The sequence below is a fragment of the Spongiibacter taiwanensis genome (assembly GCF_023702635.1).
GTDB lineage: Bacteria > Pseudomonadota > Gammaproteobacteria > Pseudomonadales > Spongiibacteraceae > Spongiibacter > Spongiibacter taiwanensis.
Genome location: NZ_CP098455.1, coordinates 2641273 through 2698555, shown reverse-complemented (window position 1 = coordinate 2698555; position 57283 = coordinate 2641273). Strand labels below are relative to the sequence as shown.

Here is a 57283-nt window from a genome sequence, read left to right as displayed (position 1 = left end):
CTGTTAAGCGCCAGCCAACGCAGTGCAAACCGCTTTCAGCGCGGTGAAATCTCCCATATGAATACCATGGAGTGCTACCAGGACAGCATGACAGCGACCATGCTCAAGGCGGATTTTGATGCACCCAGCCCGGCCCTGGGCAACCCCATCTTCTCCGGCGACGGCCGCCTGGTTGCGTTAGAGACGGGCTACCTGGCCCCCGAGACAAGCGAGACAGACCCGAGCAGTCAGGCACCCGGACACTACGTTTTACCGGCATTTCTGGCCTTTAATATTTACCACGCCGTCAAATTCAAGAAGAGTTTCAAATCACCGTGGACGGGTTTCTCGGTTAGCGCCCTGAATTCCTTTCAGCAAAAGCAGCTGCCCGTAGAACGCTATTTAACCGGCGTGGCCATTGATCGCGTGTGGGCAAACAGCCCCGCCTCGGCGCTGGGAATTCAACCCGGCGATCTTCTGCTGCGCTTTCACCACTACCCGATTGCGACGGTGGCCGACTTCCAGAAGTGGCTGTATCAATACGGCGTGGGAGCCGAGGTCAAACTGCATTTGCTGCGCGACCGGCAGCTGATCATTCTGCCTTACAAGATTGAAGAGCGACCCACCTGGGCAATCCCCAAATAAAGCGCCAAACCCCTCAATCGCCGGCCACCAGCATGCGATCTATCTGGCTGCGCAAATTACGCATGGCAGGGCTCTGCCGACGGGACGATGGCAACGCCTGCCACGCCGAAAGGCTCTCCGCCGCGAACACCCGGGCCTGCTGACCCTTGCCCTGGGCGGCGCTCAGATTCGCTCTGCGCAGCAACCATTTTGGCTGTTGTCTGGCGGTGTCGGGAATTTGCTGCCAGTAATCCTCTGCCCGTTCCCACAAGCCCTCACGCTGGGCCAGGCTGAGCGCCCGATCGATCACCGCAATATTGCCGGGAAAGCGCACCAGGGCATGATCATAACCAGCGAGGATGCGTTTGGCGCTGACACCGGCGCGGGCTTGCAGATAGGCGCGGTTGAGAAAGGTCTGGGGCGGTACCAACTCATCCAGCCGAATGGCCTTGTCGAGGACGGCAACCCCGGCGGCATAGTCTTCCCGTAAGCGACAGGTTTCAGCCAGCAGTCGCCAGCCTTTCGATGAACCGGGAACCTGCTCGAGATAGGCCTCGACATAGTGCCGCGCCTGACCGGGATCATTCAGCCCCAGCATCGCGTCAGCCTGCCAGAACAAGGCCTCAGCCAGAAGCGGGTCCAGTGCCAGGGCCTGGCGATACTGCGCCAAAGCCTGCTGCCACTGCGCCGAATCGCGCAGAATACGGCCCCGCCGCAAATACAGGCGGGCATCCCTGGGTGATTCCTCGATCCGGTGATCGATATCGTGCAGGCGCGATTCCTGATCACCGTGGGCCAGCAGCGGCCCACTGGCTACCAATGTCATTGCAACAACAAGCGCAAAGCTAACGCCGGGTTTCAATAGACAGGTCGTCATGTGGCAACCTCCTCGCTTGGTTGACAGGGAAGCCCGCGAGGCGCTGGGCTTCCCTCAGGACGGGCCGAAACCCGCAGGGAAAGTTACTGATAGGAAATCGTCAGCGTCGGCCGCTGATTCTGGGTGCCATACTCGCTTGAACGCATGTCGATACCGTTATTGGTACCGCCGGACTGGATCAACACGCCGTCGTTGACACCGCTGTCGATCCAGCGGTGTACCAGGGCAACCCCATCGGCATTGAGGTTGATGGTGTAACCGCCCTGGGAGGTGGGGCTGAAACTGCCAACCTGGTCGCCCCGGTTGGACAGGGGTTGGGCGTTATTCCAGGTTACGCCGGCTTCGTTCCACGCTCCCTGCATCTCCCAAAAACCATAGACGCTGTTAGTCTGGTTGTAAACCCGGACCGTAATACTGGCTGCGGTCACGGCTACTCCAGCAGGAACCGACGACACGTCCCGTTTGAACAAAGCACCTGCCACATAACAATGCAGCCAATTGCAGCCTGTTAGTACTTTCCCACGTGTTGGCAATTGGTGTTTAGGGTGTGCAAACGCCAGCCTTAAACGACCAAGCATTGTCATCGAAAGCGTCACAACAACTGGGTATACTTTGCGCCGCCATAATCCATCCCACCCTAACGCGCGCTATTGGAGACCCCTCGTGGAACGCTTTGTAGAAAATTTGATGTACGGTACCCGCTGGATTCTCGCACCGATTTATATCGGTCTGAGTCTGGCCCTGCTGATGCTGGGTTTGAAGTTCTTCCAGGAAGTGTTTCATTACCTGCCCATGATCTTCTCCATGAAGGAGGCAGACCTGGTGCTACTGGTCTTGTCGCTAATCGACCTGGCGCTGGTGGGCGGCCTGTTGGTGATGGTGATGTTCAGTGGCTATGAAAATTTTGTTTCTCAGCTGGATATCGACGACGGCAAAGAGAAACTGAGCTGGCTGGGCAAGGTTGACTCCGGCACCTTGAAAAACAAAGTCGCCGCATCCATCGTCGCGATTTCCTCTATCCATCTGCTTAAGGTTTTTGTGAACGCAGAGAATGTCTCGCCGACCCACCTGAAGTGGTATGTGATTATCCACCTGACCTTCGTTCTGTCCGCCTTTGCGATGGGCTATCTGGACAAAATCACCCGGCATAATCATTAAGTTCGACTATCCAGCACACCGCGCTCATCAATTAGTGTCCCCCCGGCCCTCATATCAGTGAGGGCCAATCCCTTTCTCCCGGTTACCCCTCCCAAGCAGGCGCTCACCGCAAGGCCCGGATAGGCCGGTAGTGATGCTGCCTCTACAATAGGTGTGATCGCAGCAAAACACTAACTGCACCCACAAAAAAAGGCCCGACTGCATTCGCAGCCGGGCCTTATGACAATCTTTTAAAAACAGCCTGACGGCGACAGCCCCACCTTGGCGGTGGGGCCTTGCAACCCGTTACAGATCCAGGCTCAGGCGATCGCCTTTGGCGCGGGACACACACAGGCACATTTGATCGTTCGCCGCTTTCTCTGTCTCGGACAGGAAGGCGTCACGGTGATCCACTTCGCCGTCGACAACACCGGTGATACAAGTACCACAAGTCCCTTGCATACAAGCGTAAGAGGGCTCCACACCGGAGTGCTGCAGTGCGTCGATGATGGACTGATTCGCCTTCACCTCTACCTCTTTGTTGGACTTGGCCAGGTGAACGGTAAAGGGGTGGCTCGCCACATCCTCAGCCATCGGCGCCGCGAAGGACTCGATGCGGATATTTTCGGGGTGCCAGCCCAAGCCCACTGCCGACTCGCGCAGCCAGTTCATAAAGCCACCGGGGCCACAGATGTAAATCTGGGTATCGTGGCTCGGATTGGCCAGCACCGTTTCAGGCGCGAGGGCGCTGCGACCATTGTCCTGGTCCAGGTGAATGTGCACATGCTTGGCCAAACGGCTGACACTCAGCTCCTTCTTGAAGGGCACCGCCTCTTCGTTACGGGCGCAAACGTGCAGTTCAAAATCCTTACCAAGACGAATCAGGCGGTGCGCCATGGCCAGCATTGGGGTAATACCAATACCACCGGAAATCAGCACAAAGCGCTTGGCGTTTTCATACAGCATGAAGTTGTTTTTCGGGCGACCGATCTTGATCACCTGACCCACTTCAAGCTGGTGCATTGCCTTGGAGCCGCCGCGACCGTTCTCTTCACACTTCACTGCAATGCGGTAGCGGTTGCGAACGTCATCGTGCTCTACCAGAGAGTACTGACGGATCAGGCCTTCTTTAATGAAGACGTTCACGTGGGCACCCGCTGCACCTTCTGGCAACAGTACATCGCTGTCGGTCGGCTCGAAGACGAAGGAGCGGATTCCCTCACCGACTTCCTCAATGCTGTATACCTTCACTTCAATCGGCGCATTCACCTCTTCACCGGGCACCCAGATCGGTTCGGCAGAGGGCTTCAGCCAGCCGCGCTCAGGAATCGGCTGCTTCTCGAGAATACCGTTGGCCAGATCCCACACTTTGCGGTAGCGGTACCAAGGCAGGTGAGGCAACAGGTGGTGAATGTGGTGGTTTTCCTGACCAAACATCAGGCCGCGCAGCGGCGAGCTTTCATCAATATGCACGGTTGATTGAAAGGGCTCGTTCTCCCAGGTCATGCCGTGGGGATGCTGAATGTGGGCAAAGGTATACGCCACCAGACCCAGACCCAGACGCTGGGGCACCACGTACAGCAGCAGGAACTCCGCCCAGTACGGCGACAGCAAGAACACCGCGTGCAGCCCGATCACCGTCGCCATCATCACATAGACGTACATCTTGATGCGGGGGGACCAATTCTCACGGCCGTTCTTGAAGAACCAGGCCAGCCAGTGAATGTCGGTAAACATCAGGTAAGACAGGCCCGCCCACTTGGGCACATTCACCAGCCCACAATCGGGATCGCGACCTTCCTGGCCAACATACCGGTGATGGTCCATGTGAATCGCGCGGAAAGCGGGCATGTTCATGCCCGGCAGCAGAATTTGCCCAGCCGCGGTACCCAGCAGGTCATTGACGAAATTGTCCGACGACACGGCCCGGTGGGACGCATCGTGCATCGGCGTGAACGCCAGATACACCGCCACAATGTTAAAGGCGATCGCCAGCCACCAAGGTATCATGTCGCTCAGATACCAGTAGCAGGACAGAATAAAGGTCGCCAGCGACGCGATGGTCAGCAGCGTCTGCGGAATGTCGTACTTCTCCATCTTCATGACGTCTTTGTAGCGAGGGTCATGAGTGATCTGGTTCAGCACTTCACGTACGGTTTGATTAGTGGTTACGGTCATAGTCGTTGACTCTACTTTTATTCGGAATTAAAAAATCCATACTGCCACCTGACTTCATATCGAAGGCTGCTTACACTACGGCGCGGCGTTTGCGTTTTATCAAGAACATCCAACGGTACTGACTGGATGTTCAATTTAAACGCTGCCAGCCCCCTCCTTCGAAAAAGCCGAGGAAAAAGCGATCAGCCCTGCTTTTTCCTGAATACAGTACGCAAGATAACGACCTATTGAGCAGAATTAAAGCAATTCAGGGTGTCATTTCTTGCCAACTTTTCGCGCTCAAGCACACCTCCCTCCGATCAAATTTTTGCCTTCTACATCGAGCTGAGCTTCAAAACTCGTCAGACGATGACAACACATTGGCTATCCACAGGTCTTGTGTTTGGAAAAACCACTTGACTTGCAAAACAAACGTGCTAATTTTTTAGCATGTGCTACATTTTTAGCAGGTTGGGAAATGGCCGAGCAACTTAGCCGACGAGAACGCCAAATCATGGACGCCCTTTACCAGCAGGGACGGATCAGCGCCCGCGAGGTGCAAGAGGCCATTCCAGATGCGCCAAGCTACTCCGCAGTGAGAGCCTTGCTCGCGAGGTTAATCGAAAAGGGTGAGATCAGCGCCTCAAATGAAGGTCAGCGACTTCTCTACGAGCCAGCACGTTCAATACAACATGCTCAAGGGTCTGCCATAAAGAGACTAGTAAGCACTTTCTTTGGCGGCTCGGGGTTTCGGGCTGCCACAGCCCTGCTGGAGCAAGAGGCACTGAAGCCCGACGAGATCGAAAAATTACAACGTCTTATCGATCAAGCCCGCAACGGAAAGTAGAGGTGATGCTATGATGGCCCAAGCCCTGTTTTCGACTCTATTCGAGGTGTTGCTATTACTGCTGGCCGGCAGCGCAATTCTGGACTACCTCCACCACCGATCTCCTCAGTTCTTACAACGCGGCACGCTATGTCTGCTGACTTCCGCTCTAATTGGTCTGATTGCGGGCCCGTGGTTAAACCACACCTACATTCCGCTGCTTCCGGTCACTGTCATTCTCGATCCTATAACGCTGATCCCTAAAGATACCGCGGCCAGCTCCGCATTGGTGCTAGCCTGGCAGATATATATCGCTGGTGTGATTGCTTTGACAGCCGGCTGGTTGGCCGCCTTAATCAAAATTTTGCTAATTCACCTTCGAGCACGCCAAGTGACCCATCGTGGTTGGCATTTGACTCTTTCAAGGCTCACTCATCGCCGAGTCCGTTTACTTGCATCATCGCAGATTCAGAGCCCGATGACGTGGGGCACTTTCTGGCCTGTGATTTTGATTCCCGAGAGAGCGCTACGATGGCAGCAAAACCACATCGAATGGACCCTGCGCCATGAAATGAGCCATATCAATAATGCCGATTGGCTAAGCCAACAAATCAGCCGGCTGAGCTGCATCATATTCTGGCCAATACCCTGCGCCTGGCATCTGCTGCATACCCAGTGTCAGGAAGCGGAGGTAGCCGCTGACAATTGCGTCCTTGCGAGTGGGGTCGATGCACCAGACTATGCCGCGTGGTTACTGCAGCAGGCGGCCGGTATGCGATATCGCTGTAGCGTCGCCTTAGCACCAGCCGGTCGTTTAGAAAACCGCTTTGCTAACTTACTACATCCCCGCGATGAGCAGCAAAAAGCCACGCCTAACATTGTCTGGGCATCGGCGGTAGCAGTTGGCGCAACGATGATTGCGACACTGGAAGTAGGCACACTTGCGAGCCCGGTTGTACCTCAGTTTGGCATACCGATAGCCCGGATAGCCGCTCCGAAGCCACTGCCCGCACCAGGCACAGCCCTAATTCAGCGATTGTCACACCCTCTGCAAGGACAAGTCATCCCGCGGCCACCTGCACCGCCACCCGTTGCCCGAGCGCCCGCACCATTAAACTCCGCCCCACCATAAACTTCGCGGGCAGGAAACCACCCAACCTAACCAATTAGACCAAATCGCACTCGCAGCCGTCACAAGCTAAGAGCCAACTCGTCCAGAAAAAAGTAATCAGGAGTACTTGTTATGACTGCAAATATGCTGAACACCTCACCAATTCAACTGACCTCTATATTTAAATACCCGATGATTCTTTTTACGGCGATACTGATAACACTGCTAACGTTTACTTTAATGGAAAAGCTAGTTCATAGTGACCCGGAATTTCCAGAAGAGATGGTCAATCATCGAGTAGCAACTGTAGTAATGGATCCACCGGAACCGATAGAGATACAGCCACCGATCCCTTCACCACCAGACGTGCCGTTACCACCGCCGATGCCGCCCGCTATCGCACAAAACTTCAGCCAGGCGCTGACGTTCGATGTGCCACTTCCGCCTCCGCCACCAACCACTCAGATCAAGCACGAGAATTCTGGCTCTGCGGACTCTGGCGCGATCCCGATTGTTCGCATTGCACCAGAATATCCGCAACGCCAAGCGCAGAGAGGAGTAGAGGGTTATGTTGATTTAGCTTTCGATATTTCGATCACCGGGCAGCCGATAAATATTCGGATCTTGGAATCACAGCCCCAGGGCGTTTTTGACCGAGCCGCTTCTCGCGCTTTAGCTCGCTGGAAGTACCGCCCTAAGGTCGTCGACGGCGCCCCAACGGTTCAATATGGACAGAGCACTCGAATTCGTTTCGACCTACAAAAAGGCTAGTTAGCATCGGTTCCCGGGAACCGCTATCGCCAGTGAGATATATGATACCGAGCTTCCTCACCGCACACTCACACCTTGGCCTTCTGTCGCCACTGCCGTGGCGACATCCCCGTCCAGGATTTGAAGCTGCGGCTGAATACCGCAATATCGGCAAAGCCGAGATTGAGCGCCAGATCGGTGATCGGCACATCGCTGCGCATCAGGCTCTCTTCGGCGATGGCCTGCCGGGTTTCCTTCAGCAGCATCTGGTAATGGGTGCCCTCGGCTTTAAGCTTGAGTTGCAGCATCCGCGGATGCAGATCGAGATTCGCGGCAATCGCTTCTACGCTGCACTCTCCCGACGACAGCAATTGGGCAATAATGGCGCGCACCTGGCTGGGCAGGCTGTTGGGGTGCTGGGCCTGAAGGTCGCGCAGGCGTTCATGGAGATGGTGCTGAATACTCGCCTGGTCCAACAGCGGTCTCTTTTTCAGCCAGGCGGGGTCGACCAGCACGCCATCAAAGTCGCTGTTAAACACGCAGCAGCGATAAAACCGGCAGCCCGCGGCGTCTGGGTGCGACGGTGGCGGCTGACGCAGCTGCAGATTAAGAGAAAAGCGGTCCGCCCCCGCCAGCCCGGCGACAATGTTTGCCAAATGGCCCACCGAGAGCTGCAGCAATTGATTGACCCCTTTCGGGCTACCGACATCAAAGCGCATCTGAATGCGGACAAGATTGCCCTGTGGGGATTGGGTCAGGTGCACGCCACGGGCAACCAGGTAAATATGCCGGCTCAATTCCGCCAGTGCCAGATCCACCGATGGCTCGCTGGACACGGTTGCAGGCAAATCGCCCAACACACCGGGACGGTTTTGCCCGGCTAGAATCAGACCCAACAGCGGTTGGTCACAGGCAATTGCCGCGTTCTCTAGCAGCAAGGCCATCTTGCTGTAAGAGATATACGTGTCGGGATTGCGAAACTGGACCTCAGACAGGCCCGAGGCCCGGATTAGCTGGATGGGGTTGGCGCCAAAGCCAGCAACCAGGGCCTGAAAGCCAGTAAGCGCACCACTTCTAACAAGGTTCACGAATCACCGTCGCCCAGCGAATTTCGCGTAATATCAAATTTATTTCGCAAAAAATCAAGTTTGCATTTTGTCAGCCCTTTACCATTCTTAGCTCAACGCAATCAAACAACGCCCTAACAATAACGAGGTTCACACTGTGTTTGACGATATCAAACTGAGCAGACCCGACCTGGCCATCGACCCGGTACACGATGACCGCCATATCCTTCCGGAAAACCCCTTCGGCCGTGAATCGATCCCCTACACCATCGTGCTGCCAGAGGAAGGCATTGCCGCCTTCACCTACACCTGGGTGAACAAAGCGGGAGAAGCCGGCGCCGCCATGGCTATTTTTGGACCCGGTATAGACAAGCCAATCCAACAGCGCCTGGCCGACCGCCCGGTGGATAAGGATATGAATTTTGGCAATTGGCAGATTGAAAACTTTCAGATGCGCCAGGACCTGAAATTTAAAAATGCCTCGGTGCGCTGGGAGACTGAAGACGCCGTTATCGACTTCACCTTTGAAGCCCTTCACCCCCCCTATGCTTACGGCTCCCACAAAGACGGCTGCCCGGGCTACACCGCGGTGAATCGCATCGAACAGTCTGGCCGCACCAAAGGCTATATCAAGCTGGCCGACCGCGAGATCACATTCGACACCTTCGCCCATCGCGATCACAGCTGGGGCACCCGGGTGTGGGAGGCATTCCAGACCTACAACTGGTATGAAGGCCAGTCTGCAGACGGCAACACCATTGTCCATTACTGGCGCTACTTCGCCATGGGCCAGGAAAACCTGCGCGGGTACGTGGTCAAAGATGGTGTGATGGCGGAACTGACCGACATCCAGACCAAGGTCGAGTTTGATGACGGACTCTGGCACAAGCGCGTTACCACCCTGCTCACCGATGAACTGGGTCGCCAAACCCGAGTAGAAGCCGAGTTTTATGCCCACTACGCACTGCCACCCTCAGAGCATTGTGTGCTCCGGGAGGGCGCGGCCAAGGCCACCTACGACGGCCAGGAAGGTCCAGGCTGGATGGAAGTGTACTGGCAGAACTCTTACCTCGAGTTCTACAATAAAAACGGCTTTCCAAAATAAAAATCATTAAAAGCAGGTAAAACGCGATGCAAACAGATCAAGCTGCTGCCGATATTCGGCAGTACCCCACAGAGGCTTTTATTGAAGCCCTGCGCCAGCGCTTCGCCACCGATCACGAAGTGGATGTGGTGCTGACCCGCAAAATGCAGAACCGCGCCAAGCGCCAAGAGGGTTACACTCCAGTGACCCTCGACCAGTTGGTTGACGGGGTGTCCAAATTGATCGCCAGCAAAGTGCAGGGCGAATTCAGCATCGACAAACCCCGCTGGTTGTCTGGCGGCGCCTCCATGCTGCAAATGGCCTTTCAGCTCAACTGGCAGGGCGAAAGCGGCACCGAGGATCGCCACACCACCCCCATGGTACTGCGCATGAGCCCCATGGAGCCGGTGGTAGAAACCAGCTTTTTGCGCGAGGCGGAGATCGTCAAGTTTGTGGCCGACAACGACATCATGCCCGTTGCCAAGAGCTACTGGATCGACGAGGACGGCAGTCACCTGCCCTTCCCCGCCATCGTTTACGGCTTTGTTACCGGGGTGGCCAAACCCAGCAAAATCCCCTCCACCCAGGTTACCGGTGTGGGGCTCAATTTCGGCCCCGAACTGCGTACCAAACTCGCGCCTCAGGTTATCGAGCAAATCGCCAAGCTCCATGCCTTTGATGCCAGCGCTATTAACTTGCCCGGATTCGATCCGGTAACCGTTGGCAGCAATGACAGCGTGGTCCGCGAGATCAATTGGTGGCACCGGGTATGGGAAGAAGACCGGGGCGAAGACGAACCGCTGATTCAGATTGCCGCCAACTGGTTGCGCCGCAATGCGCCGCCGCTGGACCACGCCTCCATCGTTCACAACGATATGCGCAGCGGTAACTTTCTGTTTGATGAAGACAAGGCCGAGATTACCGCCTGGCTGGACTGGGAATTGGTCAGCATTGGTGATCGTCACCAAGACCTCGGCTGGCTCACCGGCCCCCAATTTGGTCACTTTGCTGAAGACGGCAAAACCTTCCTGGCAAGCGGTTTGATGCCCACCGACGAGCTGCTGGCAGCGTATGAAAAGGCCACCGGCCTGCCCGTCGACCCAGTGCGGATGCGGTACTACGACGTGATGAATGCCTGGAAGGCCGCCATCATCGTGATGGGAACCGGTTACCGGGTTGCCAACGGCAGCAAGAGCCACCAGGACGTGGTGGTCGCCTGGCTGTCGGCCATTGGTTACCTGCTACTGGGTAGCCTCAAACAAAAACTGACGGAGGCCATGGCATGATTCCCGATATTCAACTGCAACTGAAATCCGTCATTAAGTCGCTGAAAGACAACGTGCTGCCGGCGGTTGATGCCAACAATGAACTGGCTCAACAACAAATTCAGCTGTCCATGGCCACCCTGGATATGGCGCTGAACAATCTCTCAGTGATCCACGGTGTGCTCCGCAAAGACATGCAGCACCATCTGGCGATGGCCCAGGATCTGCAGGCTGCGATTTCCGACCCGACGATTCAGGGCCAGCTGAGCCAGCTGATTGGCGACACCGAAGCTGCACTGCAGGACCCCAGTCGCGGATTTACTGACCTGCAAACCGCCGCCCGGGCGCTGAGAGACGGTATTGGCACGGCCATCGCTGGCAGTGAAAGCGATGCCGCCAAGGTTGAGAAAGTGGTCCTTGCTCACTCCGACGCCAGCCTCAACCTGGGTCGCGCATTGAACAAGCCCACCGGGTTTGAGCCCGCCCCCGAGCTCATCCCCAGCGTCGAATCCCTTCTTACCACCTGAAGGTCTTTTTGGGGGTGTTACGCGCCCCCGTTTTTCCTTACCTCACCTCACCTCACCTCACACTACGTCACACCCCGCCCCACAGCTGGGCAAGTACACTGCATCTCTAAGCCTCAAAACTGTGCACTAACAGCCGCGAACATCGTGGAAATACCCTACAAAAAATAACCACCCCATAGATTTACATCAATTCCTTGTTAATTGAGGGGCTTCTCTATTGTTAAGAAATTCACAAATCGATAAAGTGAGGACAACTTATTCTTGACGTTAGCCCTGCTGCCGCCCTTGGATAACCGAAACGCCCGGAAACGACCCCTGGAACGATTCGCTGTGCGCAAACCCAAAGACCAGCTTGCACAATTGACCGAGCATTTTCGGGATCTCCACCGCCTCATGCTGGCCGATCACGCCAGCCCAGAGGCCCTATTCAGCGACTATCTGGCTACCGGGCTGCGCGCCTTTTCCATGTCGACCGGGCTACTGGTCTGCCTCGAAGACGACACCGCCACCATTATCGATTGCCTGCCCGCCAACACCCAGCTACAACCCAACGACCAGATATTGATTGCCGACACACCGCTGGAGCCGCTGGTCAGCGCCCAGGCCACCATGGCGGTGCCAGATGCCGGCCGCAACGCCTTGCGCTTCACATTAAGTTCGCCAGAGGCCAAAGCGCTGTTGGTTGCGCCAATTTGGACTGAGGGCCGTCTGTACGGCGCCATCTGCTTCACCGACACCCAGCCCAGAGACACGCCTTTTCCCGAGGGCGATACCGAGCTGATCGAGCTGATGGCCAAAGCCCTGGGGAGGAACATCGAGCGCAATCACCTCGAGGAACGACGCCGGCAGGCAATGCAGATGGTGCGGGAGAACATGGAGTTGTTTGAATCGGCCTTTCAGCATGCCGCCATCGGCATGGCCCTGGTATCGCCAACTGGGCGCTGGCTGCGAGTAAATCAATCCCTCTGCGATATCGTGGGTTACAGCACCGCCGAACTGCTCGAAACCGACTTCCAGACCATTACCTACCCGGATGACTTGCAGAAAGACCTGGATTTACTGACCGAAGCACTTGATGGCAAGCGAGACACCTATCGGATTGAAAAGCGCTATATCCGAAAGGACGAGAGCCTGGTCTGGGTCCAGCTCAACGTTTCGGTGGTTCGCGACCGCAGCGGCAGCCCCCGCTACTTGCTGTCACAGATCCAGGACATTACCACCCAGAAAGAGGCGATCAACGCCCTCAACCAACGCGGAAACGAGCTGGAGGCGGCCAACCGCCACCTTCAAGATATTGCCATGACCGACCCCTTAACTCTGGTGCGAAATCGGCGGGCCTTTGATGTCGAGCTGGAGCGCCTGGTAGCCGAGGCCACCGCGTCAAACGGCCACCTGTCCTTGCTGCTGGTCGACGTGGATCACTTCAAAGCCTATAACGACGCCCTGGGTCACCCCGCAGGTGACGCAGCCCTCAAGGCGGTGTCCAATGCCCTGCTTGGCGGTGCCAGAGCCAAGGATGTGGTCGCCCGCTACGGGGGTGAGGAGTTCGCCATCATTTTGCCCCATACCGATGCCGAGGCCTGCCGCCACGTGGCGGAGCGCTTGCGGCGCAACATTGAAAACATTAGCGCGCTACCCAGCGCGATCACCGCCAGCATCGGCTCTGCCACCCAAAACCCGCACCGCCACGGCGATGAGCTTCCCCCGCGCAACCTGCTAAAGCGTGCCGATCTTGCGCTGTATGCCGCCAAGGAAGCCGGGCGAAATTTATCCCTTCACTTTGATGACCTCGACACCGAGAGCAGCCAGACCACCCACCGCCAGCAACAGGCGACCTGACCCAGGCAGCCTCAAGGCAGCGGAATAAACTCCTCCTCGTCACCCACTACCTTGGCAAACCGACCCGCCTGCCAATCCGCTTTTGCCTGATCGATCCGCCCCTGCTCAGTGGAAACGAAATTCCACTCCATCACGCGCTTGCCCAGTGGTTCTCCCCCTATGACAGCCAATCGACTATCCGAGGTCGCGGTAACCACCACACCCTGGCCGCCCGACAGGACCCCCATACTGAAGGTCGGCAATTCACGCTCACCGATCTGCAGCGCGCCGGCAGCAACATACACCCCCATCTCGGCCACATCCGGCAACACCAGTTGCTGACCAGCGCGCAAATCCGCCTCCATGTACAAGGTGTCTGAAAACGTCTTCACCGGAGAGCGTTTACCGTAAGCACCCCCCATCATCACCCGCACCGGCACGCCGTCGACATCGACCGCAGGGATTTCCGCCGAGGGATAATGATGAAACGCCGGGGCGACCTCCTGCTGGTCCTCCGGCAGCGCCAGCCACAATTGCAAACCGTGCAAGCGATGGGCGGTGGCGGTGATTTCCGGCCGCTCCCGTTCGGAGTGGACAATGCCGCTCCCCGCCACCATCAGGTTAATATCCCCCGGCCGAATCGCCTGATAGCTGCCCAAGGAATCCCGGTGCAAAATTTCCCCCTCGAACAGGTAGGTCACCGTGGCAATACCGATGTGGGGGTGGGGCCGCACACTAATACCTTCACCGGGGCTAAACTCAGCAGGCCCCATGTGATCAAAAAACACCCACGGCCCGATCATCCGGGTGCCCACGGTGGGCAGCGAGCGACGCACACTGAAACCGCCCAAGTCTTTACTCTTGGGCAACAGCACTCGCAATAGCGCGTCGCAACCGGGGTGGCTGTCACAGCCTTGTTCCGTGAGATCTGCCAAATTGCTCATCGGTCTCTCTCCATCATTATTTATCGAGCGCGCCTCGCACTTCACTGCGCCAGATTATGGCTTCATAGCGCCGCACTGCGGCGCTAATCAGCGCCTCTGGGGATAGTATCGCGGGCGGAGGTCAGCGCAAACTCCACCCCGCGGCGCTCTGCCCCATCACCGAGTAGATACGTGCCGATATGGCCGAGCAGGTGGACGGTATAGGTCTCAACCGGTACCCCTTTCGCCACCAGGGCCTGGCGCATAAATTCCATCTGTTCGGGCTGAACCAGGGCGTCCCACTGGCCGTGGTAAAGCAATACCGGAGGCGAATCTTCCTCAACATGGTTCACCGGCGAGGCTTCCTGCCAGGTCGCCTCCGCCTCAGCCATCGGCTTGCCGATGAGCTCGATCACCAGTGGTGATTTGGGCCAGGCCGTCAGTTTGGCCGGCGTGCCTCCAGCCACAATGCTGCTGAGAAAAGGAGGTTGCTGCCGCGCCAAGCCCGCCAGCAAAATCAGATGAGCACCGGCCGAGTATCCCCAACCGCCAATCTGGTCTGGATCAATGCGATAGCGCTCAGCATTGGCATAGATCCACTCCAGCGCCGCATTAACATCATCCAAGGGAGCCGGGTAGCGGTGCGCGGGTGCCAGTCGGTAGGTGACGTTAAACACCACAAATCCCGCATTCACCAGACGCCGGCAAATTGCCGTCATATCGCCGCTGCGGTTAGTCCAACCACCCCCGTGAACCACCACCATGGCCGGGCGCAGTCCCGGGCTGTCGGGCAAGTACAGATCGCCAGTCAGGGATTGATCTCCTCGCGTGACAAAAGCCTGATCGCGCAGCACCTGAAGGGGCTTTCCCGAGGCAACCACCGCACACCCGACTGCGGCGCCAACTAGCAGCAAAACCAAAAATACCTTCATCAATGCCCTCCCAGCGCCCACATTAACTGCCTCATTAACAACCCCACTGGTACGGCCAGGTTCAGCTGCCGGATGCCAGGCCAGCGCGCAGGCAAGTATACTTTTTATCAATATTGTGTCGTAGCAAAAAGCCAACTACAGGAAGCGCTGCTTGCAGAGTCAAAAAATCAGGGATTTAGATAGAATTTGTTCAAAAACAGTAGCACTTATTTCGCCTTACCATTGGACATGCCTGTGAAATATTGATAAAAAGAATACCTCCATACAGGTTGTAAATAGTCCACCACAATCTGTTGGAGCGCGATGCTCCTGCGGGGCGCATCTTCAATCACCCAACCTCAACCTTACCGCTGGCATTCCAGCGGTTTTTTTTGCTTCTCATCTAGCCTGAGCGCGCCCACTAAAAATCATCGGCACCGTGGCGCTCAACTACCCGCGTGGCTTCATCGCCCCACAAGCGGTTGACCCTGGCCCCTCGCTGCACCGCCGGTCGCCCGCCAAGCTCCTTCGCCCAACGCAGCACATGGGTATAGTCGGCGACACTTAAGAATTCACCGGCGCTGTACAAGTTTCCCAGCACCAATTCGCCGTACCAGGGATAGGTCGCCATATCGGCGATGGTATAACTCTCGCCGCACAAGAAGCGGTTGTCCGCCAAATGCCGGTCAAGCACATCCAGCTGGCGCTTCACCTCCATGGTATAGCGATCAATGGGGTACTGGAGCTTCTCTGGCGCATAGGCATAGAAGTGGCCAAAGCCGCCTCCAAGAAATGGCGCACTGCCCATTTGCCACATCAGCCAGGAAAAACACGCCGCTCGCTCAGGCTGGCTCGTCGGCAGAAATGCGCCGAACTTTTCTGCCAGGTACAGCAGGATCGCGCCTGACTCAAACACTCTTAGCGGCGGCGATTCACCGCAGTCCAGTAGCGCGGGGATTTTCGAGTTGGGGTTGATGGCAACAAAATCGCTGCCAAACTGCTGCCCCTCACTAATATCAATGGGGTAGGCATCGTACTCCGCCTCGATTACCCCGGACTCCAGCAGCTCCTCGAGCATGATCGTTACTTTGACCCCATTCGGGGTGGCCAGTGAATAAAGCTGTAAGTCGTGCTTGCCCTTGGGCAAAGACTGATCAAAGGTCGCCCCCGCCACCGGTCGGTTGATATTGCTGAATTTACCGCCACTGGCCTGTTGCCATTGCCAAACCCGGGGAGGCTCATATCCTGCCCCACCTTGCTGCTCATCAGACATACTCTTCTCCTTCAGCCGAGCACGAGCGCCCGTTAACCGTTAAGGGCCTTATAGTGCGCAGAGGGGCGCCGGCAGTGCAACTTGCACCCATATCCTGTTACTTCACAATAGGGTTTCGGGAATTGAGGGAGATAAGGATGAAAACCGTGCGCCTGCTGATTAGCGGCACCGTTCAGGGAGTCTGGTATCGAGGCTGGACGCGCCGCGAGGCCATCCAACGAGGCTTGCACGGCTGGGTAAGGAACCGGTCTGATGGCCGCGTTGAAGCCTTACTGAGCGGCCCGAACGAGCAGGTGGACGACCTGGTTAAGGCCTGCCAAATCGGGCCGCCGGCTGCCTCAGTGTCGGGTATTGAGGTCAGCTCCGAGCAAACCCCGCCACCGGCCGGGTTCACGCAGCAGCCGGACTACACCGTCGACTGAGCAGCCACACGCTCGCCACCCGTCAGTCGACCCGGCGCACCTGAGGTAACCCCAGCTTATCGCGCAAATTGGTCTGCGCATCCCACTCGGCATGACCAAACAAGGGGTCGCTGACCCGGCTGATTCCCAGCAGAATTTTCCGCCAGCCTGCATCATCAATATGGTTTTCAAACAGTGGAAACAGAGCCGCCTCCTCCCGCGCCATGTGCTTTGACTGCAAGTCGAGATAGCGCTGCAGGCATTCTTTAATGCGCTCCATCGGCACCACGTGGTCGCTGTAAACCAGCTGGAACAACCAGCTCAGGCGCAAAGTTTCACGCTCGAGCTGGGTGTGTTGACGACGAATGCGCTCCAACTCCTCCCACACCCCCACTTCCCGCGCCTGAAGATAGTCGATGGCTGCGTCCTCAAGGGGGTGGTGGAACAGCTGGGGATAACCGCGGATATAGTCGATGGATTGCATGATCAGATCGATGTCGCTATCACGCAGTGATTGGCCATAACCGCCTACCTCGCGTTGCAGCATATCGAGGACGCGGGAGAAGTTGGCGTGATCCTGGCGCAATTGTTGAACCGGCATGATTGCGAAAAATCCTGAAAGCGATTGGCGATCTCGCCAATGTCATCTCTCGGGCGGTTTGCGACAAGTGCTAACAGGCAAAGGCTTGATCTAGATCAGCCCTTTGCCACATAAAAAGCCGGAAATGCGTCACAGCGCTCAGCTTCGCGAAGAAAATCCTCATCGCCGAGCACAAAAAAGGGCGCCATTGGCGCCCCTTATGACCTACATCCTGTTTTCTCAGGACTGCTGTTCCACCCTGGCCTCAGGGGCAGCACCTTCCTTTTCACTGCCGCCGTCGACTGCCCGCAGCGAGGTCGGCTTCGGCTCATGTTTCTTCACCTGACTGGCGCCCACAAACTGGCCACCCGACTCAATCACAAACTCCCGCACCCGGATTTCTCCCGAGACCTGGCCGGTGGCAACAATTTCCAGCCGATCGGCGTCAATTTTGCCATCCATCACGCCACTGATCAGCACTCGCTTGGCGGAGATCTCACCCTTAAAGCTGCCAGACCGACCGATTGTGACATCAGCCGATGAGGTCAACTGCCCCTGAAGCTTTCCGTCGAGATGAAAGTTGTCCTTCAGCTCGAGGTCACCGACGACGCTTGTGCCAGCTGCGATAGTTGTCGTTCTGGGCGCAGAGGCACCGTCGTCTTTCTTAACGTTTTTGCCAGGGAATCCCATTTGATTTTTTCCTCTCGAGTGAATAGCACATCGTAATTTTCCCAGGACCACTCCATAAATGCCCGGGGCGCCAGGCGCCGATGCAGGTGTCGAACCTCATAGTGAAGATGGGGCGCACTGGACAACCCGGTATTACCGGAATAGCCAAGTAGATCGCCCTGACGAACATAATCACCCACCGCAACTATTGGCTTGCTGAGGTGGCCATAGAGGGTGGCAAAGCCGAAGTTGTGACTCAGCTTTACCAACTTACCGAAGCCACTGTTGTGATTGCCGGACCACTCGACCACACCGTCGGCCGTGGCGTAAACCGGCGTGCCCTCAGAGGCCCGCAAATCCACCCCGCCGTGGAGCTTCATCGTGCCGAGCACGGGGTGCTTACGCATACCGTAATAGCTACTGACACTGGGGTCTTGCAGAGGGTAGCCACTGGGAATCGCGGTAAGCATATAGCGCTTTTCCTGGGCTGTTTGGCTGGCCGTATCCAGACGCTCATAGAGCGCCTCTTCCGGTTCCGGGCTGATTCCCATCATGCTCTCGATATTACCCAGCTCGTCACTCATCATCGACAGTGCTGCGGCCTTCTCTTCAACCGTGGCCTGCAACTGACGCTGCTCTTTTAGCAACGCCTCGTTTTCGAGCTTGATCTTGGCCTGGTAATTCTGCAAATCCCGAAGGTCGCCGCCGAGGGCCTCAACCCTGCCAGACAGAAAGTAAATGATCAGAAAACCGCCGAGGAAGGTTGTTGCCAGGAAGATACCGATACCCGCCATGAACCGCCGCATAAGCTGAGTAATAGTGTAATGCCGGGCGCCTTCAAAACTTGTTATTGTGACCCTGTAGTGCTCGCGCATCATTTTTCTCGTTATCGAGGCTATAAACGCGCTCTGACTATCGTCTGACGGGTGTCCATTGTCCCGCGAGCTGGTTTATTGCAAGCCTCAGTCCCCTCAAACCGCTGCGCATTTTTTTATCCCCTTACGCAACGCAAGGCCCGATTATGGTGTTAGTTGGCAAATGATGCAAATTTGTATGTCTCACAAACAAATAGACGAGAATTAGCGCGAAGTGTAAATGTCGCCAATCCAGCGCTCGCCGCCAAGGTGCTGTTGCTGGCGCAGGTTCCAGGCGGCCCGCTCTTGCAAATAGGCCGACGGCGCCCCGGGGTGATAAATCAGCGGGCCCGGCAAAGCAGAGGCTAACAGCGCCGATTGCTGGCGGGATAGCTGTCTGGCATCTACCCCAAAATGCGCCTCACTCGCTGCGGCAATACCAAACACCCCGGGCCCCCACTCGGCAATATTCAGGTAGACCTCCAGCACCCTGCCCTTGCTCCAGCACAGATCAATCAACACTGCCAGCCAGGCTTCCAGGCCTTTACGCACCCAACTGCGACCGTTCCACAGGTACAAATTCTTCGCCACCTGCTGGGTAATGGTGCTGGCACCGCGCAACTCACCACGCCACCGCCGTTCAGCAACCGCCTGACGAATGGCTGCCAGATCAACCCCATCGTGTTGCAGGAATCGCTGGTCCTCGGCCACCACAACCGCCAGCGGCACATGGCGGGGAATGTCAGACAAATCCCGCCACTGTTTGGTGACTGTGTAATTGCCACCACGGTGTTCCCAGCTGCGCACCAACATCAACATCGAACCGGGCGGATCGATCCAGCGCAGCGGCAACACCAAAGCCACACTGAGCAGTACCACCAACAGCACTGCCTTCACACACCATCCTGCCAACCTTACCCACATAGCCTTTCCCTTTCTCAAACGGCAGCCGCCGACCCGAAGCGGCACTTTTCTAGCGGAGTCCCTTCATGCACTATGACACCAAACCGAATTTGAACAGGACCGCCAGCCAACCTCTGCCAGCATCCGGATACGCCCTTTGCTTAACGATCGCACCGCACTTCCCCTTGTCAGCAACCCAAATTACAGCTTTCCCTTCCCCGAAAGCCATCGCTTTCCAATGGCAAAATTCCGCTTGCTACAGGCGTATTTGCGCGACACCGGCTTGCTCCATCAGCACAACCACTTTCGCCCCGCCGCTGCCAAATTCGAACTATTGGCGCTCTGCCACTGCCCCAACTATATCCGCGACTTTCTCGGCAATACTCTTGACCGAAGTGCACTGCGGCGCCTGGGCCTCCCCTGGAGTGAGGCCTTAGCCCGAAGAACCATCACAGCGATCAATGGCACCTTACTGACCGCCCACCTGGCCCTCAAGCACGGCGTCGCCTGCCACCTCGCCGGCGGCACCCATCACGCCCACTACGATTTTGGTTCCGGCTTCTGCGTGTTTAACGACCTGGCCGTCACCGCCCAGGCCCTGCTGAGACAGGGCAAAGCGCAAAATGTGCTGATCTTTGATTGCGATGTCCATCAAGGCGATGGCACGGCCACCCTGCTCGCCAATCAGCCCCGGGCCTTTACCTGCTCCATCCACTGTGACAAAAACTTTCCGGCGCGCAAGGCGGCCAGCGACCTGGATGTGGAAGTCAATAAAGGCTGTGGTGACCAAGAATATCTCGACATTGTTGAGACCACGCTGACTGGTTTGCTCGATCAGCTTACCCCTGATCTGGTGCTGTATGACGCCGGCGTGGATATCTATAAAGAGGACCCTCTCGGGCTCATCGATATCAGCCTCGAGGGATTGCGCCAGCGCGATGCCCTCGTACTGGAAAGCTGTATTCAACGCGGTATTCCGGTCGCTACTGTGATCGGAGGAGGCTATGACCGGGATCACCAGGCCCTGGCCCGGCGCCACGCCATTGTGGTGGAAGAGGCGGCGAAGTTATTTCGCTAGGCGCTCGCTGGACGCTGGACGCTGGACGCTGGACGCTGGACGCTGGACGCTGGACGCTGGACGCTGGACGCTGGACGCTGGACGCTGGACGCTGGACGCTGGACGCTGGACGCTGGACGCTGGACGCTGGACGCTGGACGCTGGACGCTGGACGCTGGACGCTGGACGCTGGACGCTGGAAAAGCATGATTTGGCGCCGGCGCTCGTCAAGCAACTAGCGCACTCTTTTACTCCAACACCAATCTCTGTTCAGCGTCGCCCCGGCCTCCGAGCCGGGGCCCAGTGACTCTCGAGCTTAAAACTCCTGGATTCCGGATCGCAAACAACGCGTCCGGAATGACGGATCCACGGAGTCCTCCGGAGGCGCCGCGTCCGACGTCAGACCCATTCCGCTCTTCGTCGCTCCGCCCGACCAACCCGGCTGGATTCCAAAAAGCAAGCAGCGCATCCAACGTCCAAAAAAAAGCGGCCACTAGGGCCGCAAAACCAAGGGTAGGATTCGTTACTTTAGTTGCCCAGACCCGCCAGACCGCCGAGCAAACTCTCGAGCAATCCGGTCAGCAGGGTAACCGGGTCAGCGCTGGGGTTATCCAGCAAACCCTGGGTCAATGTGCAGAGCACATCGAGGCCTGTGCCAGCCACCGGACAACCGGCGGCACCAGCCGAGCCACCCAGGCCTGCAGCCAGTGGTCCAAGAATCACGTCCAGCGGCGTCCCACTGGGCTCACCGGAAGATGCCATTAGCGCATCGAGTACGGCTGTCAGGGGCTGAAGAATGGGTTCTAGGCCGGTGTCATTAGGCAGCTCGGGCAGAGAACCAGACAGCGCACTTTCCACAAGGGTTTGCAATTGCGCCAGGGGGGTTCCCGCCAGCGGCGATTCACCACCACCGCCGAAACCAGCCAACAGATCTTCCAGGCCACCTTCGAACAAGCTGGCAAAATCACCGCTCGTCAGGCCATCAAAAGCGCCGGTGTCGCCGCCAATCAGCCCAGTGATTGCCGCAACCGCTTCAGCGATTGGCCCGCTGATGACGGGGCCCGCACCGGCCTGCTCTTCAATCAGGGCAATGGGCAGCACCTGAGTCAACACATTGTTGAGCAGGTGGTCCAACGTGGTCGCAACACCCGCCGAGGTGCCATCGGTGTCCATGCCCTCCAGTGCCGCAATCGTGGCGGTCAGATCAATCAATGCAACGTCGATGGTGGTAAGCAAACCACCCAGTACCGGAGCACCCGCAAGCTGGCCGCTGCTATCGGCTTCAAAGACCATTGCCAGACCGTCAGAAAAGGCATCGCTCAATTGGCTAAGCAAACCGGAAAGGCTTGCCATGCTGGGGTCGCCACCGTTTTCAAAGCCACCCAACACGGGCTCAATGGCTTCAAACAAATCGGCCAGTGGTGTTCCCGCCAAGGGGTTTTCACCGGGAGCTGGACCGCTCGCGCAGTCACCATCAGCCAGTGATCCCAGTACCGCAGGCAAGTCAGTGGCAAACTCGGTGATCGCCGTTTGCAGTTGCGGCAGCGCTTCGTTCGCCAGTGCTTGGGGGTCCTGCAGCGATTCGGGGTCTGCGGCGACGATCACCAAGAAGCTGTCGAGGATATCGAGCACATCCGTCACAACAAGCTGGCTAGCGCAGCCAACCAAGCCCTCTACCGGCGTACCTGCTGCACCCTCGGCCAGTGGCGCAAACACCTGGGTTGCCAGCGGTTCCTGAACGGCATCCAGCGGCCCCTCAACATTGGAGTAGCCGTTGGCCTGGGGAGTCTCACCACCACCGCCTCCGCCGGAGTTGCCACCACCGCCTCCGCCACCACCGCCGCCTCCGCAGGCGGTCAATGCGATTGACGCACTCAATGCCACTGCTGACAGTAAATTCTTGGAATCCTTTAACATGTTGTGCTCCACATAGGTTGTGCTTCGAACCGAGCGACGCACTGGTAATTTGCGCCCTTCGGACCATTGAATTTTGATCTGCCTGAAGCCCCTGTTTTTTGGGTTGCGATCAGACAATTTTTCGCGACTGTTTAATGGTGTTATTTGTCAATCAGCCAGCCCAGCAAACATGTTTCGATTCAATCACCACCCTCTAACAAAGTGACTACGTGATAACCGAAACAAAATGAGACATACTCGACATGTCTGATGTGTTGTACGCTGACGCCGATCTTTTTAGCCGATGGCAGGCTATGGTGCCTACCGGGGTTTCTACTGACGGGAGTAGCGGTGCAGCGCAGCCAGCCGCGCGCCGGTGGCATAAAATTCCTTGGCAGTAGCAAGAAACCCTCGCCATCAATGGCAGTCACACTAACCATCACCTATCACCGGGGAACGACCACATGAACCGCACCCTGAAATGGACTCTAGGCATACTGGTGGCCGCGCTGGCCACGGTCAGTCTCGCCGCAGCGGCGCTGATGTTCTGGATAGATCCCAACCTGTTCCGGGACGATTTCGAGCGACTGGCAGCAAAACAAGGTGTTGTACTGAACCTGGGCGGCGAGCTCGGCTGGCGCTTTTGGCCCGAGCTACAAATCGTTAGCCGAAATACCAGCATCGCCGCCCCCGACGCCCCCACGCAACCGCTCGCCAAATTTGACGAGTTATCAGTGGCTGTCGCGGTCATGCCGCTGCTGAACAAACAGGTAGTGGTACGCGGTCTGGCTGCTGACGGGCTGGAAGCAAACCTGTCGGTGGACAAAAACGGGATCGGCAACTGGAGTCAGCTGGGCAAACGCGGCAGCCAGGTGGGCAGCGCCCCAGCCTCTCCACCGACGGAGAAGACGGCGACAAAAGCGGCCACCAGCAGCGAAGGTGACGGGGGCGCTTCCGAGGGCGGGCTGAATATCGGCATCGATAAACTCGATATCCGCAACAGCGCTGTTCGCTACCACGATGCCCGCAGCGAACAGAGCATTGAAATCACCAACCTGAATCTGAGCGGCGAGAACATCGCCCTGAGCAGCGACGGGCAGCCGGTCAGCACTTTTCCCCTGAGCATCAGCGCTGACCTCGCATTGCGCGACCCGGCGCAACAGGTCACCGCTAAACTAAGCTTGCAAGGCGACCTGGGTAGCAACGACGCCTTCAACCAGTTTGAGGTGAGTAACAGCCAGATCAAGACCGAGGTGAAACGAACCCAGGGCGAGCTTAGCCAGCAGATTAGCGCGCAGCTGACAGCCGCCATCAAAGTGATTCTGCCTAGTGAGGGTAGCCCGCAGATTTCCGTGTTGGATGTAAAACAAGGCCAACTGGCTTATCAGGACCCCGCCAATGACCTGCGCCTGAGCGACATCTCCCTCAACACCACCTTGCTCCCGGGCCCGCCCCAGGCAATTTCCCTGAGCGCCAACATCAGCGCCAAATCAGCCTCGGGCGACTACACCACGCCGCTGGCACTGACTGGCAAGTATCAACTCAGCCCGGCAATGGATGCGCTATCGGTCACCGACCTGAATCTCAGCCTCAAACCCGGGGGCGAGTCCGTCATCCTGAGCGGCAGCAGCGAGGTCAATTTTGCGCCGCTTACCTACAGCGGTACGTTAAAGCTGGGCACCTTCAACCCCCGGCAATTGACCAAATATCTTGCGATCACCCTGCCCGAGATGGCCAACCCCAAAGCGCTCACCTTGGCTGACGCGAGCCTGGCCTTTGACGGCAACGAGGAGCGCCTTCAAGTCAACAATCTGGTACTGCGGCTGGATGCCAGCAAGTTCACCGGCTCGGCCACTGTACCCTTCGCCGGCAATGCCCCCTATGTGGCCAGCATCAAGGGGGATGTGCTGACCGTTGATGACTATCTGCCGCCCAAATCAGAGAGCGGCCCAGCGGAGGGCGCCGATAAAAACAGCGGCGGCAGCGATGCTCCAATTGATCTCAGCGCCCTGCAGGACCTGAAACTGAAGCTCGACCTCAAGATGGGCCAACTTCGCTACAGCGACATTCCCCTGAGCACTGTCCAGCTGGGTGCCAACGCCCAGGGCGGTAAGCTGACAGTGAACCCCTTAAGTGGCACCGTTTACGACAGCCCCTTTTCGGCAACGGCCACGGTAGATGCGAGCCAATCCAACTACCGCTACCAAATTCAAGGCAACACCCAACAGCTCCCCGTTGGGCAACTTCTCAAAGATCTGGGTGTGGAAGAGCGCCTCAGCGGCAAGAGCGATGTTGACCTCAACCTGAGCGCCAGAGGCAAGACCGTCAGCGCCATTGAAAATAGCCTGGACGGCAACATCCTGCTCAAGGGCAAGCAGTTCCAGTTTCAAGGCATTAACGTGGAGAAGGCCTTCTGCAGACTGGTGGCAACCGTGCAAGGGGAAACCTTCAACGCCGAAGGCTGGCCCGCGTTTACCAACTTTAGTGACAGCACCACCAAGGTCAGCTTCAAACAGGGGGTGGCCAAAGTGGAAAAACTCGACGCCGGTGTCTCGCGCCTGAATCTTACGGGCGAGGGCAAGGTGAATCTGCGCAAATCAGCCTTTGACATGGTGTTCAACACCAAGCTTACCGGCAACAGTGGTGAGGGCCTTTCCTGCGTAGTGAAAAACAAGAATCTGCTCAACCGGGCCATTCCCATCCGCTGTAAATCCGAATTCGACAAAGTTGGTGCGTTGAGCTGCCTGCCCGACCCACGAGTCGCCGAGGATATTGCCAAAGAGAAAATCAAAGACAAGGTAGATGAAAAGGCAAAAGAGGTTATCCAGGAGAAACTGGGCACTGAAAAAGGCGAGGCGGCCAAGCAGATATTTAATCAGCTGTTTAAAAAGAACTGAGGACGCTGGACGCTGGACGCTGGACGCTGGACGCTGGACGCTGGACGCTGGACGCTGGACGCTGGACGCTGGACGCTGGACGCTGGACGCTGGACGCTGGACGCTGGACGCTGGACGCTGGACGCTGGACGCTGGACGCTGGACGCTGGACGCTGGACGCTGGACGCTGGACGCTGGACGCTGGACGCTGGACGCTGGACGCTGGACGCTGGACGCTGGACGCTGGACGCTGGAGAAGCATGATTTGGCAGCGGCGAGTGTCAAGCATTTACCGCGCTCTCTTACTTCAACACCAATCTCTATTCAGCGTCGCCCCGGCCTCCGAGCCGGGGCCCAGTGACTCCCAAACTCAAAGCCGCTGGATTCCGGATCGCAAACAACGCGTCCGGAATGACGGATACTTGGAATCTTTTGTGAGCACCGCGTCAGACGTCCGACGTCAGACCCACTCTACTCTCCGTCGCCCCGCCCCCCAAGTCGGGGCCCAGCGACTCACGGACGCAAAGCCGATGGAAGCCCAATCGCAAACAACGCGTCCGGAATGACAGATACTTGGAATCCTCCAAAGGCACCGCGTCAGACGTCCGACGTCAGACCCACTCCGTTCTCCGTCGCCCCGCCCCCCGAGCCGGGCTCAGTTGCCCCCACACACCGCCGAGGCCTCGCCCCAGCGCCGCTTTTGTGTAGAATGATCGCCACAGAATGCGTTGCCGCCCGGCAACACCCGGATGGAGACCCCAACAAGGTGAACGAAGAATACTCAGAAAACCCGTCCATGTTCCGCAATCACCCCATCGGCTTCATCCTGGCGGTATTGCTGGTGCCCGTGGCCATCGGCATTTTAATCCTGATGGTGTGGTACCTGAGATGTAAATCCACGCTGCTGGAAATCCGCGGCAACGAAATCGTGCTGGAGCGGGGCCTGCTCAACAAGGAGCGCACAGAGCTCAATATCTCCAGCATCCGCACCGTAAAAATCTCCCAATCGCTGGGCAACCGGATTTTCAAAGTCGGCACCCTGGCCATCTACACCGCCGGTGATAATCCCGAACTGAAAGTCGAGGGCATGCCGCGCCCTGAGGTGTTTCGCGAGCTGGTCAAAGCCGGCCAGGCCAGCAAGGCATGAGCGACAAAGACGACAGCAGCAAACTGGCCATTATGGTTGGGGTGGTTGTGCTGGCCGCCGCCTTGGCCATCTACCTGATGCTGCCCCTGGCGGCCGGATTTATCGATACCCATTTCAGCCCGGGGCTCGGTATGAAAAACGCCGCGGTCATTGCCTTTTTCGTGACCGTGGTCGTGCTGGTCGTGTTCGCCGTTGCCGCCGGCGACGGTCTGCTCGGCGAACTGCAATATATGCTCAGTGGCTTTCTCGGCTTTTTTCTGGTGCTGTGGTTGATGATCGCCTGGATATTTTGAGGCGCTGCTAATGGTCAGTCTGGTCGATCTGTTTATGGTCACTGCTCTGGTGACCGTATTGGCGCTGTGGTGGCAGGCGCAGCGCACCCGGGAGATCGCCTTGGCCGCGACCAAGCGCGCCCTCAACCAACAACAGCTGCGCTTACTTGACGACACAGTGGCCCTGCGCTCGGCGTGGTTCAAGCGCGACAAACACGGCAAGCTGCGCTTCTGGCGACGATACAATTTTGAGTTCACCGTCACCGGCGATGAGCGCTACCAGGGCTTTGTGGTCACCCTTGGCAACCGCATTGCCAATATTGAATTGCCGCCCCACCGCTTTCCCGATTCGACCTTGCACTGAGGGCCCCCAGCGCCCAACGAGACCCTTACTTTGCGCCATCTAAGTCAGACCAGTCATCAGCAAAATCACACCGCCAACTGGTCCACGCTGGGGGAGTTGCTGCCCTATCTGAGCGACTTTCGCGGCCGGATCGCCCTCGCCCTGCTGTGCCTGGTTGGCGCCAAACTGGCCAGCGTTGCCCTGCCCTTTGCCCTGAAACATATTGTCGATTACCTGGATACCGCGGGTGTCAGCGCCCTGGGGTTGATACCGCTGGCGCTGCTATTGGCCTATGGCGGCCTGCGCTTTGCCAACGTCCTGTTTGGCGAGCTGCGCGACACCGTGTTCGGCCGGGTTACCGAGAGGGCCATGCGCAACGTGGGCCTCACCGTGTTTCGTCACCTGCACCGGCTCGATCTGGAGTTTCACCTCAATCGCCGCACCGGCGGTCTGTCCCGGGATATCGAGCGGGGCACTAACGGCATCAGTTTTCTGCTGCGCTTTATGGTGTTCAACATCATTCCCACCTTTCTTGAAATCGGCCTGGTGATCGCCATTCTGGGCTGGCGTTACAGCGCCTGGTTTGCGTTGATCGTCTTTGTCGCAGTAGCTGCATACGTGGGCTTTTCGGTGGTAGCCACCGAGTGGCGCACCCGCTTTATCCGCCAGGCCAATGAAGCCGAATCGCGCAGCAGCAGCCGAGCTGTCGACAGCCTGCTCAACTTCGAAACGGTAAAATACTTCAACAACGAGGGCTTTGAGGCAGACCGTTACGATCAGGAGCTAGCCAACTGGGAGCAGGCCCGGCGCCACAACCGCCTCAGCCTCTTCGCCCTCAATGCCGGGCAGTCACTGATTATCGCCATCGCGGTCACCGCCGCCATGATGCTTGCCGCCCAGCGCGTGCTGCAGCAAGACATGACCCTGGGCGACTTCGCCCTGATCAACGCCTTTATGATGCAGGTGTTTATGCCGCTGAATTTTCTTGGCTTTGTTTACCGGGAAATGAAAGGCTCCCTGGCTAATATAGATGCCATGTTTGCCCTGCTGCGTCAGCAGCCCGCGTTTAATGATGCCGACGGCGCAGGCGAGTTACAGGTCAGTGACGGCGCCATTGAGGTAAAAGATCTGTGCTTCCACTACCAGCCTGAGCGGCCCATCCTCAAGAACCTGACCTTCACCGTCCAGCCCCGTCAGAAAGTGGCCATCGTTGGCGCCAGCGGTGCCGGCAAATCCACACTGCTGAAACTGCTGTTCCGTTTTTATCCACCCTCAAGCGGCCAGATATGTATCGACGGCCAGGACCTCGATCAGGTCACCCAGGATTCGCTGCGCCGCCACCTGGGCATCGTTCCCCAGGACACTGTGCTGTTTAATCAAAGTCTGCTGGAAAACATTCGCTACGGCCGCATTGATGCCAGCGACGACGACGTCAATAGCGCCATCGAGATGGCCCATCTCGATCAGTTTGTGGCCCGACTTCCCGACGGCGTGCATACCCTGGTCGGCGAGCGGGGGTTGAAACTGTCCGGCGGTGAAAAGCAGCGGGTGGCTATCGCCCGGGCCCTGCTCAAGGGCGCGCCGATCATGATCTTCGACGAGGCCACCTCCTCCCTGGACAGCGCCTCAGAACAGATGATTCTGGATGCCATCAAAACCATCGCCCGGGACCACACCATGCTGGTGATCGCTCACCGGCTGTCCACGGTGGTTGATGCAGATCAGATACTGGTGCTGAACGAGGGCGAGATTGTCGAGCGCGGCACCCATCGCGAATTGTTAGCGAAGAACGGGCATTACGCGCAGCTGTGGGCGATTCAACAGCGTGATAATGGTTGAGTCGGAAGTCGGAAGTCGGAAGTCGGAAGTCGGAAGTCGGAAGTCGGAAGTCGGAAAATTCTCGTCGTTCCGGGCGCGCTTTTCAGCGACCCGGAACCCAGCCCCATCCCGGCACAAATGCTTAAACCATTTTTCACGGATACACATCGGGAGAGCGTCATGGCATTTAATACCCTCAAGACCAGCCTCGGCTTCTGGCTGAGCATACTTGGAAAGTACAGCCCGTTTCGCTTTCGCAAAAACTCGATCGTCAATATTTTCAACTATCTGCCGATCAACGAATCCATCACCACGTCCGGTCAGCCGACGGCGGAGCAATTTTCACTGATAGGCGCTGAGGGCTTTCTATCGGTCATCAATCTTGCGCCCCATCACGCAGAAAACGCCTTGCCCGATGAACCGGCTGTGCTAGCCAATTTGGGGATTGCCTATACACACATACCGGTCGATTTTAAAAACCCCACCGAGGCGGATTACCAACACTTTGTGGCGGCAATGAAAGCGCATACCGGCGCCAAGGTATGGGTACATTGCGCCGCCAACATGCGCGTTTCGGCGTTTGTTTATCGATACAGAGTTGGCGAGTTGAAAGAGGATAGCGAGCTGGCCAGACGGGACCTGGAGAAAGTCTGGCAGCCCTTTGGGGTGTGGAAAAACTTTATCTCACAGACCTGACGACGCTGTCTTGCAGCTTGGCGATGGCGCGCAGCATAGGCCATCGCTCGGCAGCATTGGGATAAAAATCACAGTAAATCACGCTGCGCTACTCTGATCCTTCGACAAAATCCTTCAAGGCAATCAAACGATCATCCCACTGGCGTTCAAGCTGAGTGATAAAGTCTCGGGCCACCTTCAATGCCTGTCGATTAAGGGAAACATCGGTTTGCCTCCCGCGCTGTTGCAAGATCACAACATCGGCGCTAACCAATACCTGCAGTTGTTTTCGCGCGCCCTGTCGCGACACGCCCAGGTCGGCGGACAACTCACCCACTGTGCATACTTTGCCGGCCAGACGCCTCACCATTTCCAGCCTGACCGGATCGCCGAGCGCCTTGTAAACCGCCGATTCATTTACCGCATTACGCATTAAAGAGCGCTTCCAACCGACCTAGCATAAAGTCCCAGCCACCGGAATTTTGGCCGAATGCGGCTTCCATCCATTCAGCGGGCAAGCTTTTGAATCCAGATTCAGTCAAAGTGACTTTGCAGCTGCCGTCGGACTGAGGGGCAATGCTAAATTCGACCAGCGTGTTTGCGACCGCCAGCACATCGCCAAGGTAATGGTTGGCGCCCGGCACCCAGCGATAGGCGAAATAGTCATGGGGACGCGCAGCAACAATGTAGACCTGACTCTTGCCGTGCTCGCCGAAACCAAAAACCGGCTGGGCGCCAACGGTGTAGTCGCCCTCAACGGTGTCAGGAAACCACTTGGTTACCTGCTCGGGATGACTGATCGCCTCGTAAATCCGTTCCTTTGAGGCATTGATTGATATTTCTCGAACGATTGCGTCTTGCATGGCGGTCAGTCCTGTCATTGATAGTTTGGTTGGCGGAGGGGATGTCGATGAGGACAGTGAACCATGCCATCAAACTATATGCAACCATTTGGTTGCATATAGTTTATCACCAGCCCTTTCATCTTTTTATGCCCATTTCGGTAATGCACACTGTTCAGCTCGACGGTAGCGGGTAATAATCCGCCGCTGACTCGCCAAAAATAACACCCAAACTCAGCCGAACATGCCCTATCGCACCCTGACCAATCTGCTCTGCCCGCTATGCCACCAGGCCCTCAGCCGTGAAACCCGCCGCTGGGTTTGCAGCGCCGGCCACAGCTTTGATATTGCCCGCCAGGGTTATGTGCACCTGCTGCCCGTACAGAGCAAGCGTTCAAAAGATCCCGGCGACAGCCGCGAGATGGTCACCGCTCGCAGGGCCTTTCTCGACAGCGGTGTGTACCAGCCACTGGCCCGCGCCCAGACCGAACTGTGCCTCGGCCTGCTACCCGCTGAGGGCGACATTGCGATTCTCGACGCCGGGTGTGGCGATGGCTATTACCTGGAACAATTGTGCCAGGCGCTGACCGACACCCGGGCCGTCACGGCCTGCGGTCTGGATATCTCCAAGTGGGCGGTGCGCGTTTGTCGCAGTCGTCACCCCGGCTTTGAAGGGGTGGTGGCCAGCAACCGGCAATTGCCCTTTCCCAGGGCGAGCCAGGATCTGCTGCTGTGCAATTTTGGCTTTCCGGTGTTTGGCGAATTTCAGCGAGTAGTAAAGCCCGGCGGGGCGATTGTGCTGCTCGACGCCGGCGAGGATCATTTGCTCGAGCTGCGCCAGATGCTGTATCCGGAAATTCGCCGCTCTCCACCGCCGTCGTTAGAACACGCGCTGACCGATGGCTGGCAATTGGTCGCCGAGCAGCAGGTTCACTACCGCAGCGCCAGGCTATCTCAGGAGCAGCTCCAAGCGCTGCTCTTAATGACGCCTCACTTCTTCCGCAGCAGCCAGGTTGCCAGACACCGCATGCAACAAATTCCCTGGCTAGCGGTCACGGTATCGGCCCATTTGCGCGTGCTGCAGAAAGTCGGCCAATAATCTCCCTGGCGGCTGTTGCCAATGCCGAGACAGTGCTAACTTGACCCTCTACCGAGGCAGCGCCGGTTTCAGCCTTTTCTGCAGAGCACCTGAACCGCGCATTGTCGGCAAATTCAGTCACGACACCCGAGACAATCCATGGAACAACTCAACGGACTCGATGCGTTTTTTGTCCACGGTGAAAGCAGCCGCACCCCGATGCACATTGGCGCGCTACTGGTGTACACCGAGCCGCGCAAATTGCATCCGGATATTCGCTACCAGCAATTGCGGGAGCGGGTGGTGCAGGCACTGCCAAGTGCCGCCGTGTTCCGTCGTCGCCTGCTGAAAGTGCCCGCCGGGCTCGACCACCCCTACTGGATTGAAGACGCCGACTTCAACCTGGACAACCATTTGCAGCGCCATCGCCTGCGCAGCAAAGCCAGCTATTACGACCTGGAGAAGCTGGTTGCGTCGCTCCACGCCAACCAGCTGGATTTTAGCCGCCCCTTGTGGGAGGCCCATCTGATCGAGGGCCTGGGTCAGCTGACCGAATACCCCAGCAACAGTTATGGCCTGTATTTGAAGGTCCATCACGCCGCCCTGGATGGGGTCTCGGCCACCCAGATTCTCAACTCCATTCACGACGCCACGGTCGGCGAGCAGGCCACCCCCGACACCTGGGAGGGCGAACGCCCCCCCTCTTCCAGCCGCCTGTTGTGGCGGGCGTATCTCAACAGCTTGCGCCAACCATTAGCGCTGATCGGCCAGGGGCAGAAATTGCTGCCCCGCTGGCAACGCAGCCAAAGCGAGGCCAAAGCCTCCCCAGACAATGACAGCCACCGCATTGATCCCGGCTGGCAGCGCAGTCCCTTCAACAAGGCCGTGGAGGCCAATCGCCAACTCACCAGCGTGCATTTTGAGATGAATGCCCTGCAACGCCTGCGTCAACACCAGACCGGCGCCACCATCAATCATGTCTTGCTAGCCATTATCAGCGGCGCGGTGCGCCGCTACCTCATTCACCTGAACCAACTGCCAGATACCCCCCTCGGCGCGATGGTGCCAGTGAACCTGCGCAGCGACGACAGCGAGGGCGGTGGCAACATGATCGGTGCGATGATTGCCGGCCTGAGAGTGGATATCGACGACCCGCTGCAACGCTTGCAAGCAGCGGCTACCAGCGCCATGACTGCCAAAAAAAGCGCGGAGCGATTGGGGCGCTTCTCCATGATGAACGTCGCCAGAAACCTGCCCAGCCTGGCGGAGCGGTCAATGTTCTGGAGCCTGGCAGCAATGTGCCGCCTGCCCGGTGGGTTGCCCATGCCGGTGGCAACCGTATTGAGTAATATCCCCGGACCCACTTCGACCATGCACCTCAATGGCACCAGGCTCATTGATATTCAGGCCATTGGCCTACTCACCGATGGCTGCGGTCTGTTTCATGTGGCTTTTAGCTATCAGGGGCGTTTGAGTTTGACCGCCCTCAGCAGCAGCAATACGCTGGTCGATCCCCAGCGTTATCGCCAATGCCTGCTGCAATCCTTCGATGAACTGCTGGAGGCGGTAGAAGAAGTCGAGGGCGGCGCTTGAATTCGGTGACCAACACCCTCACATAAGCTGACAACCGCCGATTCAGTCTCTGAAGCAACCATAAGAATTGATGCAGCAAGGAATCACCATGACCCAAGACCACGCCCTCAGCCAACTCCAGCAGTGGCTGAACGCCCATATTATTGGCCAGCAGGCGCTGGTCGAGCGCCTGTTGATCGCCCTTCTCGCCGACGGACACCTGCTGGTGGAAGGCGCCCCGGGGCTCGCCAAGACCAAAGCCATCAAGACCCTGGCCGATGGCATTGACGCCACCTTTCAGCGGGTCCAGTTCACCCCCGACCTGCTCCCCGGCGATGTCACCGGCACCGACATTTACCGGCCCGAGACCGGCGAATTCACCTTTCAGGCCGGACCGATTTTCCACAACCTGGTCCTGGCCGACGAAATCAACCGGGCCCCGGCCAAGGTTCAATCGGCCCTGCTCGAAGCCATGGCGGAGCGCCAGGTCAGTGTGGGCAGCAATACCCTGCCCCTGCCCGAATTATTTATGGTGATGGCCACCCAGAACCCGCTGGAACAGGAAGGCACCTACCCCCTGCCAGAAGCCCAGCTTGACCGCTTCCTGATGCATGTGAATGTTGATTACCCCGATGCCGAGGCGGAGCTGACCATTCTGCGCCGAGTGCGGGCCGAGGCCCAGGGGGATATTCCCCAGCCCGAGGTCATCAGTCCCGCCCAGATTCTGGCCGCGCGGCAGGAAATCCTCAGGCTGCATATGGCTGAGCCGGTGGAGCAGTATCTGGTACAGCTAGTGGTCGCCACACGCCAGGCCGCAGCTTTAGACCCCGAACTGGGGCAGTGGCTGGAGGTGGGCGCCAGCCCCCGGGCCACCATCGCCCTGGACCGCTGCGCCCGGGCCCACGCCTGGTTGCAGGGTCGGGATTATGTGAGCCCTGACGACGTTCAGGCCGTTGCCCACGATGTGCTTCGCCACCGCCTCATTCTCAGCTTTGAGGCCGAAGCCGACGGCGTTGCCAAGGACCGGGTAATCGACCGCCTGCTCCAGGTCGTGCCGGTGGCATGAGCACCACCCAGCAGCAAAATCTCGAGCTGGGTAGCGCCCATGGCGCGCTGGCAGACCAGCAAACCCTGATTCGCCTGCGCCATCTGGCCCGTCACCTGGGCCGCTGGCAGGTGCGCAAACGGGGCCGTCAGGTCGGCGCCCACGCCTCGCCACTGCGGGGCCGAGGACTCAGTTTTCACCATGTGCGCGAATATCAGGGTGGCGACGAAATCCGCCATATCGACTGGCGGGTGACCGCGCGAACCAACACCGCCCACACCAAGGTCTTTGAAGAAGAAACCGAGCGCCCGGTACTGGTCTTTGTCGACCAGCGCAAAAACATGTTTTTTGGCAGTCAGCGCTGCTTCAAGTCGGTCCTGGCCTGCCACGTAATGAGCCTGCTGGCCTGGGCCGCCCTGGAAAGCAACGACCGCATTGGCGGCCTGATTTTCAATGACGCGAGCCACCAGGAGGTGCGCCCACGGCGCAGCCATAGAGCGGTACTGCGTCTGATTCATCGAGCCGTCGAGTACAACCACGCCCTGGCCGACAGCCGCGAATCGGCTGGCAGCGGCCACACGCTGGCCACCGCACTGGAAGAACTGCGACGCATCAACCGCCCCGGCAGCTCGGTATTTTTGATCAGCGACTTCCAGGGCCTCGACGAGGATGCCCTGCGCCAGCTCCACCTGCTTAGCCGCCACAGTGATGTGTTTGCCCTGACCACCATCGACGCGATGGAACGAGAATTACCGGCCACTGGCCTGCTCAGCGTCAGCGACGGCCAGCAACGCCTGCAACTGGACATTGGCCAGACCCTGCGCCGCCGCTTTGCCCAGAGCAGCAGCGAGCAGCGCGACCACCTCGCTCAGCAGCTGCGCCTGGCCGGTATCCGTCAGGTTGAACTCAGCACCAATGAATCCTTCCTGGCCACGCTGCAACGGGAGCTGGGGCTTTCATGAGCGCGCCGACGACCACTGCCCACCTGGCCGATATTCACCTGCCAGAACCCGTTTCCTGGTTTCCGCCAGCACCAGGCTGGTGGGCGCTTGCTGGCATCACCTTGCTCCTGGCGGTCGCCATCAGCTGGGCGCTTCGCCGACGCCATCTGCAACGCGCCCACCGCCGCCAGGCCATTGCTGAACTCGGTAAATTGAAGCGCCAAACCAACCCCCATTTGCTGGCCCAGCAGATTAATCCCCTGCTGCGCCAGGTCGCTCTGCACAACCATCCACGCCGGGACATTGCCCACCTCAGTGGCCTGGCCTGGGCCCAATGGCTGGCCGGGAGCGGCCACATCAGCCCCGACAACGCCAGGGAGCTGGTCGAGGCGGCCTACAACCCCAATGCCGTGCTGACCGACCGGGATGCCCTGCTCGACCAGTGCGAGCGCTGGATCGACAAGAGCCGTCCAGCTGCCTCACAAGCCGGCAAAAAGACGTTGCCGGAGGCCAGCGATGTTTGAGTTTCAGTGGCCGTGGATTTTCTGGCTGACACCGCTGCCGGTGCTGGTATACCTACTGTCGCGCCCCGCCGCTGCCGGCGCGGCATTGCGCGTGCCCTTCTTCCAGCGACTGCAAACCCTCGATGCGCCAGCACAGGGCCTCGGCGGCCAGCGCAATCTGCTACAGCTACTGCTGTCGAGCCTGCTGTGGTTGGCCTTGCTGAGCGGCGCAGCCAGACCCGTCTGGATCGGCCCGCCGGTGACCCTCGAAAGCAGCGGCCGGGATTTAATGCTGGCAGTCGATATCTCCGGCTCCATGCGCCAGGAAGACATGCAAATCAGTGATCAGGCACTGCCTCGCATCGCAGTGGTCAAGGCGGTGATTAATGAATTCGTCGAGCAGCGCAGTGGCGACCGGCTGGGGCTGATTCTGTTTGGCAGCCAGGCTTATATACAATCGCCCCTGTCCTTCGACCTGCAAACCCTCAAACAATTGATGGACGAAGCTCAGGTAGGCTTCGCCGGCCAGAAAACCGCCATTGGCGATGCCATTGGTTTTGCCATCAAGCGCTTGCGCGACCGACCCAGCGACAGCCGGGTGGTGATTTTGCTGACCGACGGGGCCGACACCGCCAGCAATATCGACCCTCGCAAGGCCGCCGAGCTGGCCGCCGCCGAAGACGTCAAAATTTACACCATTGGCGTTGGCGCCGCCGAAATGGAAGTGCCCGGTCTGTTCGGTAGCCGCTTCGGCGCCCGCACCGTGAACCCCTCTGCCGACCTGGACGAGGCCAGCCTGATCGCGATTGCCAAAACCACCGGCGGGCAGTACTTCCGCGCTCACAACCCCGAGGAGCTGCACGAGGCCTATAAAGCCATTGGCGAGCTGGAGCCCATCATCCAGGATGGCGAAGTGCTGCGACCGCAAAAATCCCTGTTGCAATGGCCGCTACTGGCCGCCGCCATCCTGATGGCGTTTTCGGTTCTCATCAGCCGTATGGGGAGGAGCGGATAATGCCAGACCTCGCGCAACTCCACTGGCTGCGGCCCGATATGATCTGGGCTGCCCCCCTGCTTCTGCTGACGCTGCTGCTGTTGATGCGCGGCCGCTGGCAGGCCCAGCACTGGCAACGCTACATCGACCCGGCACTGCTGCCCTATCTGCTCCAGGGCCAGCGCCACAGCCGCCCTCGCCTGCGCCTGCTCAGCCTGGCCACTGCTGCCCTGCTATTGCAGTTGGCCCTGCTCGGCCCGGCCTGGCAGCAGGCACCGGTGACCCTCTACAAAAATCAGCAGGCCTTGGCGGTGGTCTTGGACCTGTCGCCATCGATGCTGGCCGAGGACCTCAAACCCTCCCGCTTCCAGCAAGCCAGCTACAAACTGCGCGACCTGCTGGCCCTACGTCAGGACGGCCAGACCGGCCTGGTCGTATTCTCCGGCGACGCCTTCACCGTGGCGCCCCTGACCGATGACAGCAATACCCTGCTCACCCTGCTGCCCGGTATTTATCCGGGCATGATGCCGGTGATTGGCGCCAACCCCCAGGCCGGCATTGAGCGCGCCATCGCCTTGCTGGACAACGGCCGCGGCAATAATGGCCAGATACTGCTGATTACCGACGGCGTTGACGACCGCCAGCTGCCCGGCATCAAAAAGGTACTGACCAATAGCCCCTATCCGGTTTCCGTGTTGGCGGTGGGCACCGCCGAGGGTGCCCCCATCCCCCTGCCAGATGGTGGCTTCGCCAGAGATCCCCAGGGCGGCATCATTGTGCCGCGCCTGGATGAAGACAATCTGCGTACCCTGGCCAATGTCAGTGGCGGCCGCTATCAGACCCTGACACTGGACAATACCGACATCGAAACCCTGAACAACCAGGCCAGCGCACCCAGCGAGACTCAGGCCAGCGGCGACCGCCGTTTTGATCAGTGGCAGGACGCCGGGCCCTGGCTGGTGCTGCTATTGCTGCCCTTCGCCCTGGCCACCTTCCGCCGCAGCTGGTTGCCCAGCGTGGTTTTGGTGGCCGTTCTCGGCGGTCACAGCGAGACCTCCCAGGCGGACTTGTGGCAAAACTTGTGGCGCACTCCAGATCAGCAGGGTGCTGCCCTTATGGATAGCGACCCCGCTGCTGCGGCCCAGCGCTTTGCCGACCCGATGTGGCAAGGTGCCGCCCAATACCGGGCCGGAAACTATGCTGAGGCGGCCCAGGCCTTTGCCCAGCGCGACACCGCCGATGCCCATTACAACCGGGGCAATGCCCTGGCTCAGGCCGGGGACCTGGACGGCGCGATTGCCGCCTACGACAAAGCGCTGGAAAAGCAGCCCACCATGGCCGATGCCCACGCCAACCGCCAGTTGCTGGAAGAGGTGAAAAAGCAACAAGAGCAGCAACAACAAAATCAGCAGCCACAATCCTCCGGTGATCAGACCGGTGAAGGCGACCAGCAGCAAAGCGGCGAGCAAGGTGGCGAGAAAGGCGGCGAGCAAAACCCGAACAGTCAAAACCAGCAGGGTGGCGAGGGTCAGCCCCAACCGGGCCAGGGCGATCAAAACGCCAATAACCCACAGCAAGGCGACCAGAATTCAGCCGGACAGCAACCCGGTGATCAACACGAGCAAGCGGAGTCGCCGCAGCCGTCGAGCCCAGATAGTGCTGACGGCAGCACGGACCAAACCCGGCAGCAACAACAGGAAGCGGCTGAGCGTTATGCCCAGGACGCCGCCGAGCAATCTGAACGCAATAATCTGGCCGATGAACAATCCCCCCAGCAAGGGGCGCTCGACCAGGGCGAGCAGGCCCGCGATGGCGCAGACGAAAAGCCGGTGGGCGCCGTGGCCAGCGACGAGGCCCTGAGTGAAGACCAGCAAGCCAAGGAACAATGGCTACGCAAGATCCCGGACAACCCCGCTGGACTCCTGGAACGGAAATTCCACTATCAGTCCCAGCAACGCAGCAACCGTCAGGAAATAACCGAAGATGACGCCTATGCACCCTATTGATCAATTGCCGCGCCCTCGGTGCAGACACTACGGCGCCCTGCTCATGGCCCTGATCGTTCTCAGCCTGTTGTCGCTGGGCGCCAGCGCCCAACCTCAGGTGCGCGCCTCGGTAGATCGCAACCAGATCTCCATGAATGACACCCTGACTCTCAGCCTGACCGTGGACAGCATGACCTTTTCCGCCGACCCGGAAATTAAGGTGCTGGAAAACGACTTTCATATCGTCAACCAACAGGAAAGCAGCCGCAGCAGCTTTATCAACGGCAAGGTGACTTCCCTGCGCCAGTGGGACTACACCCTCGCCCCCAAGCGCAAGGGCACCCTGGCCATTCCGTCGATCACCCTCGGCCAGTATCAAACCCGGCCCATTACCATTACCGTCAGTGAGGCACCGGCCCAGAAGAAAACCGGCAGCGAGCAGGTCTATCTCGAGTCCGATGTCACGCCGCGCCGGGGCTATGTTCAATCGCAACTGGATTACACGGTTAGAGTGTTAACGTCGGTGAATTTCCTGGAGGCCTCGCTGGAGCCCTTGGAGGTCAAAGGCGCGGTGGTGGAGTCTGCTGGTGAAGATCGCTATCAGACCACGATCGAGGGGCGCTATTACCAGGTTATCGAGCGCCACTTTCGCATCTATCCCCAGCACAGCGGCGAGCTGGAAATCCCCGCGCTGACCCTGCAGGCACGGGTGGAGGGCTACCGCCAGTCCATGCTCGACCCCGGCCGTCTCGTGGTCAAACGCAGCACCGCCCACCGGGTGCGGGTAATGCCCCCCGCCGATGCCTTCACCGGCAAGGTATGGTTGCCCGCCAAGAAGGTCGACATCAGCGAGGAATGGAGCCAGGCCCCCGACAGCATCGAGGTCGGTGACTCGGTTACCCGCACCATCACCCTCAGGGCTGAGGGTCTGCTCGGCAACCAACTGCCGGCCCTGCCGCCGAGCGAGGTTGCCAATGCCAAGCTCTATCCAGACCAGCCCAGTATTGAAAACCCGGAATCCGGCCCCTGGACCGGACAGCGGGTCGAGTCGGTGGCGATCATTCCCACCCAGCCCGGCAGCTACGAATTACCCGAGATTCGCATCCCCTGGTGGAACACCGAAACAAATCGCCAGGAGGTCGCGGTGTTGCCCGCCCGCAAAATCCAGGTTGTTGGCACTACTGCAGGCCCCGCCACGCCGAACTCGCAGCCCCAAACCAGTCGCCCGCCGCAGTTGCAGCCAGGACCAACACCCCCCGGCCCCTTTACCACATGGCCCCATTGGGGCTGGTGGCTGGTCGCTGGCCTGGCCTTCGGCAACCTGATATTCGCCGGGTTGTGGCTGGCCGCCCGCCGGACACCCCGGGAAGAGGCCAGCGGCACCCGCGTCACTGCGCCCACCAGCCCCAACGAGAAGGCCGCGTTCAAGGCGCTAAAGCAGGCCTGCAAGCGCAAAGCACCCTCGCCTATTCGCAGCGCGCTACTGGAATGGGGACACGCCGCCTTCGACCGGCCGCTCAATCTGCAGCAATTGGCCACCCAGGCCCCGGAATTGGCCAGCGCCTGTCGCCAGCTCGACGCGATTTTGTATCGGGGGAGTGATGTTACGGTCGATACCCAGGGCCTTGTTGACGGGGTAGAACGCTGCCGCAAACGCCTGGCAGAAAAACCTCAGGCGACAGACAACACAGCGCTGAAGCCGCTATACCCGAATTAAGCCAGCGGGGACAACCGTTCTTTCGAGGATGGGCACGACCTAGTGTCCTGTCCGGTAAGTTCGTTGTCTATCAGCGTGCCAGCCAAGGCTCGTGGCAAGGCGCGACTTGCAGGCAATGGCCGTAGCCCTTGTCAAAAGGCGCAACGCAGCCAGGAGCCTTGGCTGGCGCGCCCTCTGGGAGCCTACAGGATACGCTGCAACAGCGTTGCGACCCTTGGAAATACAACCAGTATTCCCTGCGGATCGCGCCTTGTTACAACGTATCCTGTAGGCTCTGATGTACAACGAACTTACCGGACAGGGCACTAGAGGGGCTGCCGGAAAAGGCAGGGTTGAAAAACGTTGCTAGGGGGCAGAAGTGAAAGGGCGGGCGCTGCCAAAGAGAAAGCCGCCCCGCAGTATTGGCATGGGGCGGCAACATGGCGCTATTACTCGCTACCGCACTTGGCTTCGCCGCATTTGGATTCGCCACACTTGGACTCACCGCATTTGGACTCGCCACACTTAGACTCACCACACTTGGATTCACCGCATTTGCCTTCGTGATCGCCATGATCAGCAACCTGGTAGCCACTGCTCAGGGGCTTGGCAGCAAAGGGGTTGGCAGTGCTGTCGGCCATCGCCACAGACGCCAGAGAAGAAGCGACCATTGCCGCACCCAGTACACCGATAGACTTTTTCATAGTGGAGCTTCCTTTTAGTGAACTTGCAAAATGATCAGGGACTACGCCTTGCATTATCGTCGCGCAGATTTGCCTGCACCGCTTGATAGATGTTTTAGCTGACCCCACGTTACATCGCCACCAAAAAATAATTAAAAATTTGTTGTTGGCGCCGATGTAACACTCGGGAGCGCTCCTCGTCTCAGAGAAGTCACCTCTCTACGCAAGGAAAACCGCCATGGATCGTCTGTGTCTGGCGTATCAAAAATTCTGCCGGGCCACGTCACATATTGACGGCCTGCCCGCCCTCGGTTTGCGCCTTTATCTGGTACCCGTCATGTGGATGGCCGGCAGCAATAAGCTCAATCACTTCAGCGATACCGTGGCCTGGTTTGGCAACCCCGATTGGGGCCTCGGCCTGCCCTTTCCCTGGCTGATGGCGGCACTGGCCACCAGCGCCGAGGTCGGCGGCGCCATCCTCTTATTGCTCGGCCTGGCCACCCGTTGGATTTCCATTCCGCTGGCCATCACCATGCTGGTTGCCGCACTGACCGTGCACCTGCCCAACGGCTGGCAGGCCATCGCCGATCCCAGCGCGCCCTTTGCCAACGCCCAGGTCATGGCCGCACCCGAAAAACTGCAAGCGGCCCGGGAAATTCTGCGCAGCCACGGCAACTATCAGTGGCTCACCAGCAGTGGCAAGTTTGTGATTCTCAACAACGGCATCGAGTTTGCCGTTACCTATCTGTTGATGCTGCTGGCGCTGATCAAACTGGGCGGCGGCCGTTACGTTAGCGTGGATTACTGGCTAAGCCGGCGCTGGTCATGCAGCCGCTAACCCTCTCTGCTCCGCGCCGGCATTGCCTTTTCGGGCCGGTTTGGCCGACACTAGTGTGCTCATTTCCCAGGGAAGCCCCAGTGTCCTCCGCCAGCGATGAAACCGCTTTGATCCTGCGTTTGCAGCAGGGAGACAACGCCGCCTTCGCCGAGCTGATCAGCGAGCACAACCGCCGTCTGCAGATTGTCGCCCGCTCCATCGTCGGCGACGTTTTTGCCGAGGATGTGGTGCAAGAGGCCTGGGCCTCTATTTATCGGGCCATTCCCCGCTTTGAGGGGCGCAGCAGTCTCAGCACCTGGATGATTCAGATTGTCAGCAATGAAGCCAAATCCCGGCTGCGGCGAGAGAAGCGCCATATCAGCATCGGTGATATCGACGAATTGCCAGCGGCCATGGCCGGGGAGCGATTTGACGACAGCGGCCACTGGCGCGAGCCGCCCTCGCGCTGGGATATTGCGACACCCGAACTGATGCTGCAGGAAGACCAGCTGCAACGCTGTATCGAGCACACCCTCACGGTGCTGCCGGAAAAACAAAAGGCTGTATTCCTGCTGCGCGATGTAGAACAAAGCCCGCTCGAGCAAATCGCCGAATTGCTGGGCCTGAGCGACAGTAATGTACGCGTGTTATTGCACCGGGCCAGACTGAAGTTATTGCAGGTGGTGGACCATTATCAGGAGACCGGCGAATGTTGAAATGTCGCGATGTCACAGCACTAGGTAGCGATCATCTGGACGGCCACACCAGCACCGCAAAAAAACTCCAGGTCCAGCTACACCTGATGATCTGCAAACACTGCCGGCGCTTTGTACGCCATCTGAATCGCAGCCGCCAAACCGGTGCAGCAATCGCCCGGCGACTGTGGCGTGGCGACGACCAGGCCGCCGCCCGTATTATGGAATCGCTGAAAAAACCGGATTAATCGCCTCGGGCAAAGCCATCCAACTCGGGATGACGACCGACGACGCCCCGATACGAAGCCGTAATCACCCTCAGGTCGGCCTCAAGATCACCAGTGGTTCGGGTTTCACTGACAATCCGAATCTGCCGCGCACCGTAGTCCAGGCCCAAGGCCACCACCGGCACTCCCGCCCCATGAGCGATGTGGTAGAAGCCGCACTTCCATTGTTCGACCCGGCCGCGGGTGCCTTCCGGGGTAATAATTAAGACCATGTCGTCGCGCTGACTAAACTCAGCGGCCATCTGTTCAACAAAGTTATGGCGTTGACCACGATCGACCGGAATACCGCCCAACCACTTCAGCAGCGGCCCAAACGGGCCAATAAAAAGGCTGTGCTTGGCCATAAAATGCACCTTGCGCCGCAGCGCCGCGCCCATAGCCACCAGCAGGAAGAAATCCCAGTTGCTGGTGTGGGGGGCGACAATCAGCACATATTTGCGCGCACTAGAGAGGCGCTGCTCGAACCGCCAACCGCGCAGGCCAAAGCCCCCGGCAAAGGTGCGATGAACCCAGCGCAGCAATCGCGGATGATCACAGATGGTTTTCTGTTGAATGGCGCCTTGCTCAGCGCAGCTTTCGGTTTTCATTATTATTTACCCGCTCAGATGTCTCCGCCGCCATTGTCGGCGAAAGGCCATACTACTACAGCCCCGGGAGCGATTCGACGGGCAGGAAAGTCGGCTACACCAGCGCGCGAAGGCTCGTGTTGGCCAGGCGCTCGCGGCAGTGTTGCCAGTTTGGAAAGTGACGGGCCATCAGCGCGTAAAAGCGCGGGCTGTGATTGAACTCCTGCAGGTGACACAACTCGTGAACAATCACATAGTCGAGCAATTCGGGATCCAGCCGGATCAACTCACTGTTCAGGCAAATCCCCCCTTTGCTGCTGCAGCTCCCCCACCGGGAGCGCATTTGCCGCACCCGCAGTGGCGGTACCCCCTCAACCCAGGGGATGCGCTCACTCCACAGCGCCAGCCGCTGGGGAAAGACCACCATTGCCTGCTGCCGATACCAGGCTTGCAACTTGGTCATCAATACATCCCGATCCTGGTTGGGAGTTCGCAACATAAGGCGGTCATCCACTACCGTCCAGCGCACCGCCCCGGGGGCAACATTGACCTCCAGGCGCAGCGTCTTACCCTGTAATGTCAGGGTTTCACCACTGACAAAGGCCAACGCCGGGTTCGCCTGCCGATAGCGGTGAAGCTCCCGGGTTTTGTCGTGCAGCCAGTCACGATGTTTCTCCAACATCGCCTCAATATCTTTGTTAGCCGTTTTCAGCGGAACCCGCAGTAGCGCCTCGCCCTTTGCATCAAGAGACAGAGACAATCGCCGCCGACGCTGAGCGCTGCGTTTGATGGTGACAGTGAGTGTTTCACCACCCAGGTCCACTTGACGCTGCTCCCCACTCATCAGTCCTGATGGGCCGGAAATTCGCAGGTAAAAATTGCGCCGCCCTCCGGGTTAGCGCGATAGCTGATATCGCCACCGTGGGCCTGGATGATTGACTGAGAAACTGACAAACCGATCCCCATGCCGCCCTCTTTTGAGCTCACAAAGGGCGCAAACAGCTGCTTCTCGATTTCCGGGTCGAGGCCCTTGCCCCAGTCGGTTACGCTGAATCCCACCAGCACGCCGGATTCAAAAGTATCGAGCCGCACCCCCTTGATCGACTCATTGGCCGCACTGGCCTCGATGGCATTGCGTAACAGGTTCAGGGCAACCTGTTGAATCTGCACTTCATCGGCCTGAATAGGATGGCTGATGCTTTGCGAAGAGAAATGAATCTCGACACCGTGGGTCCGCGAATCCACCTCCGCCAGCGCCACTACTTCGGCCAACAGCTCATTCACGTTCAGAATCTGGCGACCACCAACCGGCTTCTTAACAAAGGTGCGCATGCGCTGAATCACCGCCGACGCGCGCTCAGCCTGGGTGGTAATTTTCTCCAGCACATCATGAATTTTGGCTGTATCCAGCCCGGCCGGCGCCGTTAGTAAGCGTTGACAGACCCTGGCGTAATTCACCACTGCCGTAAGCGGCTGATTCACCTCATGGGCAATACCCGCCGCCATCTCCCCACCGGTACTGAGGCGTTCGATATGAGCAAGATGCTGGCGCTGGCTCTCCAGCTCCTCCCGAGCTGTGCGCAGGGCCTCCTGACTGCTGAGCCACTCCCGCACATCTCGCCACACCAACACCGCCCCGCCCTGACGGGGCGCCCCACTGAGCGAGACCGGAATGGGCTTGCTGCTGTGTCGCGGGTGCAAATCCACAAAGCCCCGGCGCAGTGGCACCCCTTCATTGATCAGCGCCTCAATGCCGGCAGATACCGGTTCACTGGCTGCAAACAAGTTCAGGGATTTTAGCGGCTCACCGAGCACATCGGATTCGGGCCAGGCGATCAGCGCCAGGGCCTGACGGTTGATGGAGCTAACGCGACCCTCTTCATCCAGGCCAATAATGCCCTCTTCAACCGCATTGAGAATACTGAGGTTCTCATCTTCCAGCTCGACGTTGCGCGCCGCCAGCGCCCGCTCTAACCGATGAATTTTGATGTGGGTGCGCACCCGGGCCAGCACTTCGTCGGACTGAAAAGGTTTGGCGATGTAGTCCACACCACCCAGCGCAAGGCCATGTACTTTGGATTGGCTGTCAGTCAGCGCCGACAGAAAGATGATGGCGATATCTTCGGTTTCGGGGTCGCCCTTCAGCGCTTCACAGACCTGAAAGCCATCGATGCCGGGCATCATGACATCCAGCAGGATGAGAGAGGGCTTTGCTTTGCGCGCGATCTTCAGCGCCGCTTCGCCATCCCGTGCTGCCAGCAAGCGATAACCACTGCCCTCCAGGGTTTTGAATAACACCTGCAGGTTTGTGGGGTTATCATCAACCAGCAGGACCTGTTCTCCACCGCGTTCAGCGATCATCGCTTGGCGCCCCCTGAGCCAGCTCGCTTAACAACTGCGAGATACCGTCAAAATCAAAATTGCGCAGGCACCGCTCCGCCTGCTCAACAAAGGCATTCAGCTCTGGGTGTGATGCGCGCAGCGCCTGCAATTGCTCGCCCAAGGCAGAAATATCGCCCAGATCGATGGCTTGCTGCAGCGAGGTGCTAACGCTATCCGGCGGCAGCGCTACTGCATTCCCCGAGGGGAAGGGCACCACGGGGGCCACTGCACGCTGTTCTGGCCGGGCACAGGTTTCGGCAAGAATCGCCATCAGCGCATCCATACCAATGGGCTTGGGCAAAAATCCATAACACCCCGCCTCAGTCGCCTCTTTCATCATCGCTTCATCGGTGGTCGCCGATGCCATCACCACCTGCACGTCATCGCAGGCCATTTTCTTTTTAATAATTCGCGTCGCTTCAAGGCCGTCCATTTCCGGCATACGCAAATCCATCAAAATCAGTTCCGGCGCCCGCTCCTTCACCTGGGCCACCACCTCCAGCCCATTGGCCGCTTCGCGAATATCGCTACTGATATCGCTCAACATCCCGATCAATACCTGGCGGTTCACGGCCACGTCATCGGCCACGATAATGGCTGGGTTATCAAACTGCGCCTCCGGGGCTGCCGGGGAGGATTTTTCTGTCTTGCGCTCGGCCGCCATATCCTCCAGCGACGAGGTTACCTCGATCAGCGGAATATCGAAGAAAAAGGTACTACCCCGACCGTACTCGCTGCGCAGGTTCAAACTGCCGCCCATGGCCTCTACCAGTCGGCGACAGATAGACAGGCCCAAGCCGGTGCCCTGGCCATCACGGGGATTCACCTGACGGAATGGCTCGAACACATCGCGCAATTTGTCTTCGGGAATGCCGATACCGCTGTCGGTAACCGAAAACAGCAACTGCTGCTGAGCCGGATCAGCCCGAAGCTTCAATTCCACTTTACCCTGACGGGTAAACTTAACCGCATTGTCCAGCAGGTTGACCAGAATCTGACGCAGCTTAACCTCATCAATTTCCACATTGCGGGGCACGTCCGCCGCCACATCCAGGACAAAATCCAGGCCCTTGGACTTGGCCCGCTGACCGACGATATCGCCAACGCTGGTGACCACGTCATCAATATTGTTAGGCCGGCGGACAATGTTGATATTGCCACTTTCGATCTTGGCCAGATCGAGCACATCATTGATCAGGTTCAGCAGGTGTTTGCCACAGTTTTCAATGGCGCGCAGGTATTCTTCGCTGCCACTGGGCAGGTCATTCTCCCGCTGCAGCAGCTGGGCATAACCCAGTACGCCATTCAAGGGGGTGCGCAATTCGTGGCTGACGCTCGACAAAAACTGGCTCTTGGCATGGAGGGCATCTTCGGCCGCGATTTTGGCATCGACCAGTTCCTGCTCCATGCGCTTGCGCTCGGTGATGTCGGTCATGATGCCCATAGCCCGCACCGGCTGATCCTGGGCGTCACTTTCAACCACGTCGCCCCGGCTATAAATCCAATGGTACTCGCCGGCCCGGTTGCGCACCCGAAACTCCACACTGTTACCGGTGGCCAGGCCAAGCCAGCTGTCCACCGCCGAGGCGATGATGTGAATATCGTCGGGGTGAGCAACGTGCTTGAATGCGCCCACCGCGTAATTCTGCGCGGGAACCTCGTAGCCCAACATGCGAAAGAAACTCGGCGCTACCGTCACGTAACCGGTCTGCAAATCCAGGTCCCAGAGGTGGTTTTGGGCAGCATCCAGGGCAAGGGAGAAGCGGCGCTCACTCAGCTTCAGTGCCCGCTCAGTCTGGCTGCGTTTTTCCACCATGAAGTTGGCGTCTTCGGCCAGGTGTTGGAACTCAGCAAAGGGTAGTCGGCTGATATCAATGGCGGTGGAGCGCTTGCTGGCATCGGCAAAAAACTTCTGGAAGATGTCGAAACCCCGGGCACTGCTGCGCGCCATCAGGCGGGCGGCCACCGTCGACAGCACCATCAGCAAGAAGGCAATAATCACGATAAAGCGGATATGTTCGTTGACCCGCTCCTGCAGGTCTGCGCGCTGGGTTTCCAGCCGGACGTTGAGTTCATCGAGAAACACGCCGGACCCCAGCACCCAACCCCAGGGCTCGTAACGGCGCAGATAGGAGACCACGGGCTTATTACCGGCGTCACCGGCCGACCAGCTCAGCTCTGTGAACAGGCTGTTGTCCTTGCCGCTCACCTTACGGCTGGCGTCGATCACCCCGGGCATCAATGAGCCGACCTGCTCGGGATCGTAAGCATTGACCAACTGCTTACCATCGGCGTCGACAATAAACAGAATGGAGTTATTGGGATCGATGGGCACCGCGGCAATCCGTTCGATCACCTCCTGTTTCACCCGGTCCATCTCGTCATGCAGATAGACGCTGGCCCCCATGTAAATATTCAGGGGCTTGTAGTGATACACAAAGCTGAAATTGCGCTCGTTCTGAAAGCCCGATCCCGCCTGGGAGAAACGGTACTCAACGAAGTCATAACGCTTGTCGCCAATCGCGCCGACAATCTGACTAACAAAGGAATTCAGGGCCTGTTCATCGGTAATGCGCCGCGACTCCCAGGGATGCATCGGCGCGAGCAGCGGCTTGCCGGCCTCATCGAAAAGAAAGAAAAACCCCTTGTTGCCAAGGAACTTCAAGGTCGACATCGTACTGCGCAGGCGCGCCAGCTGCTGGTCTTTGCTCTCTGTCTTGAACTCTTTACGGGTATTCTCGATCAGCGCCAGACCGACGGCGACCTGCTGACGAAGGTCCTGATACAGCTGCCGGTTGAGCTGGGAGCGCTTAAAATCCAGGTACTCGACCGCCTTATCGACCTCCCGACGCAATAATTCGCGCCGGGATTCGATATAGGTGGTGCGTAAAGCCTCGCTCTGGGTATGAAAGCCATCGTATTCCTTGGCAATCCAGATATAGCCAAAAATAGATAGCGGAATCGCGGACAGGGCGACTAGGCTCAGCAGATAAATTTGTACTAAACTGCGCTTAGTTCGCATGCGCAATCCTTGAAATTATTTAGGGAACCCCTTACCAAGCGAAGCTTATCCAGTCTTGGCCCATATCGCCAGCGCCGTGGCGCCAAAACAGGCTCGCACCGGGAGCGCCGATGTGACAAGCTAGGCGAGGCGAGGATTGCACAGCGTATTCAGCAGCAGAAGGATTCACAATAATGAATGAAGAAGCCACCGTTTACCTGATTGAAGATGATGATGCGGTACGGGATTCACTGCAATTGGTACTCGAGTCTGTTGGTTACAAGGTGGATGCCCACTCCCGGGCCGATTCCTTTCTAGAGCGCTTCAGCCCCGCCCTGGCTGGCTGCATTGTGCTGGATATTCGCATGCCGGGCATGAACGGCATGGAGCTGCAACGCCAGCTTAACAACCGTAACTCCATTCTGCCGATTATCTTTGTCACCGGCCACGGCGATGTCCCCATGGCCGTGGAAGCCATGCAACGGGGCGCAGTGGACTTCGTTCAGAAGCCGTACCGGGAAGAAGAGCTGCTCAACAAAATCCAGCAGGCCATCGCTGCCGATGTTGAAGCCCGCGCTGCGCTGATGGAAAAACAACAGATACGCCAGAAACTGGAAGAGCTCACCCCAAGAGAGCGTCAGGTGATGGAACTGATGATTGAGGGCAAAGCCAACAAGGTGATCGCCTACGACCTGGATATCAGCCAGCGCACGGTAGAAATCCACCGGGCCCGGGTGATGGAAAAAATGGCTGTGCGCTCGCTGGCGCACCTGGTTCGTATGGTCATGGCCGCCCAGGACGACAATTAAGCACGATCCCGGCGCGCTGCTTAACCGCATTCAGTCACTGAGCAGCGCGTCAATTCTCTCCAAGGCCGCCAGCAAATCGGCCATCGGCAAGCGCCTCCCACGAAAACACTCTTCCGCCATTGGTGCGATACTGCACTGCCCCGGTAAAGCCTGATCGTTATCAATAAGAAAACGAATCCGCGGGATAAAGATAAACTGCAACCACTGTTCAAAGCGCAAGGTATCTACCGCGAAGGGTTGTTCACTGCGCAGCGCCTCGGGCGGTGGCGGCGTCGTCTCCCAAAGCCCCATTTGACGCAGCGCCGCTTCAATATCCAACAATGCCTCGGCGTGGCGATAAAACGCAGTCATGGCTCCCTCGTTACTCTTTAATCAATGATCTGACGATAGGGCGGCATCGAGGCCAAAATCCGTCGGCCGTAATGACGGGTGACAATCCGCCGGTCCAAAATGGTGATCCGCCCGGTATCAGACTCCTTGCGCAACAGGCGACCGCTGGCCTGAACCAGCCGCACAGCCGCGTCGGGCACCGTAATTTCCATAAAGGGATTGCCGTTATTGCGGCTGATCCACTCCGCCAGCGCCTCCTCTACTGGATCCTCTGGAACGGCAAAGGGAATTTTGGCGATCACCACATGGCGACAGTAATCCCCGGGGAGGTCGACACCCTCGGCAAAGCTGGCCAGCCCAAAAATAATGCTGCCCTCGCCGCCGTCGACCCGCTGCCGGTGCTGGCTGAGAATCTCGTGTTTGGGCAAACTGTCCTGGGCGAGAATGCGCTGCTGCCACTGTCGGGGCAGCCCGTCGAACACCGCCCGCATCTGTTTGCGCGAGGCAAACAGCACCAGAGTGCCCTCATCAGGGTTGATCAACCGCGGCAGCATGACAATCAGGGCCTCGGTGTGGGCCTGGGCATCTCCCGCATCGCACTCCATTTTGGGCACCACCAGTTCACCCGCCTCGCCGTGGGCAAAGGGGCTGGGCACCACCTCAAAGCTGGTATCGCTGGCCAGCCCGGCACGCATACTGAAACGATTAAAATTGCCTAGCGCCGTCAGGGTGGCCGAGGTCATCACAGCACCATAGCAGCGTGACCAGAGCGCCTGACGCAGGGCGTTTGCCGCCAGGATCGGACTCGCGTTCAGTTCGATGTCCAACATGCCTTGCCCTGCGTCGACCATCGCCAGCCAGCGGGCATGGGGCGGCTTTTCCTGGCTGGCATCGCTGGCGTAGGAGCGCCACAGCATCAAGCCGGCCTCGCAGCGGTAACGAATTGCCGACAAGGTAGCCAACCATTGCTCGATATCTTCTCGGGGGGCTTTAAAGTGGTTTTTATCCAGCCCCTCCTGAACCTTGTCGACCAATTGTTCAGCCTGGTTTACCACCTCGCCGAACAGACGTTTTAAATCCCGGCTGAGACTGGCCAACTCGTCGGGCACCACGCCATCGGCAAAGCGGCAGCGTGGATTGGGGCCCTCGCTATCACCTTCGAGCAGGGCTTCGAGCTGAGGACGCAGGGGCGCCAGGCCTTTACGACTCTGGCTGAGCAGCCCCATGAGGGTTTCCATCGGACCACGCAGGCCAACATCCACTGAGGGCAACGAGATGATGCCCGCCAGGCTGCGCTCAGCCTGATCAAACCAGCGCTCAGTGGCGCCCAGGCGCAGATTGGCACTGAAATGATTGATCACTTTGTCGGGCAGGTGGTGGGCCTCGTCAAAGACGTAAATACTGTCCTCCGGCGCGGGCAGGATGGCCCCGCCGCCCAGCGCCAGATCAGCCAACACCAGGTCGTGATTGGCCACCACCACATCGGCTTGCCCCAGCGACTCCCGGGCTTTGAAAAAGCTGCACTGCTTGACGTGGGCACACCGACGGCCCGTGCATTGGGCATGATCGGTCGTCACCCGGGCCCAGCTTTGATCGTCAATCACCGAGCCCCAGGCGTCCCGGTCGCCATTCCAACTGCCGCTGGCCAGCTGGTCGGCAAACTGGGTATACAAACCCAGATTCGCAGCATCGGGGGTGGTTTTCACATCGTCGAGGTTCAGCAATGGCAGGGTCTGGGCGTCACCGCCGGAAAGATGCTGGTCAAGCTTGGACAGACACAGGTAGCGGCGACGGCCCTTGGCCAGGCTCACGCTAAAGTCCAGGCCGCTGTGCTCAAGAATATCGGGCAGGTCGCGAAACAAAATCTGCTCTTGCAGCGCCACTGTGGCGGTAGCGACCACCAGGGTTTTATCCATTGCCTTGGCCACGGGAATGGCCGCCAGGCAATAGGCCAGGGTTTTTCCGGTACCGGTGCCCGCCTCAATCGCGCACAGGTGATCACCGCCACTGCGCAGAAACTCCTGATTGCGCTTGATCCCCCCCAGCATGCGCGCGATGTGCGCGATCATTAGCCGTTGGCCAGTTCGGGGGCGCAGGGATTTCGCCGCCAGAAACTGGCGGTAGGCATCCTGGATTTCCTGTTTGAGATCCTCGGTCAGCACCGGGGTAGCGCCTCCATCTGGGCAGGGCCCGGCCGGCGACCGGGGGAAATGGGCAACGTTAGCTGTTGGTCGCCTGCATGACCGCTTGCATGGCCTGCATATCACGGCGCCGCAACTTATTCAGCACCGGATTGGCGTAAATTTCCAGCACCTGCTGGCGATAGGCAGAGGGGATCGAAGCCATGCGGTTGTCAAAGGCTGCGCGCTGGCCCGGGCTAGGTTCCTCGGCATCCAGCTCCCGCCAGCGCTCGTCACCCGCCACCGCCTGATAGGCCAAAATATTGCTCTCAAACAGCCGGTACTGCTGGATGATCGCAGTATCGAGCGCCGCCGCGACTGCCACGGGACTGATAAATTCGCCTTGCAGGGGCTCGCCAAAGGCGACATGGACATCGCCTTTATCCCCGAGAATCCCCGCCGCAATACTTTTCAGATCCTCGTGCTCGGCTTTCTGGTAGCTGCCATCCCGGCGGGTGTGAACCAGCTCCTGGGCCTTGGCCAGGTCCAGTGGGTCCCATTCATAGGCAATCGCTACCGGCACAATCCGCAGCTTGTTAACAAAGTCGGCAAAGCTCTCGCTGTCTTTCTCCTGGGCCATACAAATCATTTTGATGACCGCGGTTTCAGTGGCGTCGTTGCCGTCTTTGGCCCGGCCCTCACGCTGGGCAATCCAGATCGATTCGTCCTCATCCAGCAAGGAGTGGCGAATGTAAGCCGACAGCTTGCGATAGGCGGCCAACATTTGCCGCGGCCCCTTGGCGGAACGACGCACAATAAAACTCTTGTTCAGCCGCATCAGATCAGCGGCAAAGGGCTTTGACAGCAGGTTGTCGCCAATCGCAATACGCACCGTGTCATGCTCATTGTGATAAAGCGCGTAGTTGACGAAGGCGGGATCGAGGGCAATATCCCGGTGATTACTAATGAAGAGATAGGCGTGTTCGTTATCGAGGTGTTCCATGCCGGACACGGTAAATGACCGGGTGGAGCCCTCGATCATGCTGTCCATATAGCGCTTCACATACATCTGAAAGCCACGAACAGAATTGACGCCACCGAGCTTGCGGCGCAAGTACAGGCTCAACAACGGCCGCAGGGCGAAACCGAGCCACCGGGACGAGGCCGGCAGGCGCAGTCTGATCAACGCCTGCAGCAACTCCGGCTCGCTCACCAACTTGGCTAAAACCGGCGCCACTTCATCGTCGAGATAGGGCCGAATGTCAGCGAAGTCATCCATTGCTTGAACACTCTTGAATAAAAGTGGCGTACCTTAGCCGATTCCCCCGATGGCGTCATCCCTGGCCGCCACCAAAGTCATGCCGCCGGGCACTCCCACCCCCGTCGCCAAATAGATACAGACCCCACACAGCGGCACCTTCCGCTCGGTCAGCCGCGCCAGGTCGGCGCTCCCCCCGGTATTACCGGCTTTGGGGCGCATCCATCCCGACCGCCCCAGCCCGCCCTGACGCTCAACGACACAAAACCGTCATCTGGACAAAAATCGGTGTTGCCGATTGCCAACACACGCCGTCGAAAATTTACACAAAATCAACATAACAACCTGATTTATATCATTTTTATTTTTTGGCACAGGCTTTGCCACCCCTGCAGCAACCCAAGTCATTGGGCGCACTGAACGCGCCAGCAGCTGGATGCGAGGTGTACCGCTGCTTCACCAAAAATTAGCCAAGGGGGCGACAACAATGAAGACCAACTCTGCACCAATTATCGTACTAGGCGGCGACGGCTACCTGGGCTGGCCACTGGCCCTGAAGTTGGCCAAACGTAATCCGCAACGACCAGTGGTCATTGCCGACAACCTGGCCAGGCGGCGGCTGGCGAAAAAACTCGGGGCCGGTAGCCTGTTACCGGTTCTCAGCCCCAGTGAACGGCTGGCGGCCTGCCGCAAACACCACCAGTTAACCAACCTGGAGTATCTCCACCTGGATGTCACCAGCGATTCACTGGATGCGCTGATCAAGTCCCGGCAACCCGCCGCGATTTATCATTTGGCCCAGCAGTGCTCGGCCGCCCTGTCGATGCGCAGTAAGGAGGACGCCCTCTACACCCTGCGCAATAACGAAGAGGGCAACATGCGGCTGCTGTGGGCGGTGAAGGAGAATGCGCCGAACTGCCACATCATCAAGCTCGGCTCCTTTGGCGAATATGCCAAATCTGGGTTGGACATTGCCGAGGGTTACTTCAAGCCGAGCTACAAGGGTAAAACCGCCCAGCACGCGGTGCCCTATCCGCGGCAGTCCGACGATTTCTACCACGCGTCCAAAATCAACGACACCAACTACCTCTCCATTGCCGCCCGGATGTGGAAGCTGCGCATCACCGACATAATGCAGTCCACGATTTTCGGTACCTGGACAGAAGAAATTGGCGACCACCCCGCCCTGTTCACCCGACTGGATTACGACGAATTTTTTGGTACGGTGGTCAACCGCTTTCTCACCCAGGCCCTGAGCGGCCAGCCGCTGACTGTGTATGGCAGCGGCCACCAGCGCACCGGCCTGATGTCACTCAATGACTCTGTTAGCTCCCTGGCCGAACTCTGGGACGATCCGGCCGCACCGGGGGAGCATCGAGTCATCAACCACCTCACCGAAACCTCCTTCTCGGTGAACGAACTCGCCGATACGATCAAGTCACAACTGGAGAAAAAGGGCTTTCAGATTGCAATTCAGCGGGGCAAATACAATCCCCGCCAGGAGTGCGAATCCAGCAAGCTCGGCTACGATATCGAACGCAATCACCTCGAAAGCCGTGGCCATCATGACACCCTTGCCCAGGTTATCGAGCAGACCCTGGCGATGCTGCTGCCCCACCAGACGCAGATTGATCCACAGCGCTTCGCGCCCAGCACCGACTGGCAGAGCAGTGAAGAAGAAGCCCCCGCCAGCGCGGTGGTGTCCCTCGACAGCGTGCGCCAGCACAACAGCGAAGAAAGCCGCTGGGAGGAACTTCGTCAGCTGGAGTTTCCCTACCGCAATATCAACCTCAACCCCGGCACGCTGGGCAGCCCGGCATCGTCAGTGATTGCGGCGATCGACGCCTTTCAGGACAGCGACATTATGGCCTACCCGCTGGGGCAATACGGCGAGGGCCGGCGCCATCTGATGAACGCCATGAAGCTGGCTGCCGAGTTGTGGCCCGCGCCCGAGCACAGCCTTCATGTCAGCGCCGGCGCCTCTCAGTGTTCTAACCTGCTGGCCTTGAACCTGGCCAGGGAGGCCGCCGCCAACGGTTGGAAAATGCGGGTGCTCACCACCCCCCACGAGCATATTGGCGGCACCGGTGCCTTTGAAAGACTCCCCGAGTTTGAGGTGCACTACCTGCGCGAGGCGGAGATCAACAGCAGCGATGCCTTTGCTGAGCGGGTGCGCAGTCTGAAACCCGATGTGGCGTTCTTTTCCCATATCGCCTTCGACAGCGGTTACATCTTCCCGGTGGCCCAATGGGCCAAGATCGTTCGCGAGGTTCGCCCGGATTGCTGCGTGTTATTCGATGTTTCCCAGTCGCTGGGCCTGATGCCGCCACCGTTTGATCACGCCGACGCCGTATTTGGCAGCGCTCACAAATGGCTGTTTGGCCCCCGGGGCACCGGGCTGATCTGGACCAACAGCCGCTTCAGAGAACGCGCCGGGGCGCTGCACTGGTCTGGCTCTCCCCTGCTCGATGGCAAAGATACCCAGGGGTTTTGCCCAGCGGGCGGTATGGACTTCGCCGTCTTTTCCGGGCTGGAGGCGGCCCTCAAACTGCACCGCGAGATTGGCGATCAGACCATTCGCAAGCGCAGCCGCAACCTGGCCGGGCGCCTGCGCCAGGGCCTTACCGATCTATTTGGGCAACGGGGCATCAGCCACCGCTTTCTCAACCAGCAATATGCGCTGGAATGGGAGGCCGGTGTAGTGACCATCGCCTTTGAAAACTATGACCCCTACCCGCTTTATCAGGCCATGAACCAGCGGGGCGTCCACTGCAAATGCATCAAGGACCTGCACCACGGGCAAGAGCGGATGTTGCTGCGCTTCGGCGTGCCCTTCTATGAAACCGAAGCGCGCATTGAGCAGGCCTTGTCAGTCATCGCAGACTGCGAAAAAGCGGTGGCCCTAGCAGGTCATACGGCCCTGGCCGGCAGCACTGCCTAGCAGGTTGTTGATTTTCTATCTGCGTTGCCACTGCGGCGTTAAAAACAGGCTCAAAATGCTCATTTACTAAGTGTAAACCCGAGGGTCGGTCCCACCGTTTTTCGCCTGTTTTTGTCCGGGCGGCGTTCCGCTTGCATTGGCCGCCTCGAAAACGAAAATCAACAGCCTGCTAGGACCTGTTAACACCAGAACGCCGCGAAACCGCGCTTTTTCGATTCGTCGTGAATCAGGGCGCGCCGCCGGGCTACCACCTTACGGTGCCCGGCTAACCCTCCTCAAACTGCCCTTAGCCGCCTCCAGCAGGCAGGATCAGCATCAAAAAATCCTCAGCACAGTTACCAACGTCACAACACAAAATGGCGGGATCGTCCCATTGTGGTATCGTTGGCAGTCGCCTCTCAGAATGGTGAGGCGCGCAATAACAACACCCGGCCAGGGCTTTTGGCCAATAACGAAGTTGACGGATCATGCACCTGCGAATAACAACACTAACAACGAGCTCCCCTCTTTCAGCCTGTTTGCAAACCGGCGTGCAGTGCCTTTCCAGGCTCAGCCGCTCGGGTTTACGGTGGGCAGCCGCCCTGCTAATTGCGCTACCAGCAACCGCACAGAACGTTTACGCCGACAATGGGTATCAGGAACTGTCGTTATTTGAACGCACTGTGAATTCAGTTGAGGCCGCCTCCCCGGAACTGCGTACCGAATTTGCCAGCATCGCCCTGTACTACCTCAGCGAGGCCTACTGGATTGAAGCGCGCAAAGCCCGCAGCGATGCCGAAAATGGCAATAAAAAGTTGATGAAGTGGGCCAAGGCCGTGCAGCGTCAGGCGCGTCACTTCAGCATGCTACAAGAATCCGCCGCTCACGGTCTGCCGGTCCGGCTGGCTATGCCCCGGCGCTCTGACGCGATTATCGAGG

General features: G+C 58.5%; 56 protein-coding genes (2 of these 56 running past the window's edge). 33 read left to right on the top strand and 23 right to left on the bottom strand.

Going from position 1 to position 57283, the window contains the following annotated elements:
• Nucleotides 1–624, top strand: partial view of a S1C family serine protease gene (locus NCG89_RS12395; RefSeq protein WP_251086858.1) — the 3' portion only. The gene continues 441 nt to the left of window position 1, outside the view; 624 of the gene's 1065 nt are visible here — the last part of the coding sequence; the start codon falls outside the window, past its left edge; it ends in the stop codon at nt 622–624.
• 13 nt (nt 625–637) lie between these two features.
• On the opposite strand, the gene NCG89_RS12390 is transcribed toward NCG89_RS12395, so the two are convergent.
• Both NCG89_RS12390 and NCG89_RS12385 read right to left on the bottom strand, forming a co-directional pair.
• Entirely contained in the window at nt 638–1480 is an 843-nt protein-coding gene (locus NCG89_RS12390; RefSeq protein ID WP_251086857.1) for a tetratricopeptide repeat protein, read from the bottom strand.
• A gap of 83 nt (nt 1481–1563) precedes the next feature.
• On the bottom strand, nt 1564–1908 hold the full coding sequence (locus NCG89_RS12385; RefSeq protein ID WP_251086856.1) for a DNRLRE domain-containing protein: 345 nt from the start codon (nt 1906–1908) through the stop codon (nt 1564–1566).
• 235 nt (nt 1909–2143) lie between these two features.
• On the opposite strand from NCG89_RS12385, the gene NCG89_RS12380 reads away from it, so the two are divergent.
• Nucleotides 2144–2638 carry a TIGR00645 family protein gene (locus NCG89_RS12380; protein WP_251086855.1) on the top strand — a complete coding sequence of 165 codons (495 nt, stop codon included), beginning with the start codon at nt 2144–2146 and terminating at the stop codon, nt 2636–2638.
• A 285-nt stretch (nt 2639–2923) separates the two neighbouring features.
• Here NCG89_RS12380 and NCG89_RS12375 read toward each other — a convergent pair whose 3' ends face one another.
• Nucleotides 2924–4795, bottom strand: a complete 1872-nt coding sequence (locus NCG89_RS12375) for a fatty acid desaturase (protein WP_251086854.1) — start codon at nt 4793–4795, stop codon at nt 2924–2926.
• Between the two features lie 382 nt (nt 4796–5177).
• On the opposite strand from NCG89_RS12375, the gene NCG89_RS12370 reads away from it, so the two are divergent.
• The 3 genes from NCG89_RS12370 to NCG89_RS12360 all read left to right on the top strand — a co-directional run bounded on the left by NCG89_RS12370 (nt 5178) and on the right by NCG89_RS12360 (nt 7482).
• A complete protein-coding gene (locus NCG89_RS12370; protein ID WP_251086853.1) occupies nt 5178–5621 on the top strand; it encodes a BlaI/MecI/CopY family transcriptional regulator in 444 nt (147 codons plus the stop codon).
• A gap of 10 nt (nt 5622–5631) precedes the next feature.
• The gene (locus NCG89_RS12365; protein WP_251086852.1) at nt 5632–6732 is read left to right on the top strand and encodes a M56 family metallopeptidase; all 1101 of its coding nucleotides are present in this window, start codon (nt 5632–5634) and stop codon (nt 6730–6732) included.
• A gap of 111 nt (nt 6733–6843) precedes the next feature.
• Nucleotides 6844–7482 (top strand): energy transducer TonB, encoded by a 639-nt coding sequence (locus NCG89_RS12360; protein WP_251086851.1) that lies wholly within the window; start codon nt 6844–6846, stop codon nt 7480–7482.
• A 68-nt stretch (nt 7483–7550) separates the two neighbouring features.
• Here NCG89_RS12360 and NCG89_RS12355 read toward each other — a convergent pair whose 3' ends face one another.
• On the bottom strand, nt 7551–8549 hold the full coding sequence (locus NCG89_RS12355) for a helix-turn-helix domain-containing protein (protein ID WP_251086850.1): 999 nt from the start codon (nt 8547–8549) through the stop codon (nt 7551–7553).
• A gap of 136 nt (nt 8550–8685) precedes the next feature.
• Between NCG89_RS12355 and NCG89_RS12350 the strand changes: the two genes are divergently transcribed.
• The 4 genes from NCG89_RS12350 to NCG89_RS12335 all read left to right on the top strand — a co-directional run bounded on the left by NCG89_RS12350 (nt 8686) and on the right by NCG89_RS12335 (nt 13243).
• Complete coding sequence (locus NCG89_RS12350; protein WP_251086849.1) at nt 8686–9633, top strand: DUF7064 domain-containing protein; 948 nt, start codon at nt 8686–8688, stop codon at nt 9631–9633.
• A gap of 26 nt (nt 9634–9659) precedes the next feature.
• Nucleotides 9660–10898, top strand: a complete 1239-nt coding sequence (locus tag NCG89_RS12345) for a phosphotransferase family protein (RefSeq protein WP_251086848.1) — start codon at nt 9660–9662, stop codon at nt 10896–10898.
• The gene (locus tag NCG89_RS12340; RefSeq protein ID WP_251086847.1) at nt 10895–11404 is read left to right on the top strand and encodes a hypothetical protein; all 510 of its coding nucleotides are present in this window, start codon (nt 10895–10897) and stop codon (nt 11402–11404) included. Before NCG89_RS12345 ends, NCG89_RS12340 begins: the two co-directional genes overlap by 4 nt.
• Before the next feature lie 330 nt (nt 11405–11734).
• Nucleotides 11735–13243 carry a sensor domain-containing diguanylate cyclase gene (locus NCG89_RS12335; RefSeq protein WP_251086846.1) on the top strand — a complete coding sequence of 503 codons (1509 nt, stop codon included), beginning with the start codon at nt 11735–11737 and terminating at the stop codon, nt 13241–13243.
• Between the two features lie 11 nt (nt 13244–13254).
• Here the strand turns inward: NCG89_RS12335 and NCG89_RS12330 are convergent, their stop codons facing one another.
• From NCG89_RS12330 to yghU, 3 genes are all read right to left on the bottom strand, one after another.
• Complete coding sequence (locus NCG89_RS12330; RefSeq protein WP_251086845.1) at nt 13255–14166, bottom strand: pirin family protein; 912 nt, start codon at nt 14164–14166, stop codon at nt 13255–13257.
• 83 nt (nt 14167–14249) lie between these two features.
• Entirely contained in the window at nt 14250–15077 is an 828-nt protein-coding gene (locus NCG89_RS12325) for an alpha/beta hydrolase (protein WP_251086844.1), read from the bottom strand.
• Between the two features lie 400 nt (nt 15078–15477).
• Entirely contained in the window at nt 15478–16329 is an 852-nt protein-coding gene (yghU, locus tag NCG89_RS12320) for a glutathione-dependent disulfide-bond oxidoreductase (RefSeq protein WP_251086843.1), read from the bottom strand.
• Between the two features lie 137 nt (nt 16330–16466).
• Between yghU and NCG89_RS12315 the strand changes: the two genes are divergently transcribed.
• Complete coding sequence (locus NCG89_RS12315) at nt 16467–16751, top strand: acylphosphatase (protein ID WP_251086842.1); 285 nt, start codon at nt 16467–16469, stop codon at nt 16749–16751.
• A gap of 22 nt (nt 16752–16773) precedes the next feature.
• Here the strand turns inward: NCG89_RS12315 and NCG89_RS12310 are convergent, their stop codons facing one another.
• From NCG89_RS12310 to mtgA, 4 genes are all read right to left on the bottom strand, one after another.
• Nucleotides 16774–17331 (bottom strand): hemerythrin domain-containing protein, encoded by a 558-nt coding sequence (locus NCG89_RS12310; RefSeq protein WP_251086841.1) that lies wholly within the window; start codon nt 17329–17331, stop codon nt 16774–16776.
• A 219-nt stretch (nt 17332–17550) separates the two neighbouring features.
• Nucleotides 17551–18000, bottom strand: a complete 450-nt coding sequence (locus tag NCG89_RS12305; protein ID WP_251086840.1) for a bactofilin family protein — start codon at nt 17998–18000, stop codon at nt 17551–17553.
• Nucleotides 17898–18773 carry a M23 family metallopeptidase gene (locus NCG89_RS12300; RefSeq protein ID WP_251086839.1) on the bottom strand — a complete coding sequence of 292 codons (876 nt, stop codon included), beginning with the start codon at nt 18771–18773 and terminating at the stop codon, nt 17898–17900. The genes NCG89_RS12305 and NCG89_RS12300 overlap by 103 nt, the downstream gene beginning before the upstream one ends.
• Before the next feature lie 285 nt (nt 18774–19058).
• The gene (gene mtgA / locus NCG89_RS12295; RefSeq protein WP_251086838.1) at nt 19059–19757 is read right to left on the bottom strand and encodes a monofunctional biosynthetic peptidoglycan transglycosylase; all 699 of its coding nucleotides are present in this window, start codon (nt 19755–19757) and stop codon (nt 19059–19061) included.
• A gap of 136 nt (nt 19758–19893) precedes the next feature.
• On the opposite strand from mtgA, the gene NCG89_RS12290 reads away from it, so the two are divergent.
• Together NCG89_RS12290 and NCG89_RS12285 are read left to right on the top strand one after the other, a co-directional pair.
• The gene (locus tag NCG89_RS12290) at nt 19894–20814 is read left to right on the top strand and encodes a histone deacetylase family protein (RefSeq protein WP_251086837.1); all 921 of its coding nucleotides are present in this window, start codon (nt 19894–19896) and stop codon (nt 20812–20814) included.
• Nucleotides 20780–21100 (top strand): hypothetical protein, encoded by a 321-nt coding sequence (locus NCG89_RS12285; RefSeq protein ID WP_251086836.1) that lies wholly within the window; start codon nt 20780–20782, stop codon nt 21098–21100. Before NCG89_RS12290 ends, NCG89_RS12285 begins: the two co-directional genes overlap by 35 nt.
• Nucleotides 21101–21321: 221 nt before the next feature.
• On the opposite strand, the gene NCG89_RS12280 is transcribed toward NCG89_RS12285, so the two are convergent.
• Nucleotides 21322–22710 carry a hypothetical protein gene (locus tag NCG89_RS12280; protein WP_251086835.1) on the bottom strand — a complete coding sequence of 463 codons (1389 nt, stop codon included), beginning with the start codon at nt 22708–22710 and terminating at the stop codon, nt 21322–21324.
• 443 nt (nt 22711–23153) lie between these two features.
• Here NCG89_RS12280 and NCG89_RS12275 point away from each other — a divergent pair, with 443 nt between their 5' ends.
• The 7 genes from NCG89_RS12275 to NCG89_RS12245 all read left to right on the top strand — a co-directional run bounded on the left by NCG89_RS12275 (nt 23154) and on the right by NCG89_RS12245 (nt 29841).
• Nucleotides 23154–25586, top strand: coding sequence for an AsmA family protein (locus tag NCG89_RS12275; protein ID WP_251086834.1), 2433 nt, complete (start codon nt 23154–23156; stop codon nt 25584–25586).
• Nucleotides 25492–25926, top strand: a complete 435-nt coding sequence (locus tag NCG89_RS12270; RefSeq protein ID WP_251086833.1) for a hypothetical protein — start codon at nt 25492–25494, stop codon at nt 25924–25926. The genes NCG89_RS12275 and NCG89_RS12270 overlap by 95 nt, the downstream gene beginning before the upstream one ends.
• A 405-nt stretch (nt 25927–26331) precedes the next feature.
• Complete coding sequence (locus tag NCG89_RS12265) at nt 26332–26712, top strand: PH domain-containing protein (protein WP_251086832.1); 381 nt, start codon at nt 26332–26334, stop codon at nt 26710–26712.
• Nucleotides 26709–27005 carry a hypothetical protein gene (locus tag NCG89_RS12260; RefSeq protein WP_251086831.1) on the top strand — a complete coding sequence of 99 codons (297 nt, stop codon included), beginning with the start codon at nt 26709–26711 and terminating at the stop codon, nt 27003–27005. Before NCG89_RS12265 ends, NCG89_RS12260 begins: the two co-directional genes overlap by 4 nt.
• A 10-nt stretch (nt 27006–27015) precedes the next feature.
• The gene (locus NCG89_RS12255) at nt 27016–27348 is read left to right on the top strand and encodes a DUF3301 domain-containing protein (protein WP_251086830.1); all 333 of its coding nucleotides are present in this window, start codon (nt 27016–27018) and stop codon (nt 27346–27348) included.
• A 30-nt stretch (nt 27349–27378) separates the two neighbouring features.
• Nucleotides 27379–29166, top strand: coding sequence for an ABCB family ABC transporter ATP-binding protein/permease (locus NCG89_RS12250; protein ID WP_251086829.1), 1788 nt, complete (start codon nt 27379–27381; stop codon nt 29164–29166).
• A gap of 159 nt (nt 29167–29325) precedes the next feature.
• Nucleotides 29326–29841 (top strand): protein tyrosine phosphatase family protein, encoded by a 516-nt coding sequence (locus NCG89_RS12245; protein ID WP_251086828.1) that lies wholly within the window; start codon nt 29326–29328, stop codon nt 29839–29841.
• A gap of 88 nt (nt 29842–29929) precedes the next feature.
• Here NCG89_RS12245 and NCG89_RS12240 read toward each other — a convergent pair whose 3' ends face one another.
• Entirely contained in the window at nt 29930–30253 is a 324-nt protein-coding gene (locus NCG89_RS12240; protein WP_251086827.1) for an ArsR/SmtB family transcription factor, read from the bottom strand.
• Nucleotides 30246–30683, bottom strand: a complete 438-nt coding sequence (locus NCG89_RS12235; RefSeq protein WP_251086826.1) for an SRPBCC family protein — start codon at nt 30681–30683, stop codon at nt 30246–30248. Before NCG89_RS12235 ends, NCG89_RS12240 begins: the two co-directional genes overlap by 8 nt.
• A gap of 223 nt (nt 30684–30906) precedes the next feature.
• On the opposite strand from NCG89_RS12235, the gene NCG89_RS12230 reads away from it, so the two are divergent.
• From NCG89_RS12230 to NCG89_RS12195, 8 genes are all read left to right on the top strand, one after another.
• Nucleotides 30907–31761, top strand: coding sequence for a putative RNA methyltransferase (locus NCG89_RS12230; RefSeq protein WP_251086825.1), 855 nt, complete (start codon nt 30907–30909; stop codon nt 31759–31761).
• A 138-nt stretch (nt 31762–31899) separates the two neighbouring features.
• Nucleotides 31900–33333 (top strand): wax ester/triacylglycerol synthase family O-acyltransferase, encoded by a 1434-nt coding sequence (locus NCG89_RS12225; protein ID WP_251086824.1) that lies wholly within the window; start codon nt 31900–31902, stop codon nt 33331–33333.
• 88 nt (nt 33334–33421) lie between these two features.
• The gene (locus tag NCG89_RS12220; protein ID WP_251086823.1) at nt 33422–34378 is read left to right on the top strand and encodes an AAA family ATPase; all 957 of its coding nucleotides are present in this window, start codon (nt 33422–33424) and stop codon (nt 34376–34378) included.
• On the top strand, nt 34375–35319 hold the full coding sequence (locus NCG89_RS12215; protein ID WP_251086822.1) for a DUF58 domain-containing protein: 945 nt from the start codon (nt 34375–34377) through the stop codon (nt 35317–35319). The genes NCG89_RS12220 and NCG89_RS12215 overlap by 4 nt, the downstream gene beginning before the upstream one ends.
• A complete protein-coding gene (locus NCG89_RS12210; protein WP_251086821.1) occupies nt 35316–35822 on the top strand; it encodes a DUF4381 domain-containing protein in 507 nt (168 codons plus the stop codon). Before NCG89_RS12215 ends, NCG89_RS12210 begins: the two co-directional genes overlap by 4 nt.
• A complete protein-coding gene (locus NCG89_RS12205) occupies nt 35815–36816 on the top strand; it encodes a VWA domain-containing protein (protein WP_251086820.1) in 1002 nt (333 codons plus the stop codon). Before NCG89_RS12210 ends, NCG89_RS12205 begins: the two co-directional genes overlap by 8 nt.
• The gene (locus NCG89_RS12200; protein ID WP_251086819.1) at nt 36816–38801 is read left to right on the top strand and encodes a VWA domain-containing protein; all 1986 of its coding nucleotides are present in this window, start codon (nt 36816–36818) and stop codon (nt 38799–38801) included. Before NCG89_RS12205 ends, NCG89_RS12200 begins: the two co-directional genes overlap by 1 nt.
• Nucleotides 38802–38844: 43 nt before the next feature.
• Nucleotides 38845–40497 carry a BatD family protein gene (locus NCG89_RS12195; RefSeq protein WP_251086818.1) on the top strand — a complete coding sequence of 551 codons (1653 nt, stop codon included), beginning with the start codon at nt 38845–38847 and terminating at the stop codon, nt 40495–40497.
• 428 nt (nt 40498–40925) lie between these two features.
• On the opposite strand, the gene NCG89_RS12190 is transcribed toward NCG89_RS12195, so the two are convergent.
• A complete protein-coding gene (locus tag NCG89_RS12190; RefSeq protein WP_251086817.1) occupies nt 40926–41180 on the bottom strand; it encodes an HvfA family oxazolone/thioamide-modified RiPP metallophore in 255 nt (84 codons plus the stop codon).
• Nucleotides 41181–41397: 217 nt separating this feature from the next.
• On the opposite strand from NCG89_RS12190, the gene NCG89_RS12185 reads away from it, so the two are divergent.
• From NCG89_RS12185 to NCG89_RS12175, 3 genes are all read left to right on the top strand, one after another.
• Complete coding sequence (locus NCG89_RS12185) at nt 41398–41997, top strand: HvfX family Cu-binding RiPP maturation protein (protein ID WP_251086816.1); 600 nt, start codon at nt 41398–41400, stop codon at nt 41995–41997.
• A gap of 80 nt (nt 41998–42077) precedes the next feature.
• Complete coding sequence (locus NCG89_RS12180; RefSeq protein ID WP_251086815.1) at nt 42078–42692, top strand: RNA polymerase sigma factor; 615 nt, start codon at nt 42078–42080, stop codon at nt 42690–42692.
• Complete coding sequence (locus NCG89_RS12175; RefSeq protein ID WP_251086814.1) at nt 42686–42919, top strand: zf-HC2 domain-containing protein; 234 nt, start codon at nt 42686–42688, stop codon at nt 42917–42919. Before NCG89_RS12180 ends, NCG89_RS12175 begins: the two co-directional genes overlap by 7 nt.
• Here NCG89_RS12175 and NCG89_RS12170 read toward each other — a convergent pair.
• From NCG89_RS12170 to NCG89_RS12155, 4 genes are all read right to left on the bottom strand, one after another.
• Nucleotides 42916–43545, bottom strand: coding sequence for a lysophospholipid acyltransferase family protein (locus tag NCG89_RS12170; protein WP_251086813.1), 630 nt, complete (start codon nt 43543–43545; stop codon nt 42916–42918). The genes NCG89_RS12175 and NCG89_RS12170 overlap by 4 nt on opposite strands.
• Nucleotides 43546–43639: 94 nt before the next feature.
• Complete coding sequence (locus NCG89_RS12165; RefSeq protein WP_251086812.1) at nt 43640–44368, bottom strand: M48 family metallopeptidase; 729 nt, start codon at nt 44366–44368, stop codon at nt 43640–43642.
• A complete protein-coding gene (locus NCG89_RS12160) occupies nt 44368–45885 on the bottom strand; it encodes an ATP-binding response regulator (protein WP_251086811.1) in 1518 nt (505 codons plus the stop codon). Before NCG89_RS12160 ends, NCG89_RS12165 begins: the two co-directional genes overlap by 1 nt.
• The gene (locus NCG89_RS12155; RefSeq protein ID WP_251086810.1) at nt 45875–48928 is read right to left on the bottom strand and encodes a cache domain-containing protein; all 3054 of its coding nucleotides are present in this window, start codon (nt 48926–48928) and stop codon (nt 45875–45877) included. Before NCG89_RS12155 ends, NCG89_RS12160 begins: the two co-directional genes overlap by 11 nt.
• 173 nt (nt 48929–49101) lie before the next feature.
• Between NCG89_RS12155 and fixJ the strand changes: the two genes are divergently transcribed.
• The gene (gene fixJ / locus NCG89_RS12150; RefSeq protein WP_251086809.1) at nt 49102–49716 is read left to right on the top strand and encodes a response regulator FixJ; all 615 of its coding nucleotides are present in this window, start codon (nt 49102–49104) and stop codon (nt 49714–49716) included.
• 30 nt (nt 49717–49746) lie between these two features.
• Here fixJ and NCG89_RS12145 read toward each other — a convergent pair whose 3' ends face one another.
• The 4 genes from NCG89_RS12145 to NCG89_RS12130 are packed head-to-tail and all read right to left on the bottom strand — an operon-like array spanning nt 49747 to nt 53646.
• On the bottom strand, nt 49747–50067 hold the full coding sequence (locus NCG89_RS12145; protein WP_251086808.1) for a YqcC family protein: 321 nt from the start codon (nt 50065–50067) through the stop codon (nt 49747–49749).
• Nucleotides 50068–50084: 17 nt separating this feature from the next.
• Nucleotides 50085–52208 carry an ATP-dependent DNA helicase DinG gene (gene dinG / locus NCG89_RS12140; RefSeq protein ID WP_251086807.1) on the bottom strand — a complete coding sequence of 708 codons (2124 nt, stop codon included), beginning with the start codon at nt 52206–52208 and terminating at the stop codon, nt 50085–50087.
• A gap of 58 nt (nt 52209–52266) precedes the next feature.
• Nucleotides 52267–53445 carry a 1-acyl-sn-glycerol-3-phosphate acyltransferase gene (locus NCG89_RS12135; protein ID WP_251086806.1) on the bottom strand — a complete coding sequence of 393 codons (1179 nt, stop codon included), beginning with the start codon at nt 53443–53445 and terminating at the stop codon, nt 52267–52269.
• A 33-nt stretch (nt 53446–53478) separates the two neighbouring features.
• Entirely contained in the window at nt 53479–53646 is a 168-nt protein-coding gene (locus NCG89_RS12130; RefSeq protein WP_251086805.1) for a hypothetical protein, read from the bottom strand.
• Nucleotides 53647–53911: 265 nt separating this feature from the next.
• Between NCG89_RS12130 and NCG89_RS12125 the strand changes: the two genes are divergently transcribed.
• Nucleotides 53912–56365 carry an aminotransferase class V-fold PLP-dependent enzyme gene (locus NCG89_RS12125; protein ID WP_251086804.1) on the top strand — a complete coding sequence of 818 codons (2454 nt, stop codon included), beginning with the start codon at nt 53912–53914 and terminating at the stop codon, nt 56363–56365.
• Nucleotides 56366–57027: 662 nt separating this feature from the next.
• Nucleotides 57028–57283 carry the start of a hypothetical protein gene (locus NCG89_RS12120; protein WP_251086803.1) on the top strand. It continues 698 nt past the right edge of the window, so 256 of the gene's 954 nt are visible here — the first part of the coding sequence; the start codon lies at nt 57028–57030; its stop codon lies off the right edge, out of view.

Excerpts from the sequence above, each read along its gene's own strand:
- NCG89_RS12390 (WP_251086857.1), bottom strand. The coding sequence starts at position 1,480 with ATGACGACCTGTCTATTGAAACCCGGCGTTAGCTTTGCGCTTGTTGTT.
- NCG89_RS12375 (WP_251086854.1), bottom strand. The coding sequence starts at position 4,795 with ATGACCGTAACCACTAATCAAACCGTACGTGAAGTGCTGAACCAGATC.
- NCG89_RS12365 (WP_251086852.1), top strand. The coding sequence starts at position 5,632 with ATGATGGCCCAAGCCCTGTTTTCGACTCTATTCGAGGTGTTGCTATTA.
- NCG89_RS12360 (WP_251086851.1), top strand. The coding sequence starts at position 6,844 with ATGACTGCAAATATGCTGAACACCTCACCAATTCAACTGACCTCTATA.
- NCG89_RS12345 (WP_251086848.1), top strand. The coding sequence starts at position 9,660 with ATGCAAACAGATCAAGCTGCTGCCGATATTCGGCAGTACCCCACAGAG.
- NCG89_RS12340 (WP_251086847.1), top strand. The coding sequence starts at position 10,895 with ATGATTCCCGATATTCAACTGCAACTGAAATCCGTCATTAAGTCGCTG.
- NCG89_RS12330 (WP_251086845.1), bottom strand. The coding sequence starts at position 14,166 with ATGAGCAATTTGGCAGATCTCACGGAACAAGGCTGTGACAGCCACCCC.
- NCG89_RS12325 (WP_251086844.1), bottom strand. The coding sequence starts at position 15,077 with ATGAAGGTATTTTTGGTTTTGCTGCTAGTTGGCGCCGCAGTCGGGTGT.
- yghU (WP_251086843.1), bottom strand. The coding sequence starts at position 16,329 with ATGTCTGATGAGCAGCAAGGTGGGGCAGGATATGAGCCTCCCCGGGTT.
- NCG89_RS12315 (WP_251086842.1), top strand. The coding sequence starts at position 16,467 with ATGAAAACCGTGCGCCTGCTGATTAGCGGCACCGTTCAGGGAGTCTGG.
- NCG89_RS12310 (WP_251086841.1), bottom strand. The coding sequence starts at position 17,331 with ATGCCGGTTCAACAATTGCGCCAGGATCACGCCAACTTCTCCCGCGTC.
- NCG89_RS12305 (WP_251086840.1), bottom strand. The coding sequence starts at position 18,000 with ATGGGATTCCCTGGCAAAAACGTTAAGAAAGACGACGGTGCCTCTGCG.
- NCG89_RS12300 (WP_251086839.1), bottom strand. The coding sequence starts at position 18,773 with ATGGCGGGTATCGGTATCTTCCTGGCAACAACCTTCCTCGGCGGTTTT.
- mtgA (WP_251086838.1), bottom strand. The coding sequence starts at position 19,757 with ATGTGGGTAAGGTTGGCAGGATGGTGTGTGAAGGCAGTGCTGTTGGTG.
- NCG89_RS12280 (WP_251086835.1), bottom strand. The coding sequence starts at position 22,710 with ATGTTAAAGGATTCCAAGAATTTACTGTCAGCAGTGGCATTGAGTGCG.
- NCG89_RS12275 (WP_251086834.1), top strand. The coding sequence starts at position 23,154 with ATGAACCGCACCCTGAAATGGACTCTAGGCATACTGGTGGCCGCGCTG.
- NCG89_RS12270 (WP_251086833.1), top strand. The coding sequence starts at position 25,492 with ATGAAAAGGCAAAAGAGGTTATCCAGGAGAAACTGGGCACTGAAAAAG.
- NCG89_RS12260 (WP_251086831.1), top strand. The coding sequence starts at position 26,709 with ATGAGCGACAAAGACGACAGCAGCAAACTGGCCATTATGGTTGGGGTG.
- NCG89_RS12255 (WP_251086830.1), top strand. The coding sequence starts at position 27,016 with ATGGTCAGTCTGGTCGATCTGTTTATGGTCACTGCTCTGGTGACCGTA.
- NCG89_RS12245 (WP_251086828.1), top strand. The coding sequence starts at position 29,326 with ATGGCATTTAATACCCTCAAGACCAGCCTCGGCTTCTGGCTGAGCATA.
- NCG89_RS12240 (WP_251086827.1), bottom strand. The coding sequence starts at position 30,253 with ATGCGTAATGCGGTAAATGAATCGGCGGTTTACAAGGCGCTCGGCGAT.
- NCG89_RS12235 (WP_251086826.1), bottom strand. The coding sequence starts at position 30,683 with ATGCAAGACGCAATCGTTCGAGAAATATCAATCAATGCCTCAAAGGAA.
- NCG89_RS12230 (WP_251086825.1), top strand. The coding sequence starts at position 30,907 with ATGCCCTATCGCACCCTGACCAATCTGCTCTGCCCGCTATGCCACCAG.
- NCG89_RS12225 (WP_251086824.1), top strand. The coding sequence starts at position 31,900 with ATGGAACAACTCAACGGACTCGATGCGTTTTTTGTCCACGGTGAAAGC.
- NCG89_RS12220 (WP_251086823.1), top strand. The coding sequence starts at position 33,422 with ATGACCCAAGACCACGCCCTCAGCCAACTCCAGCAGTGGCTGAACGCC.
- NCG89_RS12215 (WP_251086822.1), top strand. The coding sequence starts at position 34,375 with ATGAGCACCACCCAGCAGCAAAATCTCGAGCTGGGTAGCGCCCATGGC.
- NCG89_RS12210 (WP_251086821.1), top strand. The coding sequence starts at position 35,316 with ATGAGCGCGCCGACGACCACTGCCCACCTGGCCGATATTCACCTGCCA.
- NCG89_RS12205 (WP_251086820.1), top strand. The coding sequence starts at position 35,815 with ATGTTTGAGTTTCAGTGGCCGTGGATTTTCTGGCTGACACCGCTGCCG.
- NCG89_RS12200 (WP_251086819.1), top strand. The coding sequence starts at position 36,816 with ATGCCAGACCTCGCGCAACTCCACTGGCTGCGGCCCGATATGATCTGG.
- NCG89_RS12195 (WP_251086818.1), top strand. The coding sequence starts at position 38,845 with ATGGCCCTGATCGTTCTCAGCCTGTTGTCGCTGGGCGCCAGCGCCCAA.
- NCG89_RS12190 (WP_251086817.1), bottom strand. The coding sequence starts at position 41,180 with ATGAAAAAGTCTATCGGTGTACTGGGTGCGGCAATGGTCGCTTCTTCT.
- NCG89_RS12185 (WP_251086816.1), top strand. The coding sequence starts at position 41,398 with ATGGATCGTCTGTGTCTGGCGTATCAAAAATTCTGCCGGGCCACGTCA.
- NCG89_RS12175 (WP_251086814.1), top strand. The coding sequence starts at position 42,686 with ATGTTGAAATGTCGCGATGTCACAGCACTAGGTAGCGATCATCTGGAC.
- NCG89_RS12170 (WP_251086813.1), bottom strand. The coding sequence starts at position 43,545 with ATGAAAACCGAAAGCTGCGCTGAGCAAGGCGCCATTCAACAGAAAACC.
- NCG89_RS12165 (WP_251086812.1), bottom strand. The coding sequence starts at position 44,368 with ATGAGTGGGGAGCAGCGTCAAGTGGACCTGGGTGGTGAAACACTCACT.
- NCG89_RS12160 (WP_251086811.1), bottom strand. The coding sequence starts at position 45,885 with ATGATCGCTGAACGCGGTGGAGAACAGGTCCTGCTGGTTGATGATAAC.
- NCG89_RS12155 (WP_251086810.1), bottom strand. The coding sequence starts at position 48,928 with ATGCGAACTAAGCGCAGTTTAGTACAAATTTATCTGCTGAGCCTAGTC.
- fixJ (WP_251086809.1), top strand. The coding sequence starts at position 49,102 with ATGAATGAAGAAGCCACCGTTTACCTGATTGAAGATGATGATGCGGTA.
- NCG89_RS12145 (WP_251086808.1), bottom strand. The coding sequence starts at position 50,067 with ATGACTGCGTTTTATCGCCACGCCGAGGCATTGTTGGATATTGAAGCG.
- NCG89_RS12135 (WP_251086806.1), bottom strand. The coding sequence starts at position 53,445 with ATGGATGACTTCGCTGACATTCGGCCCTATCTCGACGATGAAGTGGCG.
- NCG89_RS12130 (WP_251086805.1), bottom strand. The coding sequence starts at position 53,646 with ATGCGCCCCAAAGCCGGTAATACCGGGGGGAGCGCCGACCTGGCGCGG.
- NCG89_RS12125 (WP_251086804.1), top strand. The coding sequence starts at position 53,912 with ATGAAGACCAACTCTGCACCAATTATCGTACTAGGCGGCGACGGCTAC.